General features: G+C 46.4%; 56 protein-coding genes and 1 riboswitch (2 of these 57 cut by a window edge). Of the genes, 21 read left to right on the forward strand and 35 right to left on the reverse strand.

What is annotated here, in order from left to right:
• On the forward strand, positions 1 to 586 hold the final stretch of the coding sequence (locus tag KOD92_RS01915; RefSeq protein ID WP_215231831.1) for an NAD(P)/FAD-dependent oxidoreductase. It extends 650 nt beyond the left edge of the window; the window shows 586 of its 1236 coding nt (coding positions 651–1236); its start codon lies off the left edge, out of view; it ends in the stop codon at positions 584 to 586.
• On the opposite strand, the gene KOD92_RS01920 is transcribed toward KOD92_RS01915, so the two are convergent.
• Together KOD92_RS01920 and KOD92_RS01925 are read right to left on the reverse strand one after the other, a co-directional pair.
• A complete protein-coding gene (locus KOD92_RS01920; RefSeq protein WP_215231832.1) occupies positions 583 to 1629 on the reverse strand; it encodes a beta-ketoacyl synthase chain length factor in 1047 nt (348 codons plus the stop codon). The two genes, KOD92_RS01915 and KOD92_RS01920, sit on opposite strands and share 4 nt — an antisense overlap.
• A gap of 27 nt (positions 1630 to 1656) precedes the next feature.
• On the reverse strand, positions 1657 to 3294 hold the full coding sequence (locus tag KOD92_RS01925) for a glycerol-3-phosphate dehydrogenase/oxidase (RefSeq protein WP_215231833.1): 1638 nt from the start codon (positions 3292 to 3294) through the stop codon (positions 1657 to 1659).
• Between the two features lie 188 nt (positions 3295 to 3482).
• On the opposite strand from KOD92_RS01925, the gene lysM reads away from it, so the two are divergent.
• Positions 3483 to 3941, forward strand: a complete 459-nt coding sequence (gene lysM / locus KOD92_RS01930; RefSeq protein WP_215231834.1) for a peptidoglycan-binding protein LysM — start codon at positions 3483 to 3485, stop codon at positions 3939 to 3941.
• A gap of 190 nt (positions 3942 to 4131) precedes the next feature.
• Here the strand turns inward: lysM and rplI are convergent, their stop codons facing one another.
• From rplI to KOD92_RS01950, 4 genes are all read right to left on the reverse strand, one after another.
• A complete protein-coding gene (rplI, locus tag KOD92_RS01935; protein ID WP_215231835.1) occupies positions 4132 to 4578 on the reverse strand; it encodes a 50S ribosomal protein L9 in 447 nt (148 codons plus the stop codon).
• A 21-nt stretch (positions 4579 to 4599) separates the two neighbouring features.
• Positions 4600 to 4851 (reverse strand): 30S ribosomal protein S18, encoded by a 252-nt coding sequence (gene rpsR / locus KOD92_RS01940; RefSeq protein ID WP_015811483.1) that lies wholly within the window; start codon positions 4849 to 4851, stop codon positions 4600 to 4602.
• Positions 4852 to 4854: 3 nt separating this feature from the next.
• Entirely contained in the window at positions 4855 to 5238 is a 384-nt protein-coding gene (rpsF, locus tag KOD92_RS01945; RefSeq protein ID WP_215231836.1) for a 30S ribosomal protein S6, read from the reverse strand.
• Positions 5239 to 5377: 139 nt separating this feature from the next.
• Complete coding sequence (locus KOD92_RS01950; RefSeq protein WP_215231837.1) at positions 5378 to 6319, reverse strand: hypothetical protein; 942 nt, start codon at positions 6317 to 6319, stop codon at positions 5378 to 5380.
• A gap of 141 nt (positions 6320 to 6460) precedes the next feature.
• Between KOD92_RS01950 and KOD92_RS01955 the strand changes: the two genes are divergently transcribed.
• A complete protein-coding gene (locus KOD92_RS01955; RefSeq protein WP_215231838.1) occupies positions 6461 to 7123 on the forward strand; it encodes a YggS family pyridoxal phosphate-dependent enzyme in 663 nt (220 codons plus the stop codon).
• Here the strand turns inward: KOD92_RS01955 and KOD92_RS01960 are convergent.
• The gene (locus KOD92_RS01960) at positions 7115 to 8182 is read right to left on the reverse strand and encodes a glycosyltransferase family 9 protein (RefSeq protein WP_215231839.1); all 1068 of its coding nucleotides are present in this window, start codon (positions 8180 to 8182) and stop codon (positions 7115 to 7117) included. The two genes, KOD92_RS01955 and KOD92_RS01960, sit on opposite strands and share 9 nt — an antisense overlap.
• Before the next feature lie 138 nt (positions 8183 to 8320).
• Here KOD92_RS01960 and KOD92_RS01965 point away from each other — a divergent pair, with 138 nt between their 5' ends.
• The gene (locus KOD92_RS01965) at positions 8321 to 8698 is read left to right on the forward strand and encodes a DUF423 domain-containing protein (RefSeq protein WP_215231840.1); all 378 of its coding nucleotides are present in this window, start codon (positions 8321 to 8323) and stop codon (positions 8696 to 8698) included.
• 2 nt (positions 8699 to 8700) lie between these two features.
• Here the strand turns inward: KOD92_RS01965 and rodA are convergent, their stop codons facing one another.
• The 3 genes from rodA to KOD92_RS01980 all read right to left on the reverse strand — a co-directional run bounded on the left by rodA (position 8701) and on the right by KOD92_RS01980 (position 13607).
• Positions 8701 to 9984 carry a rod shape-determining protein RodA gene (gene rodA / locus KOD92_RS01970; RefSeq protein WP_215231841.1) on the reverse strand — a complete coding sequence of 428 codons (1284 nt, stop codon included), beginning with the start codon at positions 9982 to 9984 and terminating at the stop codon, positions 8701 to 8703.
• A gap of 35 nt (positions 9985 to 10019) precedes the next feature.
• Complete coding sequence (gene mrdA / locus KOD92_RS01975) at positions 10020 to 11963, reverse strand: penicillin-binding protein 2 (RefSeq protein WP_215231842.1); 1944 nt, start codon at positions 11961 to 11963, stop codon at positions 10020 to 10022.
• 72 nt (positions 11964 to 12035) lie between these two features.
• Positions 12036 to 13607 (reverse strand): NFACT RNA binding domain-containing protein, encoded by a 1572-nt coding sequence (locus KOD92_RS01980; RefSeq protein ID WP_215231843.1) that lies wholly within the window; start codon positions 13605 to 13607, stop codon positions 12036 to 12038.
• Between the two features lie 138 nt (positions 13608 to 13745).
• On the opposite strand from KOD92_RS01980, the gene KOD92_RS01985 reads away from it, so the two are divergent.
• Together KOD92_RS01985 and KOD92_RS01990 are read left to right on the forward strand one after the other, a co-directional pair.
• Positions 13746 to 13973 (forward strand): hypothetical protein, encoded by a 228-nt coding sequence (locus KOD92_RS01985; RefSeq protein WP_215231844.1) that lies wholly within the window; start codon positions 13746 to 13748, stop codon positions 13971 to 13973.
• Complete coding sequence (locus KOD92_RS01990) at positions 13970 to 14377, forward strand: putative toxin-antitoxin system toxin component, PIN family (protein WP_215231845.1); 408 nt, start codon at positions 13970 to 13972, stop codon at positions 14375 to 14377. The genes KOD92_RS01985 and KOD92_RS01990 overlap by 4 nt, the downstream gene beginning before the upstream one ends.
• A gap of 75 nt (positions 14378 to 14452) precedes the next feature.
• Here KOD92_RS01990 and KOD92_RS01995 read toward each other — a convergent pair whose 3' ends face one another.
• The 4 genes from KOD92_RS01995 to KOD92_RS02010 all read right to left on the reverse strand — a co-directional run bounded on the left by KOD92_RS01995 (position 14453) and on the right by KOD92_RS02010 (position 19259).
• Positions 14453 to 16027, reverse strand: coding sequence for a DHA2 family efflux MFS transporter permease subunit (locus tag KOD92_RS01995; protein ID WP_215231846.1), 1575 nt, complete (start codon positions 16025 to 16027; stop codon positions 14453 to 14455).
• A gap of 33 nt (positions 16028 to 16060) precedes the next feature.
• The gene (locus KOD92_RS02000) at positions 16061 to 17143 is read right to left on the reverse strand and encodes an HlyD family secretion protein (protein WP_215231847.1); all 1083 of its coding nucleotides are present in this window, start codon (positions 17141 to 17143) and stop codon (positions 16061 to 16063) included.
• A 153-nt stretch (positions 17144 to 17296) separates the two neighbouring features.
• Complete coding sequence (locus KOD92_RS02005; RefSeq protein WP_229254481.1) at positions 17297 to 18637, reverse strand: TolC family protein; 1341 nt, start codon at positions 18635 to 18637, stop codon at positions 17297 to 17299.
• Positions 18615 to 19259 carry a TetR/AcrR family transcriptional regulator gene (locus tag KOD92_RS02010; protein ID WP_215231848.1) on the reverse strand — a complete coding sequence of 215 codons (645 nt, stop codon included), beginning with the start codon at positions 19257 to 19259 and terminating at the stop codon, positions 18615 to 18617. Before KOD92_RS02010 ends, KOD92_RS02005 begins: the two co-directional genes overlap by 23 nt.
• A gap of 258 nt (positions 19260 to 19517) precedes the next feature.
• On the opposite strand from KOD92_RS02010, the gene KOD92_RS02015 reads away from it, so the two are divergent.
• Entirely contained in the window at positions 19518 to 22895 is a 3378-nt protein-coding gene (locus tag KOD92_RS02015; protein WP_215231849.1) for a zinc-dependent metalloprotease, read from the forward strand.
• 3 nt (positions 22896 to 22898) lie between these two features.
• On the opposite strand, the gene ruvC is transcribed toward KOD92_RS02015, so the two are convergent.
• Positions 22899 to 23492 carry a crossover junction endodeoxyribonuclease RuvC gene (gene ruvC, locus KOD92_RS02020; protein WP_229254483.1) on the reverse strand — a complete coding sequence of 198 codons (594 nt, stop codon included), beginning with the start codon at positions 23490 to 23492 and terminating at the stop codon, positions 22899 to 22901.
• Between ruvC and KOD92_RS02025 the strand changes: the two genes are divergently transcribed.
• Both KOD92_RS02025 and KOD92_RS02030 read left to right on the forward strand, forming a co-directional pair.
• Positions 23491 to 24492, forward strand: a complete 1002-nt coding sequence (locus KOD92_RS02025) for a lysylphosphatidylglycerol synthase domain-containing protein (protein ID WP_215231850.1) — start codon at positions 23491 to 23493, stop codon at positions 24490 to 24492. The genes ruvC and KOD92_RS02025 overlap by 2 nt on opposite strands.
• Before the next feature lie 10 nt (positions 24493 to 24502).
• Positions 24503 to 25654, forward strand: coding sequence for a glycosyltransferase family 2 protein (locus KOD92_RS02030; RefSeq protein WP_215231851.1), 1152 nt, complete (start codon positions 24503 to 24505; stop codon positions 25652 to 25654).
• Between the two features lie 78 nt (positions 25655 to 25732).
• Here KOD92_RS02030 and KOD92_RS02035 read toward each other — a convergent pair whose 3' ends face one another.
• The gene (locus KOD92_RS02035) at positions 25733 to 27832 is read right to left on the reverse strand and encodes a choice-of-anchor A family protein (protein ID WP_215231852.1); all 2100 of its coding nucleotides are present in this window, start codon (positions 27830 to 27832) and stop codon (positions 25733 to 25735) included.
• Between the two features lie 383 nt (positions 27833 to 28215).
• On the reverse strand, positions 28216 to 29034 hold the full coding sequence (locus tag KOD92_RS02040; RefSeq protein ID WP_215231853.1) for an XRE family transcriptional regulator: 819 nt from the start codon (positions 29032 to 29034) through the stop codon (positions 28216 to 28218).
• Between the two features lie 129 nt (positions 29035 to 29163).
• Between KOD92_RS02040 and KOD92_RS02045 the strand changes: the two genes are divergently transcribed.
• The 6 genes from KOD92_RS02045 to KOD92_RS02070 are packed head-to-tail and all read left to right on the forward strand — an operon-like array spanning position 29164 to position 34169.
• Entirely contained in the window at positions 29164 to 30057 is an 894-nt protein-coding gene (locus tag KOD92_RS02045; protein ID WP_215231854.1) for a MerR family transcriptional regulator, read from the forward strand.
• On the forward strand, positions 30047 to 31549 hold the full coding sequence (locus tag KOD92_RS02050; RefSeq protein ID WP_215231855.1) for a phytoene desaturase family protein: 1503 nt from the start codon (positions 30047 to 30049) through the stop codon (positions 31547 to 31549). Before KOD92_RS02045 ends, KOD92_RS02050 begins: the two co-directional genes overlap by 11 nt.
• Positions 31550 to 31555: 6 nt before the next feature.
• Complete coding sequence (locus tag KOD92_RS02055) at positions 31556 to 32392, forward strand: phytoene/squalene synthase family protein (RefSeq protein WP_215231856.1); 837 nt, start codon at positions 31556 to 31558, stop codon at positions 32390 to 32392.
• A gap of 52 nt (positions 32393 to 32444) precedes the next feature.
• Complete coding sequence (idi, locus tag KOD92_RS02060) at positions 32445 to 32966, forward strand: isopentenyl-diphosphate Delta-isomerase (RefSeq protein ID WP_215231857.1); 522 nt, start codon at positions 32445 to 32447, stop codon at positions 32964 to 32966.
• Between the two features lie 28 nt (positions 32967 to 32994).
• Complete coding sequence (locus KOD92_RS02065) at positions 32995 to 33468, forward strand: sterol desaturase family protein (RefSeq protein ID WP_215231858.1); 474 nt, start codon at positions 32995 to 32997, stop codon at positions 33466 to 33468.
• Positions 33402 to 34169: a lycopene cyclase domain-containing protein gene (locus KOD92_RS02070; protein ID WP_229254484.1), complete on the forward strand. Its 768-nt coding sequence runs from the start codon at positions 33402 to 33404 to the stop codon at positions 34167 to 34169. Before KOD92_RS02065 ends, KOD92_RS02070 begins: the two co-directional genes overlap by 67 nt.
• Here the strand turns inward: KOD92_RS02070 and KOD92_RS02075 are convergent.
• From KOD92_RS02075 to KOD92_RS02090, 4 genes are all read right to left on the reverse strand, one after another.
• Positions 34166 to 35290 carry an NAD(P)/FAD-dependent oxidoreductase gene (locus KOD92_RS02075; RefSeq protein ID WP_215231859.1) on the reverse strand — a complete coding sequence of 375 codons (1125 nt, stop codon included), beginning with the start codon at positions 35288 to 35290 and terminating at the stop codon, positions 34166 to 34168. The genes KOD92_RS02070 and KOD92_RS02075 overlap by 4 nt on opposite strands.
• Entirely contained in the window at positions 35274 to 35969 is a 696-nt protein-coding gene (locus tag KOD92_RS02080; protein WP_215231860.1) for a methyltransferase domain-containing protein, read from the reverse strand. The genes KOD92_RS02075 and KOD92_RS02080 overlap by 17 nt, the downstream gene beginning before the upstream one ends.
• Entirely contained in the window at positions 35962 to 37920 is a 1959-nt protein-coding gene (locus KOD92_RS02085) for a UbiA family prenyltransferase (RefSeq protein ID WP_215231861.1), read from the reverse strand. Before KOD92_RS02085 ends, KOD92_RS02080 begins: the two co-directional genes overlap by 8 nt.
• A 130-nt stretch (positions 37921 to 38050) precedes the next feature.
• The gene (locus tag KOD92_RS02090; protein WP_215231862.1) at positions 38051 to 38485 is read right to left on the reverse strand and encodes a hypothetical protein; all 435 of its coding nucleotides are present in this window, start codon (positions 38483 to 38485) and stop codon (positions 38051 to 38053) included.
• Between the two features lie 273 nt (positions 38486 to 38758).
• Between KOD92_RS02090 and KOD92_RS02095 the strand changes: the two genes are divergently transcribed.
• The gene (locus KOD92_RS02095; RefSeq protein WP_215231863.1) at positions 38759 to 39235 is read left to right on the forward strand and encodes an Lrp/AsnC family transcriptional regulator; all 477 of its coding nucleotides are present in this window, start codon (positions 38759 to 38761) and stop codon (positions 39233 to 39235) included.
• Between the two features lie 6 nt (positions 39236 to 39241).
• A complete protein-coding gene (locus tag KOD92_RS02100; RefSeq protein ID WP_215231864.1) occupies positions 39242 to 40192 on the forward strand; it encodes an EamA family transporter in 951 nt (316 codons plus the stop codon).
• Positions 40193 to 40217: 25 nt separating this feature from the next.
• On the opposite strand, the gene KOD92_RS02105 is transcribed toward KOD92_RS02100, so the two are convergent.
• Entirely contained in the window at positions 40218 to 40472 is a 255-nt protein-coding gene (locus tag KOD92_RS02105) for a hypothetical protein (protein ID WP_215231865.1), read from the reverse strand.
• 14 nt (positions 40473 to 40486) lie between these two features.
• Positions 40487 to 41656 carry a cysteine desulfurase family protein gene (locus tag KOD92_RS02110; RefSeq protein WP_215231866.1) on the reverse strand — a complete coding sequence of 390 codons (1170 nt, stop codon included), beginning with the start codon at positions 41654 to 41656 and terminating at the stop codon, positions 40487 to 40489.
• A 160-nt stretch (positions 41657 to 41816) separates the two neighbouring features.
• Positions 41817 to 41910: riboswitch (SAM riboswitch) on the reverse strand.
• 144 nt (positions 41911 to 42054) lie between these two features.
• Here KOD92_RS02110 and KOD92_RS02115 point away from each other — a divergent pair.
• Positions 42055 to 42444, forward strand: a complete 390-nt coding sequence (locus KOD92_RS02115; protein ID WP_215231867.1) for a VOC family protein — start codon at positions 42055 to 42057, stop codon at positions 42442 to 42444.
• On the opposite strand, the gene KOD92_RS02120 is transcribed toward KOD92_RS02115, so the two are convergent.
• The 8 genes from KOD92_RS02120 to KOD92_RS02155 all read right to left on the reverse strand — a co-directional run bounded on the left by KOD92_RS02120 (position 42441) and on the right by KOD92_RS02155 (position 50221).
• Positions 42441 to 43859, reverse strand: coding sequence for a sulfatase (locus KOD92_RS02120; RefSeq protein WP_215231868.1), 1419 nt, complete (start codon positions 43857 to 43859; stop codon positions 42441 to 42443). The two genes, KOD92_RS02115 and KOD92_RS02120, sit on opposite strands and share 4 nt — an antisense overlap.
• Positions 43860 to 43946: 87 nt before the next feature.
• On the reverse strand, positions 43947 to 45548 hold the full coding sequence (locus KOD92_RS02125; protein ID WP_229254485.1) for an arylsulfatase: 1602 nt from the start codon (positions 45546 to 45548) through the stop codon (positions 43947 to 43949).
• Positions 45549 to 45571: 23 nt separating this feature from the next.
• Positions 45572 to 47047: a sulfatase gene (locus KOD92_RS02130; RefSeq protein ID WP_215231869.1), complete on the reverse strand. Its 1476-nt coding sequence runs from the start codon at positions 47045 to 47047 to the stop codon at positions 45572 to 45574.
• A gap of 117 nt (positions 47048 to 47164) precedes the next feature.
• A complete protein-coding gene (locus KOD92_RS02135) occupies positions 47165 to 48085 on the reverse strand; it encodes a substrate-binding domain-containing protein (RefSeq protein ID WP_215231870.1) in 921 nt (306 codons plus the stop codon).
• 325 nt (positions 48086 to 48410) lie between these two features.
• Positions 48411 to 48809 (reverse strand): type II toxin-antitoxin system VapC family toxin, encoded by a 399-nt coding sequence (locus tag KOD92_RS02140; protein ID WP_215231871.1) that lies wholly within the window; start codon positions 48807 to 48809, stop codon positions 48411 to 48413.
• Complete coding sequence (locus KOD92_RS02145) at positions 48806 to 49039, reverse strand: type II toxin-antitoxin system Phd/YefM family antitoxin (protein ID WP_215231872.1); 234 nt, start codon at positions 49037 to 49039, stop codon at positions 48806 to 48808. Before KOD92_RS02145 ends, KOD92_RS02140 begins: the two co-directional genes overlap by 4 nt.
• Positions 49040 to 49097: 58 nt before the next feature.
• Positions 49098 to 49994: a ThuA domain-containing protein gene (locus KOD92_RS02150; protein WP_215231873.1), complete on the reverse strand. Its 897-nt coding sequence runs from the start codon at positions 49992 to 49994 to the stop codon at positions 49098 to 49100.
• 32 nt (positions 49995 to 50026) lie between these two features.
• Complete coding sequence (locus KOD92_RS02155) at positions 50027 to 50221, reverse strand: hypothetical protein (RefSeq protein ID WP_215231874.1); 195 nt, start codon at positions 50219 to 50221, stop codon at positions 50027 to 50029.
• Between the two features lie 150 nt (positions 50222 to 50371).
• On the opposite strand from KOD92_RS02155, the gene KOD92_RS02160 reads away from it, so the two are divergent.
• Positions 50372 to 50728 carry a hypothetical protein gene (locus tag KOD92_RS02160; RefSeq protein ID WP_215231875.1) on the forward strand — a complete coding sequence of 119 codons (357 nt, stop codon included), beginning with the start codon at positions 50372 to 50374 and terminating at the stop codon, positions 50726 to 50728.
• 468 nt (positions 50729 to 51196) lie between these two features.
• Entirely contained in the window at positions 51197 to 51964 is a 768-nt protein-coding gene (locus KOD92_RS02165) for a DUF899 domain-containing protein (protein ID WP_215231876.1), read from the forward strand.
• Positions 51965 to 52040: 76 nt separating this feature from the next.
• Here KOD92_RS02165 and KOD92_RS02170 read toward each other — a convergent pair whose 3' ends face one another.
• Positions 52041 to 52406: a DoxX family protein gene (locus tag KOD92_RS02170; protein WP_215231877.1), complete on the reverse strand. Its 366-nt coding sequence runs from the start codon at positions 52404 to 52406 to the stop codon at positions 52041 to 52043.
• Positions 52407 to 52480: 74 nt separating this feature from the next.
• Between KOD92_RS02170 and KOD92_RS02175 the strand changes: the two genes are divergently transcribed.
• Positions 52481 to 52885: a winged helix-turn-helix transcriptional regulator gene (locus KOD92_RS02175; RefSeq protein WP_215231878.1), complete on the forward strand. Its 405-nt coding sequence runs from the start codon at positions 52481 to 52483 to the stop codon at positions 52883 to 52885.
• Here the strand turns inward: KOD92_RS02175 and KOD92_RS02180 are convergent.
• From KOD92_RS02180 to KOD92_RS02190, 3 genes are all read right to left on the reverse strand, one after another.
• On the reverse strand, positions 52860 to 53789 hold the full coding sequence (locus KOD92_RS02180; RefSeq protein ID WP_229254486.1) for a hypothetical protein: 930 nt from the start codon (positions 53787 to 53789) through the stop codon (positions 52860 to 52862). The two genes, KOD92_RS02175 and KOD92_RS02180, sit on opposite strands and share 26 nt — an antisense overlap.
• Before the next feature lie 192 nt (positions 53790 to 53981).
• Positions 53982 to 55244 carry an ankyrin repeat domain-containing protein gene (locus tag KOD92_RS02185; RefSeq protein ID WP_215231879.1) on the reverse strand — a complete coding sequence of 421 codons (1263 nt, stop codon included), beginning with the start codon at positions 55242 to 55244 and terminating at the stop codon, positions 53982 to 53984.
• A gap of 135 nt (positions 55245 to 55379) precedes the next feature.
• Positions 55380 to 56974, reverse strand: partial view of an alpha-amylase family protein gene (locus KOD92_RS02190; RefSeq protein ID WP_215231880.1) — the 3' portion only. 34 nt of this gene lie beyond the right edge of the window; the window shows 1595 of its 1629 coding nt (coding positions 35–1629); the start codon falls outside the window, past its right edge; the stop codon is at positions 55380 to 55382.

Genomic DNA, 56974 nt, shown 5'->3' on the forward strand with positions numbered 1-56974 from the left:
ATTTTCCGACGGGTCCACTTCTGTCGGGATTGTGAGCGATAAGGAAAAGGTGATGGAGCTGGCTGAAAATGGCGGTGAAAAGTATAAGTCGTTTATCCGCGATTTTGAAGATCTGAATGGCCGGTTCAAAGAATCTGAGTTCAAGTTTGAGCCGCGCAACATACTAGGCTATTCTGTTGGTGTAAAAACGATGTTCGGAGAAGGATTTGTGCTTTCAGGCAACAGTACCGAATTTCTGGATCCAATATTTTCATCCGGCGTTACATTCGCGACCGCTTCCGGTTTGCTTTCAGCTAAGATGACGGACAGACATTTACGAGGCGAGAAAGTAGATTGGAAAACTGAATATGAAGATGTGGTACAAAAAGGGATCAACGTTTTCCGAAGCTACGTAACTGGCTGGTATAGTGGTGATTTCCAGACCATTATTTTCGCTAAAACGATCGATGATGATATTAAATATCAGATTTGCTCGGTACTGGCCGGATATGTCTGGGACCACTCAAACCCGTTTGTAAAAAAGCATGATACAATCCTTCCGACGCTTGCGAAGGTGATTAAAATGAGGGAAAAAGCTCAGATCTAATCTGCTGTAACCAGGATAAATCCGTGCTGTAATCCCTTGGACTGATTGTAAATCAATGTATTACGCACCGGCCGTTCTTCAACAAAGTGATATCTGCATTGGCCAGGCAAAGATTTACCTTCATACATTTGAACAGCGAGCCACAATGCAAATGCAGTTGCGGTAGGATAATCGCCGACTAGATTCTTATACGAATAACAGTTGCTAGCGGGGAATAGCTTTTTGTGCAGATCTGTGTAAATATGGTCTGTCCGGCTATCTCCGCTGACACCTAGAAACAATGTGTCAACATCTTCCGGTCGCAGGTTGTTTTTAGCTAAAAACAATTCGACTCTTTCTGTAACAGCACTTTCCGGCAAGTAACTACTCTGATCCACATCCAAAATACGCGGCGCACTTTTAGTCGACTTATTAGTCTCAACCACAAACATCGTCGCGCCTTCCCCATTTACAGAACCGGGAGTACCCGATTGCAGCAAAGTCTCCGAACTGGTATCCCCCGCCTTGAATGAGCCGCTCAGCGAATTGATATTATGGTTATAGTCTGAAATTTCCTCCACGCTGCCGATTACTAATTTGGAAGCTTTTTTTTCCTCCATCAACATCAGCCCATCCAACAATGCAGCTTCAAATGCAAGTCCGTTATGAACGTGCGTTGTGTTGTACCCGGTCGTCTTGCTCATCAGCGCCAGGCTGCCGGCGACCGAATTGGGCGTACTTTGGACAAAATTCGTGGGAGTAAGTGTGCCTTCATTATAATCGACGATCTGGTTCAGGAATTTGAGGCAATCTTCGAGCCCACCATTGGCAGTCCCCAAAATAATTCCATCAATACCGTTTTCCTTCACAAGCGGCAGTCCTGCCCCCACTCCCATTCTGATCGCCTTTCCCATTCGTCTGAGCAGCCCCGCCGGGATCAATTGCCCGTATTCGGGCTCCAATGCGGGGTACCTGACTCCCTGATGTACTTGTACTTCACCATCCAAAAAGGCATTGTCAAAAGTGCGTTGGGGAGAAATACAGTTTGATTGTGTGATATACATTCCTGGATAATAATGCTACTGATGGTATTATACTGATTTTGCGTCCGAGATAAATTTCATGATCAGGTCCCTGTATTCTGAAATCTCTCGTTGCTTCTGGTCGCCACTCCATTCCAATTCCCGTGCCATCAAATCGGCGACGACAGGCAGTGCTTTTAGTGTTTCGTTCCATCCCGTGATTTCCAGGCGGATCCTTCTCGCAAAAAAGTCGCGCAAGGTCATTGCCATTTCGTGTCGTATCGTATAAATAGCCTCCGCCTGAATATAAGAAAGTTCCGCTAGCAGCCTCGTTTTTAAGCTATTATCATTTACTGTCAATGCTGCGACCTTACCAGCCCGGGAGCCGTATTTTTTGGTTAAATGCCGGGATATATCTTCGGGTAAATCGTAGGTCGTGGCTAATTGGTGCCAGGATTCAGAGCTGAAATTTTCACCTCCCGCCAGAATGCATGAATCTGTGGTGCAGCTGTTATTTTTTGAGAAGAATCGATCTGCTTCGTCGATCGTATCCTTCGCCATTAAACGGTAGGTTGTCCATTTTCCTCCAAGCAAACTAATCAGCCCCGACTTCTCGTCCGTCTCCACTTCATGGTCCCTCACCAGACTTTTTGTCGACTTCACCGGGTCAGCAGCAAGCAGTGGGCGTAATCCGCCGAAACCGGCTTTCAATTCTTCCAGCTTAATGGGCTTTGCCAGATAAGGATTCAGGGTATCTGCCAGATACTTCTTTTCACTTTCGTTCAAAGTTGGCTCAGAGGAAACGTCCCCATAATCTGTGTCTGTGGTACCGATCATCGTCGCACCTTCAAATGGGATTGCAAATACAACCCGGCCGTCAGAAGTTTTGGGAATGAGCATGGCGTATTCACTATTCAGCGTCGCGGCAGGCAGCACCACGTGCACACCCTTACTCGGTCGCAGCCTTTCCGAAAGTAACGGATTGGCGAGAAGCCGGATATGATCTGCGAATGGGCCGGTACAATTGATGACAAGCTTTGCGCGGATTGCACATTGCGCTCCTGACCTGGTATCCGTTGCATTAACGACATTCAATTTCCCTAAGGTATCCCTTCCAAAACCGTTGACTTCCATATAATTAGCGACGGTACCGCCTGCTTCGGCAGTAGACTGAACAATCGCCAGGCAATACCGCGCATCGTCGAGCTGACCGTCGTAATATAAAACGCCGCTGTGAAGCTTTCTGGAATCAAGTGTCGGGATTTTGGCTAGCACTTCCTTTTTAGTCAGCCACTTACTCTTCGGCAGCGTATCATTTGTTGCAAATGCGTCGTAGATCTGTAACCCGATCTTGAAGTATAATCCTTCGATCCAGGAAGAAACCGGGGTCATTAACGCCAGTGGCCGGGCCAGGTGGGGCGCGTTTTTGAGGACAATATGCCGCTCTTCCAATCCGTGACGAACCTGCTTGAGTTGCGCAAAATCCAGTTTTTTAAATGCCTGTTCCAGGTAACGTACCCCGCCGTGAATAAGCTTGGTCGATCTGGAAGATGTTTCGGCCGCGAAGTCTTTTTTATCGATCAATGCAACCTTATATCCTCTTAAAACCGCGTCCAGGGCACAGCCTGCGCCACTCGCGCCAGCCCCGATAATACAGATATCAAACTCTTCACTTTTAAGCTTTTCAAGAGATTCGGGGCGATTCATTCGTAGCGGGAACAGGAGTCGGCATTAATTTCACTGATTGCAAAAGTACAAAGTAGATATCTAAAACGCGTGCAGCGCGGCGATTCATCTTCTGCTTTTACTGGTATAATAATTGCTCTTGCAGAATCGGGCAGGCAAAAGAAATGTCTTATCCCGAACAATCACCTTTTCATTTAAAACTAAAAAACATGGGCTTATTCTCGTTTCTCAAAGGATCAGGCGAAAAAGTTTTCAAAAAAGAAGAAGTAGCTGCACCGACCCCTGAGGCCGAACCGCTACGCGCCAGCGCATTACTCGCTCACGTGAAAGCACTGGGACTTTTTTACAACAATCTCACTGTGAAGACCTCAGGTGACACGGTTACTCTTGACGGAGAAGTAGCAAATCAGGAGGATTCAGAGAAGATCGCACTTGCTGTGGGCAATGTAGAAGGAGTTCAGGTTGTAGATAACCGTCTGAAAGTGGCGACTCCCGCACCGGAGGCTACTTATCACACTGTGGAAAAAGGTGACACGCTTTCCAAGATCGCGCAAACCGTTTACGGCGATATGATGAAATACCCGGTTATTTTCGAAGCAAATAAACCAATGTTGACGCACCCAGACAAGATTTATCCGGGACAGGTATTGCGGATTCCAGCGGTTTGAGTAGCCGTTAGCTGTTAGCTGTTAGCTGTTAGCTGTTAGCTGTTAGCTGTTAGCTGTTAGCTGTTAGCTGTTAGCTGTTAGCTGTTAGCTGTTAGCTGTTAGAATAAAAAACCGGAGGTAGATGATCTACTCCGGTTTTTTATTAAAACTAATCGCTAAAAGCTAAAAGCTAATAGCAAAAAAAGCTAACTCAATCTTCCGCTGCAATTACATTCAGCGCAACTTTGTGTTTTACTTCTTTGTGAAGATCGATCGTTGCAGAATATGTGCCGATCGATTTTACATCGTCAACAGTGATTTTCTTACGATCGATATCAAATCCTTTTGCTTTCAAAATATCAGCAACCTGGGTATTGGTAACGCGACCGAAAATACGTCCGCTTTCACCTACCACAGTTTTGATATCAATTGTCAGATCGCCGATTGCCGATGCGATATCTTCTGCATCTTTTTTCAACTTTTCTGCTTTGTGAGCAGCCTGACGTACGTTCTCAGTCACGATTTTGCGGTTGGACGTATTAGCCAACAGTGCAAATCCCTGAGGAATAAGATAATTACGACCGAAACCCGCCTTCACGGTTACGATATCGTTCTTATAGCCTACTCCTGCTATATCGGTTATAAGTATGATTTCCATTGTTTGTAGCTCTTTACTGTATTATTTCAATTGATCAGCAACAAATGGCAAAAGGGCCAAGTGACGTGCTCTTTTAATTGCCTGAGATACTTTGCGCTGATATTTCAGGCTTGTTCCTGTAAGGCGGCGTGGTAAAATCTTACCTTGCTCATTTACAAGTTTCAGTAAAAAGTCAGGATTCTTGTAATCGATATATTTAATACCAGCTTTCTTGAAGCGGCAATATTTCTTACGGTTAATGTTCTTTTCAACCGGTTCGTTAACTAGTGACATAGCTTATGCGTTTTCGGTTTTAGATTCAGTAGACTCTTCTCTTTTTCTACCTACCAATCCTTTGCGTTTCTTCTCGTTGTAAGCGATAGAATGCTTGTCAAGGACGATAGTCATAAAGCGTAAAATACGCTCATCACGACGGAATTCAGTTTCCAGAACATCAACCACGTTTCCTTCTTCTGATGCAGTGTATTCTACTACATGATAGAAACCGGAGTTTTTCTTTTGGATAGGGTAGGCCAGCTTGCGCAATCCCCAGTTCTCTTCATGTACAATCGACGCTCCGTTAGAGGTAATGATTGTAGTGAATTTTTCAACGGCGTCCTTTGCCTGGGCCTCAGACAAAATGGGAGTTAGAATGAACACCGTTTCATACTGTTTAGACATACGGTAATTTGTTAGTATTTATAAAAGTAAAAAACCCTCACCTTGGTTTAAAGCCAAAATGAGGGTGCAAAAATAAGGTTTACAAACTGAAATTCCAAACCCGGAAAACCATTAAGCCGAAGTTAAACCGAGCAGAACACTATCTTACTGTAAAATCGCCCTCTCCTATCTTGAAACCTTCACTGTAAAGTTCGATCGCGTATTTGCCGTCTTTCAACGGAATACCGCCCCGGCCGTACAGAATATCAACCGATTGGTTACTGTTATCGAAATTAACAACCTGTGAAGAACTGTAAATCAGCTCCTTACCATTATGTACAAACGAACCTGAGCCTGTTGCCATATCAGAAAGAACAGCTCCGTCGGGGTCCAGGATCCGCAGGTAGATCTGCTTTTCATTTTGTTTAGCAACCGGATTTTCAGCGATTTTGAAATTCACACGCAGCTTATCAATGCGTTTTGCTTTGTATTTTCCACCCTGACGTTCCTTACCTTTCGAGTTTACTGCATTGACTGTCAACGCTTCCGCTTTCAAAGCCGATGCCAGATTTACCTTTTCGCTCAATTCGCGGTTTTGTACGGAATAGTTGGTCACAGAATCAGCAAGCAACTGTTTTTCAGATTCCAGACCCGTTAATTTCTGACTCAGCTCTTCATTCTTTGTAGTTGCAACACCTAATTGCTGCCTCAGCGTAGCGATTTCGCTGTCTTTTTCCGACAATATCGATTCGTAAGACTTAATCTTTTTATTGTAGTTAGCCGCCGAATAAGTAGTCGCGTTTTTAAGCTCCCGTTTATCCTTTTCCAGTTGTTCCTTTAAAGCAACCAGTGAATCTACGCTACCTCCCAACTTTTGTATTTCGGCGATCTTCACATCCAGCTCCGCGGAGATCGAATCGAGTTTCGTTTTGATTGATAAAACTTCCTCTGTTTTTGCAGTTATAATTTCATCCTTCGCCAGGTTCTCCTGTTTTTCGTGATAGATAAAATAAACAAGTACCAGATTGAGCAGTAACAATACAGCCAATGCTGCCCATAGAAGCGTTTTTCGGTCTTGTTTTTGTTCCTGGTTGTAGTCCATACAGAAGGTTGAATTTTTAATTAAGTTGGTAAAAGAAATATGTTTTTTTCAATTTTGAAATATGTCCACATCGAATTTCTGGTCGCCTGAGTCAGAAGCTGGGCTTTAATCTCTTAATTCTCAAAAATTTAACTCCTGATAATGTCATCGATCGCTGAAAATATTGCCCGAATAGAAAAAGGATTAAAACAGGAAACAAGGCTGGTTGCTGTAACAAAAACCAAGCCCGCGGAAGTTCTTTTGGAAGCATATCAGGCCGGCGCCAGGCGTTTTGGAGAAAACAAGGTGCAGGAAATGGTTGCCAAATCGGAGGAACTTCCCAAGGATATCGAGTGGCACATGATCGGGCATTTACAGAGTAATAAAGTGAAATACATGGCGCCATTCGTGTCGCTGATCCATTCTATTGATAGTTTTAAATTATTGAAAGAAGTAAATAAAGAAGCTGTAAAAAACGACCGTGTTATTGAATGCCTCCTGCAAATATACATTGCGAGTGAGGAAACTAAGTTTGGCCTTTCGGAAGATGAAGCCAAAGAGATCGTCACTTCGCCCGAATTGTCTGACTTAACCAATATAAAAATCGTCGGATTAATGGGAATGGCTTCCAATACCGACGATACTGAGGTGGTGAGAGCTGAATTTAAGGGACTCAAAAACCTCTTCGAATCATTTAAACAATATGAAAATCCCCGGATTGAGATGCGGGAACTTTCGATGGGAATGAGCGGCGATTATCTGTTGGCCGCAGAAGAAGGCAGTACGCTTGTCCGGGTCGGGAGCGCCATTTTTGGCTCACGATAACTGACTGATTTCCGATTCCTTGTCAAGTACTTCCTTCACTTTTTCCTTAACAAATTCGAAGGTCAGGTCACAGCACGGTTGCCCTGCCTGACGAACCAGCACCACATTTTCCTGCCGCCCGTATTGCCCGGAATAGGGATTATAATTTAAAAAATTATTCAACGCACCCATCAGGATCATCCCGAAAGTACCGGTTGCGTTAGCTAAATGCGACGGGCCGCTATCCAGTCCGATGAAGAATTTCGCCCGCCGGATCACTTCACCCGTTTCGAGGATTGACAATTGCCCGCACAGATTCCGATAAGAATTGGTACTTACATTCAGGCTGCTTTTCATCCCAACTTCCACAATCTGATAATCATAAGTAGCTGCCAGCCAATCGATAAGCATTTCCCAACGATCGGAAGGCCAGTCTTTCGGTTTATAATTGGATTGACAATGCAATACAATAAAACGATCAGGTAAATGGAGAGAGTCGACCTTGGTACGGTGACTTTCCTGCAAATACAACCTAGGCTGATCATCCGCTGGGAATGGCGATTTGGGAGGAATTAAATCTCCCGTTTGCGCAAATACTTCAAGCAGATTTCCGTAATCGAAATAATTGAAAATAGTAATATCCCGCCTCACTGCCACGGGATTATCTACAAAAACCTGGCATTTGGGACAGTGATTATTGTTGCTGAATTGCAGCTCGATGACTTGATCAAATACATTTCCGTCCATTAAAGTTTGTCGCTGGGTAACGCAAAACTCTCGGAAAACTTCATTAATCTCCGGATTGTAATCCACCAGTTCGTGAAAAGCGGGCTTGACAAACCAAACGATATATCCATCGGGATGCAGCGACCTGATGTAGCGCGCAATAGGTTCGGCAGCAATAATATCACCGAAATGCTCCGTTCTCACGACTGCGATCAGTTTTTGGCTAGGCTTCAACTTCTGCTTTACAGCGCGGAAATGCGATCTTGCCCGGAAGCCCAGCAGCCGGGCCTCGAAGATGTGGGAATATTTATGATAGCGGTGTGTCCAGAGTTGAATAAAGCGTTCTAACGTCATTTGAATGTGCTTGTGCGCGACCTGCGGAGGTGGTTTAATTCCGCTTTTCCTGTGCCGCAATATAATAAAATTGGCACAAACGGTTGGTTGCACTTTCCCCAGCGGCTAACTTTACCCACTGACTTAAAGATCTACTTTATGAAATTCATGATACAGGCGGGCGGCATATTGGGCGCTCTGGCGGTTGCCCTCGGCGCATTCGGCGCACACGCACTGAAAGGAATGCTGGAAGCTTCCGGCAGGAGCGAAACTTTTGAAACTGCTGTTAAATATCAGTTTTACCACGCAATAGCCATGGTTTTGGTCGGCTTGCTCATGCAGCGCGCCGGTGCAGACGCAGTGAAATTGCTCGGTTGGTCGGGAAATGCATTTGCGATTGGGGTAATTATTTTCTCCGGCTCACTTTACGCCATTTGCTTTACAGGAATCACCAAGTTCGGCGCCACCGCCCCAATCGGCGGATTGGCCTTGATAGTTGGTTGGGTATTGCTGATCCTGGCTGCCGGAAAATTGTAAAGTTACCCGCGGGATAACGTAAAAGGCCGCTGCGCGTCGATTTTCAGGAATATAAACAGCAGGATCGAGAAAGACCAAAGCGACGAACCTCCGTAACTAAAAAACGGAAGCGGGATACCAATTACCGGCATCAGCCCGATTGTCATGCCGACATTGATCATAAAGTGAAAGAATATGATCCCCGCGACACAGTACCCGTAAACCCTCGCAAATCGGCTTCGCTGTCGCTCGGCGAGTATTACCAGCCTTGAAATCAGGCAGACAAATAAAAATACCACCACAGCAGCGCCGATGAAGCCGTGCTCCTCGCCTACTGTACAGAATATAAAGTCGGTACTTTGTTCGGGTACAAAATCGAATTTGGTCTGAGTTCCCTGCAAAAATCCTTTTCCAGCGAATCCGCCTGAGCCGATCGCGATCTTGGATTGAATTACGTTCCAGCCGATTCCCCTCGGGTCGGAATCGGGATCGAGTAACACCATAATTCTGCCTCGCTGGTGTTTTTGAAGCACATTATTCATGAAAAAATCCACCCCGAAAACGATCCCGATCATTACCAGGGACACTAATATCGTAGCCCACAAACCGCCGCGCCGCCGCGTCATAACCGGCATAATCCAGATCGCCAGACCGGCGATAATGATGATCGCGCCGGCGATATACCATTTCACAAAAAGCAAGGTAATGATCAGCAATGCCGCCATTACCATTCCGATCGCAGGAATAAAGCCGGGCATTCCTTCGCGGTAAAGTACCACAGCAAAAGATGCAAATACGAGCATTGAGCCCGTTTCATTCGATAGTAGGATCAAAAATGCGGGTAGCGCAATGATTCCCATGATCGGGTAATAGTCTTTCAGCTTGCGCGTCAGACTGATCGCCGGGTCGCTCAGGTATTTTGCAATAGCCAGACTGATCGCCAGCTTGGAAAACTCGGCAGGCTGCAAGGAAAATGCGCCAATCTTGATCCAGGAGCGCGATCCGTTGATATTGGAACCCGCAAAGAGCACCAGCACAAGCAATGCGATCACAACCGCGTAAATGATAAAAGAAAACGTCTCGTAAAATTTGTAATCGATCACGAGAATACAAACTATCAGCAACGCGGCGGTACCAATCCACATCAGCTGCTTTCCAGCGTTGTTACTGACATCAAACATGCTGGTTTGCACCTCGGGATTATAAACGGCCGCGTAAATGTTAACCCAACCTATGGCGAGGCAAGCGATGTAGATCAACACAACGATCCAGTCTACATTCTTCGTAATGGGTTTGTTTTCAGGCATTGCTATCGCATGGTATTATAAAATCTTGAAAAAAATTAAGGATTGACAGCTACCGGTCTGTTGCTGGCGGAAGGTTTTACAGGTGTCGCAGGCTTTTTCTTAACTGAATCAGCAGAAACTGGCTTTTTCTTGGTAGAATCCGTTGAAACGGGCTTTTTCACGCCCGGAAGGATTACTTTGCTCATAAAATCCGCTTTCAGCATTCGCTCTTCCAGCGCTTTGTTGGTCACCTTTCTTGTTAAATACTTCTCGATCACAAGGTTGGCGATCGGCGCAGCGGCTGATCCTCCGGCGCCTGCATACTCGACAAATACCGCAATGGCGATCTTGGGATCGTCCGCCGGTGCAAATGCGATAAAGATTGAACTATCATCCCCTTTTTTGTTCTGCGAAGTCCCCGTTTTACCCGCGATCGTGATACCCTCCACCCGCGATCTCCGCGCAGTACCGCCTTCCACCGCGCCGATCATTCCTTCGATCACAGGATCAAAATGACGAGGATCGACGCCGCTGTCGTGCCTTTCCAGAAACTCGGGCTTTACATACTTTTTATCACCGATCCCATGAATTACGTGAGGTGTGTAATAGTAACCGCGGTTCGCGATAATCGCAGCTACATTGGCCATTTTCAAAGGTGTAATCAGCAACTCGCCTTCACCAATACTGAGCGAATAGATATTTGAAAACTTCCACCGGTATTCTCCGTAAAAGCGATCATAATATTTTTTATTGGGCAGATTGCCTTTGTATTCGCTGGGAAGGTCGATCCCCAGCCGCTGACCGATCCCGAATTTGCTCATTTTGTCGTGCCAGTCGTCGAGACCGACCGCAGATGCGCGAAAAGTATTGGTTATATTGTTTTTATAGATCAGCCTGCGGAAAACGTTGTAGAAATAAGGGTTACACGAATGCATTACCCCAAGTGCGACGGTACTTGTCGCCGGGTGCACGTGGCAGCCCATCGGACAGTTTGCGTGCGTAAATCCACTTTCCGGCGTAATCACTCCTGCCTGCAAACCTATCAGCGCCTGGATCAGCTTGAAGGTAGATCCCGGGCGGTAACTCGCCATAACCGGCCTGTTGAACAGCGGTTTGTAAGGATTGCGTGCGAGTGCCGCAAAGTTCTTGGAAAAATGCCTGCTTGCAAGAATATTGGGATCGTAAGTCGGTGCGGAAACCATTGAAATGATCTGACCGGTCTTAGGCTCAATAGCAACAACGCTACCTACCTTGTTGACCATCAGACTGTCCGCATATTGCTGTACTTCGAGATCAATGCCCGTATAAAGATTTTCGCCGGCGACCGCCATCGTATCAAGCTCGCCGTTTTTCCAGGGACCTTTGTAAACGCCGGCCACATTCTGCATCACAAACTTGGTACCCCGCTTCCCGCGCAGCTCATTTTCATAAATCTTCTCAATTCCGCTTTGGCCGATGTAGTCACTCTGCCGGTAGTAAGGCTCCTCCTGCTTTTCCAGCTGTGATCTGGTAATCTCACTAACGTAGCCAAGCGTGTTCGCCAGGGTTGGCGCGGTGTATGTTCTGAGTGAGCTTTTTGCAAATTCAAAACCTGAATAATCAACCATAACGTCCTGAATAGACGCAAAATCCTCTTTCGATAATTGTCGGAGAAATAGCGAAGGTTTAAACGGGCTATAAGCAGCCGCAGCCGCCATTAAACTGTCAAAATCCCGCCGCTCGATCCCCAATACCTGGCAAAAACGCAGGGTATCCTCCACTCTGGCTTTGCGGGGAGTTACCAAAAGATCATAAACGGGGGTATTATAAACGATGAGCTTTCCCGTACGATCGTAGATCTGGCCGCGGAAGGGGATTTCGATAACACGTTTGATAGAATTACTCGACGACTCGATGGAATAGCTCTCGTCAAGAACCTGTAAGTAGAAGAGTCGCAATAAGTATATTAAACCTACTAATGAGAAAAATCCAATAATAACGAAGCGACGATTTTCAAGCATTCTGCACTATAAAATTCCGGTTTTCTATTTTTATACGAAGTTCGTCATATCATTACACATATCAAAGCCTGTTTACTCGCCCCGCGCGACGACCATAACGACCGATTCTTTGTCGATTACCACTGCGCCGTCAGGAAGCCCTTTCGGTTTTCGTACAAATTTTTTCGGTGTGTAAATAACCGGGCACAGCGAGTCATTTTTTCTTTTTGAATAAAATGCAGCCAACTCCGCCGCCCGCTCGATCACCGGCGCTGGAAACGGTTTTCCTGACTGATTTTTCACTACCACGTGCGAGCCGGTCACATCTTTTGCATGCAGCCAGAGATCCTCTTTTCCGGCATATTGTTTGGTCAAAACGTCATTATTCTTGGCATTTCTCCCAATCAGGATCACGTAACCCATAAATTCGACGCGCTTGAAAAGCTCACTTACAGGCACCTCCGCTTTTTTCCCGTCCAGCTGGTGCGTCTTCACATAAGCCCTGAGCTCCCGCAGTGATTCAAATGCACCTATTTGCTCCAAATGCAAAGCCAGTTCCGCCCGCTCTTTTTCTCGAAATGCAAGACTATCATTGAGCCTGGCCAGCTCTATCTTTTCATTTTTAGATTTCCGGTAATAATTCTCTGCGTTCTTCTGCGCCGAAAGCTCCTTTTTTAGCTTGACTACAATCTGAGTATCCCGGTAAAAATCAAAAAGCTCCACTTTCTCGGTCCGCTCGGGGATAGCGTGCATATTGGCCATAATGATATTTCCAATCTCATCGTTGCGTACCGCATTTTCCAGCTCGACCAGTTTTTCAAAGGTATTTTCAAGATAATTATCCGTCTGCTGAATGCGTTTTCGCAATATTCTCAGCCAATCGGCTTTCTCCCTGTCCAGCCCACTGAGCCGGATATAGGTAATGTAAAATGCATTCAGCGCCTCAACCGGATCAGTGTATTCCTCTATTACCTCGCCGATTTCAAACAGTACCAGCGCCGGTTCAAGCTCGTTTTTGATCAGATAGAATTCACCTGCATCCAACTGCTCTAAAACCTCCTGAATGACATTCCAGCGTTCCTGCGGCTCTTCTTTTCCTTTTAGTTTTTCGGATAAATAAGCATTTACCAGCTTCCCGAACGTTGGGAAAAGGGCTTTATGATCTAGGTTATTTTGAAGGTAAGCTTCGAAAGATTGATCTACATCGCGGTCAAGGGAAGCCAGTGAAAGTGATTTATCAGGAGTTAATTTATTATTGAAAACCTGGATAATGCTTCCTGCGTTATCAAAGGAAAGCAGATTCGACCTATTACCGAAGAGCTTGAAAACCAATGCACTATCATCTAAAAACTGAACCTTGATCGCGCGCTCATTTTTGAATACCCGTACCAGCGAGACCGGCTTATTTTCAAAATCGGTGAAGAGGTTCACACTATTCTTCCGCGCCCGGTCAAATTTGTCGGGAAAGCTCAGACAGGCGAATTGAGAAGTAAGGGTTGCTTTTAGAAAAAAAGGGTTGATCAATTCCTCTTCCCAAGCCTGATCCGCAAAAATCAGGATAATCTCATCCTTCTCCTGACTGAAAGCCTCAATAAAATATTTCCCCGCCAAACGATCATGCAGGGCCGGAGCTAGTTGTTTTAAAAAATGGTAATTCTGATGCAAAGTCAGGGCATTTGGTTCAGGGCAAAACTACTTTGTTTTGTTTGCTAATTGATAAGCACCGTTTGGATAATTTGAGAATGGAAAGAACGGTTTTCTGGCAAAAGGTTGTTAAGTTGTGTGAACATTAAACGGATTGAAATGGAACAGACAACCAAGTTGAACGACATGCAACTGTTCATGCTCAGGATGTTTGAGAAACAACTCAACGCAAGACAAGAGCGTGAAATAAAACAACTACTCTCAGACTATTTTGCAAAACAGATCGACGAAGAAATGGATCGGATTTGGGAGGAAAAGAGCCTGACCCAAGAAAAACTCGACGAAGCACTGAAATCTCACAAACGCACTAAATATGGAGTTTCTTGATTCTTATAATTGATACCAATTGTCTGCTTGTAAGTATTCCCAGGTTGTCAAAAACACGATGGCTTTTTGATGAATTGAAGGCAGGAACCTTTCAGATTGGTATTACGAACGAAATTATTGAAGAATACGATGAGGTTATCGGCAACTTCTATTCTCCCACGCTCGCTGCGAATACGATAGAGCTTCTCTTGAATCTCAATAATACAATTTGGGTTACCCCTTTCTACAAATGGGGACTTATCAAAGACCAAGACGATAACAAGTTTGTAGATTGTGCAATTGCCTGCCAGGCAGATTTTATTGTTACTCATGACCGGCATTTTAATATTTTGAAGAAAATACCATTTCCAAGAGTCAATACACTGACGATGAACGATCTGCATTTAATATTAGGAGCAAAATAGTCATGAAACTCCCAAAAAAAAGAGAAGCTCCCCGGTGCTGGGAAGCTTCTTCAATAACACTACTACACTTAAAAATTAATGCACTGCCGAAGTGTCTACTTTCGTTTTGCCGCTTTTTGTCCAAAGCACAAACGGAACGCAGATCAGGAACAAAATGCCCAGGTAAAGGAATACATCCATATAAGACATCACCTGCGCCTGTTTTGAAACCGTAAAGTCAAGGATCTTGTACCCGCTTTTCAAAGCAACATCCGACGAAAGCCCCTTTGCCATAAATGAATGCTGCAAACCTTCAACCCGCTGCTGAACAATCGGATTGTTAACATCGAGCTTACTTACCAGATCATTCCGGTGGAACATATTCTGGCGGGCTATGAATGTGGTAATCACCGCAACTCCAAAAGAACCGCCCAGCTGCCGCATCATCCCCGTAAATGCCGCTCCCTCACCAATTTCCCGGCCTTTCAGGGTAGAAAGTGCCAGCGTTGTGATCGGTACAAATAACAGCCCCAACCCTATTCCACGCACGATTAGCATATTAAAAAACGCGTCGCTGCCGGTATCCGGCGTCAGTACCAGGTAGCCCCAATAGCTGTAAATGAAGAAAAACACCATTCCGATCGCCACCAGATATTGCTGTTTCACGCCCCGCTGCAAAAGCTGCCCCACAATAGGCATCATCATCGCGGTTACGATAGCGGCGGGTACCATCAGCATTCCTGACTGTGTGGCTGTCCAGCCTAACGTGGCCTGGGTGTAAAGCGGAATGATAAATGTAGAGCCGTACAAGCCAAAGCCAAGAATGAAAGAAAGTATGGTACCAACCCGGAGATTTCCATTTTTCAAAACTCGCAGGTTCACGATCGGATTCTTGTAAGTAAGCTCCCGCCAGATAAAAAAGAAGAATGAGAAAACCGTGGTTATCGAAAGAATAGTAATGATCTCGTCATTGAACCAATCCTCTTCCTGCCCTTTTTCCAAAACATACTGCAAAGATCCCACTGCCGCTGCCAGGAAAATGATCCCCCACCAGTCGATTTCGCTGCTGCTCTTTTTCTCCGAATATTTCGGGCTTCTTACGAATTGCAGCGTAAGCATTGCCGCGATAATACCGAGCGGAATATTAATGTAAAATATATAAGGCCAGCTGTAATTATCGACGATATAGCCACCCAGCGGCGGACCCAATGTAGGCCCGACAATCACACCCAATCCATAAATAGCTTGTGCAATCCCACGTTTTTCAGGAGGATAACTTTCGGTGATCAGCGTTTGCGCGGTTACCAGTAAAGCGCCGCCGCCAAAGCCCTGGATCAGTCTGAAAAAGACCAGTTCCCAGATATTATTTGCATTACCGCAAAGAAATGAAGCGACGGTAAATATGATAATCGAAGCCGCAAAATAATTTCTCCGTCCAAATTGCTGGGAAAGCCAGCTCGTCATCGGCACAATGATCACATTACCGATCGCATAAGCCGTAATTACCCAGCTTACTTCCGATAATGTACCGCCCAGGTTACCTCTCATATCGTTGAGGGCAACATTGACGATCGTTGTATCCACAATTTCCAGCAGCGCGCAAAGCACGGCGGTAATCGTAATAATGATCCTTCTATACCCGTATTCTACGAGCGATTCCTGTAATTCCATCCTGATTTATTTCAAGATTACTAATTCGATATCCTAGTTCAGCTCCACGTCCACCTGCACGTTCATGCCCGGACGCAACCGTGCGATAAACGCGTCATCCGCTTTTGTAAATTCAATCCTAACAGGCAGACGCTGAACTACTTTCACGAAGTTACCACTTGCATTATCCGGAGGAAGCAGGGCGAAACGTGCGCCGGTTGCCGGTGAAAATGACGCGACTTTTGCTTCAAATTCGTGGTCAGGATACGCGTCCACATGTATTTTCACATGCTGGCCCAGCTTCATTCTGGTAAGCTGCGTTTCCTTGAAATTCGCTACGATCCAGGGTTCAGTGGTTGATATAATGCTGAAAAGCGACTGTCCCGCTTGTAAAAACTGTCCAAGCTGCGCATTCACTTTTGAAACGCGACCGTCGGTTGGTGCTGTGATCACGGTGTATGAAAGATTCAGTTCCGCATTCGCGATCTCCGCCGCACGGGCTTTGATATTTGCATTCGCCACGGCAGTTTGACGTGAAGTCGCGCTGGTCTGCTTTCCGGCTGCTTTCGCCTGACGCTCAGCTGCATTTTTTTGAGCTACCAAAACCGCCAGCTGACGTTCGGCTCTCTGTTTCGTAGCCGAAGCCTGCTCAAATTCTTGCTGCGTGATCGAATGGTCTTTGATCAGGTTCTCATATCTCGCAAAATCCTGGTTCGCCCGCCACACATTGACTTTTGCTTCCTCGATCTGTGCTTCCACAATCGACACGTTCGCTTCATAAGTGATGCCGCTCGCCTGCGATGCACTAGTTGTCGCATTCGCTACCACCAAACTTCCCTCCGACCCTGCCAGCGCAGCTTTCGCCTGTTCGAGCCTGATCAGCTGATCGCGGTTATCAAGTACAATAAGGGTATCCCCTTTCTTAACTTCCTGATTGTCTTTTACTTTGATCTCAGTGACATAACCCGAAATTCTTGGAATAACTGGACTGATATTCGCATCAACCTGCGCATCGTCTGTTTCTTCGTGGTGCAATCCGTGGTTATACTTCGTAAATCCCCAGGTCCCGCCAGCAATAATAAGCACAGCCAGGATAATGATGAACCGGTTATTTTTCTTCTTCGGTGTGGTTTCCATTTTACAATGAGTAAATGATTGAATGATTGATTTTTTTTGGGAGGAAGGAGGAAAGGGAGGAAGGAGGAAGGAATAAAAAATATTATAGTCATTGCGAAACTCCATCCTCCCTTTCCTCCATCCTCCCTTTCCTCCCTTCCTCCCTTCCTCCCCCTACTGAATTACCCCCGCAGTTTGTTCCAACCGCTTGAAAGCGACGATGGCATCTGCCTTGGCGGCTTCGTAGTTGATTTTTGATTGTACCTGGGCTACGTCAGCGTCGAGGAGTTCGGTGGTGGTTACCAGGCTGTTATCGTATTTATTTTTGGTAATTCGGTAATTTTCGTTCGCTTGCTCCACTGCCTTCGCATACACATCTATTTTCCTTTTACTCAAAACATAGTTGTAAAAGGCAGTATTGACTTCAAGATGCAACTTGTCCAGCAAGATATCTTCATCGGTTTTTAGCTGATAAGCGTGGGTCCGTGCCTGAGCGATTTTTGAACCGGACTTCCAGAGCGACGCCACATCGTACCTGATCCCGACGCCCGCATTCACTGCATTCGGGATAACCGCAACTCCGGGAATGTTCAGCGCGACATAGCCGGCCGTCAATGCCACACTTGGATAGAAATCCGCCTTGGCGCCCTTAATATCGATATTCGCTGCCTTTTGGCGGATCCCATTTGCTGCAATATCCTTTCTGTGCGTCAATGCAGTTTGTTCCCAGTCACCCACATTTCCTTCTTCTTTAAAAGTCAGAAAACTCGCAGAATCTGCCATCAAAGGCGTATTTTCGGGCAGTCCCAAAAGCAGGTCCATATTGATCGTGGTCACTTTCAGGTCATTTTCTGCGTCAAGTAATGTAAGCTCCACGTTAGATTCCTGCAACTTGGCTTTCATCAGATCGTTTCTCGCGAGCATCCCATTTTTTTCACGATTGGTAAATTCTTCCACCCGCTGGCGCTCACGCAATAGGTTTTCAGCAACCAGATCGACCGATTTGTTAGCTTTGTAAAGGTTACTGTAAGCTGCAATTGTATTCTGGATCACCGCGTCGCGATCACTTTCAGCATCTAGTTTCGCAGCTTCTTCAAGGTAGTGTGCTGATTGCAGTCCGTATTTGAACCGGAAACCAGAAAATATCGGCAGAGACGCACTCGCCATTCCGTACATGACCTGGTGCACTTCCGGAGTCGCCGAGCCCGAGGCAGTACTGTCGCTCGTGCTTGGTTTTACCTTCAAATTGATATTCGGTGTGTTGACCCGCAGGTAGGAACCCGAAATGCTCAGACTAGGCAGCTGATTTTCCTTGATCTGCCTGATACTCAATCCGGCCAGGTCTACATTGGTCTGGCTCAATTTCAGCTGTTTGCTGTTTTTCAGGCTCATTTCAATGGCCTCTTCCAGGGTAATCGTGCGTGCGGCCTGGGCGAATGCGTGGGAATTTGCTGCGATCCAGATCGCTCCGGCTGCCACCCAAACCATTCTCCTAATTTTGAATGTGGTGTTCATTGGTTACTGTCGATTTAAATAAGCTTTTAAGATGCTGGCTCAGACTGCGTTTCAAGTGTATTTGAAACTCCTCTTTGCCCATCGATTCCAGGTTGTTGATTTTCTTGTAAAAGTCCTGTGTAGCAATCGCGTAGTTGACGGTGCCGTAAAGTGTAGTGCTCATCAGGCTCATATCAATGCCTTCACGGAAAACCCCGGCCGCCTGTCCCTCCTGGATCAGACGCTGCATGAGTTCGATGTTCCTCATTTTCAGTCCCATAATGTGTTGAGATATTGTTTCGTTACGGTCCGAAGAAAGCGTTTCGCGCAGCATGATATTGTGAAAGCTCTGGTTACCCATTAACCTATCTATAACACTGTCTATCAGCATATTGATCTTTTGCATAGGACTTAACTCGTCGTTTGTGACCAGCGTTTCCAACCGCGATCTGGACTCGGTCATTCTGAACTGAAACAAAGCCTCGATCAGCTTTTCCTTCGACCCGAAATAGTAAGAGATCATCGACACATTCACGTCCGCCTCCTGCGCAATGTCGCGCACCGAAGTACCGGCGAAGCCTTTTTGAGCGAAAAGCCGCTCCGCCACTTCTATTATCTGTATTTGCTTTGAGTTATATTCCATATAATGTGCTCATCATCAGCTGCTAACATCTTCATATTGCTGATTGCAAAACAAAGGTAACTGACTGAAAAACAAAATTCAAACGATCGTTTGAATTTATCAAACAAACGTTTGAATTATGGTATCAATTATTAATTTAATACCATTAAAATTTTTTAATATTTAGATTAAAACGGAAGCAACGTTATCGCTGCGGATATTGTCATATCTTGGACACATAAATATTCCACCCATTCCTTTTCGTTCGTCAATCCGCTTATGAATGCAATTTCTACCGGCAGGTCGTTGCTGATCTTTCTATTCTTTTTCATTTTTAAAATAGCAGCCGCGCAGCAGAATCTGCCGGTTTGCGCCACAAATGATTCACTGTCAGATGCCAGATTAGCCAAATACGCGCAACTCAGTGACCTCACCCGCGCGCGAACCTCGGCCGGCGAAAGACTGGAATACCGCCTTGGTATCGACATCAATTATGACACTTACGTCGCATATAATGGCGACAAGGACAAACTCACAAAAGAGGCTTACCGCTTTATACAGGCAGCATCGGACATTTTCGAGCGCGAGATTAATGTAAAGCTCACCATCAGCTACATCCAGATCTGGGATCAGCCCGAACCTTACGTTTTCACAAACGACTTCGAATATTTCACACACGTCCTGAACTACTGGACGTTGAACCGTTTTGAAGAACGCGACGCGGTAGTCGGGTTTTCCGTTCGCAACGGCTGGTTTTACGGAGGCTACCGCATGTGTACATCCAACTTCCCAGTGCCCGGTAATTCTTATATTGATGTAGACCTGCTTTGCCATGAATTGGGACACACCTTAGGCTCACCACATACCCATAGCTGCTCCTGGCCCGGCGGCCCGATTGACCGCTGCACCAATGTGGAAGGCGCAACAAGTGAATGCGAGGACGGTTACCAAGAATATGTGAATGGTTCGATTATGTCCTATTGCCGCAGCGTGCTTAGCTTTCACCCGCTTTGCCGGAACCTGATGCGCGACTATGCGGAAGGTAAGATAGAACCGACTTTCAAGCTCGGTGCATTCACCGAGCAGCCCAGTGAGCCTGCCGCGCTTTCACTCCGCGATCCAAATCCCGACGCGACCATTTCCACCCCATCTTTCGACTGGAAAGCAGCCTTTCGCGCAGATAGGTACCGGTTCCAGATCGCAAAGGATCAGGCATTTACACAAATCGTGGAGGATACACTGATCAGACAATCTTATTTCCAATCGCGCGGGCAAAGTGAGGGTAGTTATTTTTCCCGGTACCGGGCAGAAAATGATATTAAAGCAGAAGAATGGTCGCAATCTGTCCGCTTTACGATCGCACCTTTCTCAACCAGCACCGCGCCTCCTCTGCTTTTTGATGCCAGAATAATCAGTGCGAGGAATCTGACCGGCTATTTTTATGCATTTGCGGGTATCAGTCACTATGAGGTGGAGATTACCGACGTGAATGCGCGGGAAAGTTTTACGCGGTCGTTTGAAACCCTTGCCGGGGCGCAGCAGTCTTTTTCAATTTTACACCCTTATGAATGGTATAAGCAGTTTATAGTTCGTTTGCGCGTTCAGAAAAATAATGTCTGGGGCGAATGGTCTGCTGTTTATCCCCTTTCCCAATCCTGGACGAATACTTTCGGCTCGGCCAATCAGGTTACAAAAACATCGAGCACCCCTATCCTGACAACAACGCTGTCAAAAGGCACATTTCACCCTGGCCCTATTACAGGTTACCTCGAAGTGGCGACTGACAACAAGTTCAGTAACATTGTGCATCGCGATTCCATGGCATCCAATGCGATTAACAGCTGGAATTCCACCAAAATGCTCTACCGCCCCGATTTGCAGGAAAATTCATCCTATCATGTTCGTTCCAGAATCAAATGGGCGCCTAAATCTTATTCAGAATGGGAGAACTTACAGCTCAGCACGGGATTCAAGGATCAGCGGTTTCGGTACCTGGGCGTTGTTTCGCCCAACTTGCAGGAACCAGGATACACGGCGATGTTTAGAAACCGGTTTGTAAAGGGAGTTGACAAAATGTACGTTCACTCTATCACCGCCGGCTACTATGAAAGCGGAGATCTGGACCAATGGGATACCTACATTTCCTCAACCACAAATGGCAAGTCGCCCAATAATCTCCAATTCTTCGGGATTAACCGAAATGGAACGATTTATATGATGGACCTGGCCAATAATATGGTAGTAAAAACAGGCAATAGCTACGAAAGATATTTGCAACCAGAGAAATTTTACTCCAATGGTTTATGCCCGCTCGCAGTCACTGAGAACAGCGGGGTTTTCTTTGTGACCGGTGACAGGGGTATAGGTCGTTTCCAGGAAGGAAACTGGTATTTCTACGGCCAGGAAACATTTGGTACCACCCGGCTGATGACGGTGACAAGTGACCCCGATGATCATATCTGGGCTGTAACCGATCAGGGAAACGTTTGGAAATTCTATAATAACAACTGGTCGCAGCATTCATTTATACCGGAAGGCTACCGCGTTACAGGGTTGGCTTTTGATCAGAATAAGCTGCCCACCGCCTATGGTGAATTCGGTATCAGGCAACTCAACTCTGCTAATAATAGCTGGGAAATGATCGAGGCAATAGCCCCGCAATCTATTAGAAAGGTTGTTTTCGATAAAAATAACCGGCTTTGGGCTGCGTCATTCAATTTTTGGGACGACACCAACATTCAGCAAAGCCTGATCAGTTACAAAGACGGAATCGCAAATGTGTACACGGACGGTCTGGATATGCTCAGGGAGAACTTTGACATCGAGTACTTTAACGAAAAACTGCTGATTCTCACAGGTGGGGCCGAGCTGCATACTTTTGACGAAAATAAAATCCAGCGGTTCGAACCCAAAGCGGGCTATTGCACGGGCGAAAACGTAGCACTTACGATCACTTCCAACTCGACTTTTTCCAAAAACAAATCAGCTACCGTTGAAATCAGGAATATGGAGAAAGGAAATATCACGAGCATTCCTGTTCAGGTCGAAAACGGGCTGATCAGCTTTCAGCTGCCTGAAACGATTGCAAAAGGGACTTACGCGCTCAAAACGATATTTACGTATCCAGCCCTGGAAAGTAACGAAAGCGGCAGTTTCCAGATCCAGCCGCCTGAGATAGTAAATGTAAAAGTGGAGAAAAACGGGTTATTTAAAACGGCATTGAAAGTCGCAGAAGCTCCGGACCAGAGTTATCAGTGGCAACTCAACGGAACCGATATTCCCGGTGCGACCAGCCCGGTATGGATGGCTTCGCAGAGCGGCGAGTACCGTGTCATCATTTCAAACGACGGAGGCTGTGCATTGCGATCTGAGATGATTCCTGTGACGATTGATCAGCCGAACGAGGTTACCCTATTGCAAAATAACCCAAACCCGGCCGGCTCTTCCACAGATATTTCCTTTTATCTGCCTACTCAGACAGAAGTAGCGCTTGAATTATTCAACCTGCGCGGACAGAAAATTATGCAACTTCAAAAAGGCGATCTGGCACCCGGCTGGCACTTCTCGAACGTGAATGCAGCCAACCTGCCAAGCGGCATTTATGTGTACAGACTGAAAGCAGGAAATACAGAGAAAGCATTGAAAATGATCAAATAATGCTCATTTCACGCGGTTGGGGTTTTCGGTAACGAATGCGCCCCAACCGCCTTTTTTCGACTTTTTAGCAGAGCCGGTCGCGCTCGCGGCTGGTGAATTGGCGTGGTACTGGTGACATATCGCGATCGCAATTCCGTCGGTAGCATCCATAAACTCCCTGTTCAGCTCCATTTTTAATATTTTTTCCAACATATAAGCGACCTGCTCCTTGGAAGCATTTCCGCTCCCTGTCACCGATTGCTTCACTTTCTTGGGCGAATACTCCACGATGGGGATATTCCGGGCCAATGCAGCCGCCATTGCCACGCCTTGTGCACGTCCCAGTTTTAGCATCGACTGCGCATTTTTTCCATAAAAAGGATCCTCGATCGCCATTTCGTCAGGCAGGTAATCTTCGATCAGCTGGGTAATGCGCTCAAAGATTTTCTTCAACTTCAATTCGTGGGTAGTATATTTGCTCAAATGAATTACCCCATATTGAACGAGAGAAATTTGCTGATTTTTCACCGATATCACACCATATCCCATCACCTGCGTACCGGGATCCACACCAATAATAATCTTCTCGGAAACTTCGGTCTGCTGCAAATTCATCATGGTGCAAGATAACGAACTCTCCCCTCCAAAAGAAGGAACCAAGCGGTTAAACCTGCTCTGGCTGATCAAGCTGGCGGTAACGCTGCTGATCATCAGTTATATCTATAAAACCTTTCAGAACGAGCAGAAAGGCATTACTGACATCGGCGAAGTGCTTAAAACCGTCCTGCTCCCTGCGCACCTTTCTTTGCTGCTATTCATCCTCCTGCTCGTCCCGGCCAACTGGGCGCTGGAAAGTTTGAAATGGCAGCGACTTGCGCAAAAGGTCCTTCCCATGACATTCAAAGAGGCCTTACGCGGAACACTTACGGGACTGGCAGTGGGCGTGGCCGCTCCTGCACAATTGGGAGATACCATCGGCCGGATCGCCGCATTGAAATCCGACAAAAGGCTTGAAGCGATCGGGGCTGCGCTGGTTTCAAACGGTATCCAGTTCCTCGTTTCAGTAACAGCCGGAGCCACCGGTTGGTTTTTGTTAAAAGAAAAACTGACGCTGTCCGACACGGGCAAAACGGCTGTCGATATATTGATTTTCACCATTCTCGGACTTAGTTTTCTGTTACTCGCATTCCGGGCAAAGCTCACCGACTGGCATCCGAATCGGCCGCTATTCAAAAAAATATATTCTTACATTCGAATAATTGGAAGCTATTCGGCGGCGGAACTTGGTGCCGCAACATGCTTTGGAGCACTCAGGTATCTCATTTTCCTGAGTCAGTTCGTATTAACGTTGTCTCTTTTCGACCTGCCCGTTGCACCGCTGCACCTTGCTGCCTGCGTTTCTCTGATATTTCTTGCCAAAACCCTTATCCCTGCGATTAATGTGCTGGGCGATCTCGGGTTAAGGGAATTTACTGCGCTCATCGTATTCGCATCCTATCAAGTGCCGCCGGAAAAGATTATCGCGGCGACATTTCTGGTATGGATAGTTAATGTGCTCGGCCCGATCCTGGTCGGCATTTACCTGATCTGGGAGAGCAAATGGAAACAAATCAAGTGACAATGCATTCATGATCGAACAATATCTGCTTTCCTGGCTGGTTCCTACACTTTGGCTGTTAGCAGCGAGCTATGCCGTTTTCACACTGCTTTTGCTTTTCTTTTGGTCTAAAATAAAAACCCCGGCACATGTACCTGGCGAGAATAATGCTACTATTTCGGTAGTGATTCCAGTGAGAAATGAGGCCGCCAATATCCTACTTCTCCTGCAAGATCTGGTTTCGCAGACTTTCCCGCACGAAAGGTTTCAGGTTTTAGTCATGAATGATAACTCGACCGACGAAACAGCGGCGCTGGTGGAAGAATTTGCAAGAAAAAACCGGCTTGATATTCAACTGATCAATCTACCCGATACGCCCACTACCTCCCCGAAAAAACGTGCGATCGAAACCGCTATCTCCAACGCAACCGGCTCACTGATAGTCACTACCGACGGAGATTGCCGCGTTGGGCCGGATTGGTTGAATGCAATTTCAACCTGCCACGCGTCTACCAATGCAAAATTGGTCAGCTCTCCCGTCACCTTTGCCCCAGCCAATAGTCTGACCGATCATTTGCAGGTCGTGGAATTTTCAAGTCTGATCGGTAGCGGCGCGAGTGCAATAGAAGCTGGCTTCCCCTCTCTCTGCAACGGGGCAAATCTGGCTTACGAAAAACAGGCTTTTATAGATGTAGGCGGATATGACGGGGTGAGGCACATTGCTTCCGGCGACGATGAGTTCTTAATGCACAAGATCGCAGCCAGATTTCCCGGCTCGGTTCATTTCCTGAAAGATCAGCGCGCCATAGTGAATACGCAGCCGCATTACCGCTGGAAAGATTTCTTTCGCCAGCGCAAACGCTGGGCGAGTAAATGGAAGCACTACCAAACCGCCACGCCGCTCGTCCTCGCGCTCTACGTATTTTCCTGCAACCTGTCTGTGATCTTAGCCGGCATTTTGTGGGCATTTGGTATGCTCGAAACGACTTCTCTTTTGGGAATACTTGCCCTTAAAAATATTCCGGAATGGCTGTTTCTAGGCAGTATACTAACTTTTTTGGGCAAATCGAGATCAATTGTTTTCATTCCAATTACCCAAATCATTTACCCATTCTACGTCTGCTTTTTCGGCTTAGCTGCACAAAAACCTACTTATAACTGGAAAGGCCGAAAGTTGGTTTGAATGGGACAGCCCCACAAAAAAAACTGCCCGCAGACTGCGAGCAGTTTTTAAGAAGTTCACATAACGCTTAAGACTTAACTATTTCTTTAAAAGCTTTGAGGTGTACTTGCCTTCTGCATTGACCACATTTACAATATAGAGTCCCTGCGCGAAAGCCTGCACGTTGATTTTCAATTCGGTCTGTCCCTGAATCGGAGTAGCAAAATACATTTGTTTTCCCGATAAGCTTAATATCTCTACCTTTTTTACAGCTGAGAAACTTTTCACATTCACCTCATCCTGAGTTGGGTTAGGATAAAAATCGACAGATAATCTCGCATCGCAGCTCCCTGCATCCACACTTCTGATCGCGCTGTATTCAAACGATTCGTCGGTGTCTACCTGCTGCAAACGGTAGTAGTAATGTTTTGCAGGAGCAGTTTCAGCGGAGAATGGCGAATCAGAGAAACGATATTCTTTTTGAGCAGGATTGTAATCAATGCGGGCCAGTGGCGCAAAGTCCCTTGCATCTGTCGAGCGCTGAACTACAAAGTGTGAGAAATCAGACGCTTCTGTCACAACCCATTTCAATTCTGCATCGCAATTTTTATTTTCCGCTGTGAAGCTTGCAAGTGTTACAGGCAACGTAGTCGGAGGAGGGCTGGTGTAGCATGTTCCGATTGAAGCCGGGTATTTCACTTCGATAATTTTCCATGGGTCAACCGTTACACGTATCGTCGCGCCATCCTGGCGAAGTGAAGACCAGCGATCTTCTACTTCCTCCCATTTGTTTCCATTTTTCTCAAATCCAGGCCACGCAACGCCGTTTCCTTCCAGATCAATAGATGCACCCGGGAATAGAACGCTTCCTGTTAAAGGTAGATCTGAGTCTTCATGAACAATCTTTCCGTCTGCGTTGATCCATTCGATTTTCGCAAACTTACCCGTCGCGTCGAAATTAGAAGGGGTAATCGTGTAATCCAGATACGGTGCATTTTTCTCGCATTTCGAGTGGACCTTCACTGAGATTGTCTTTTCAGCCGGCTCTGGAACAGAAGGAAGGAATGGCCAAAAGTGGATCTCGTCGCCATTGTGAGCGAATTTCTTTGCAATGATCTGGCCATTGATATTGCCATTGTTTTGTTTCACAAGTTCCGCCTGCGGAGTGAAAAGCGTACCATGAATTACACTTCCTGTAACAGTCACACTTTTCGTTGCATCCGGAAAGTTGTAGATCACATAACTGCCCTGTGGGTCTGACAAGCCACCTACGTTTGGAAATTTAATGCTGCTATTACCTCCTCTCGATGCACAGAAAGTTGGGAAATCGACGATATTGATAATTAAACCAAATCCTCCGCCACCTGCTGCATATTGTTCTTCGGTAGTTCCAAGCTGCGGCCCGGAAGGAATATTCTCGAAATTGATATTATTGATGCTATTCCAAACTTCCGCTGAAACTGTCAATACATTGATTGCATTCGGGTTGACACGGATCTTAGGGTTCTGATCGAATTTGCTCGGGTTGTTGTAAGGTCCCATTTCAGCTCCTTCGATGATCCCGCCATTCTGGTTACGGATCGGCAGGTTGTCTTCCAGGTCTTTCAAATGACCCGATCTTTTAATAAGTGTTGTAAAGGCGCCATCGATATCGATCTGATTTTCACCGTTTCCAAATACGTTTTCGAAAATCGGATTGTAAGATTCACCTACTTTCTGACCAGCTTTAAAATCATTGACGCTTGCATTCAGCTGAATATTCGGCTGACTGTCCCAATCACCATTGATATCGGTGATGCGGATGGTGGATTCGGCATTGTTTCTGTCTTTGTACCAGATTTTAAGATTGTTCAGATCGGATGCATTGGGTGTCCCGTTTCCGATCTTTAAGTAATTCTGGCCGTTGATCTGCAAGGTACCGCTGTTGAGCCTTACACCGCCGCGAACTGCAAGACCGATGGAAACGCCATCTACGAAAAATGCACCGTGTCTTTTATCGAAGCTGATCTGATATTGATTGGAAATTAAATTTCCCCCAACTGCGATCGGACCTTCTGTTTCATTTGGCGCAAGTGTTAAATCGCCGTGAATGAATATATTAAATCTGTGAGCGGCGGCGGTTGGACTTTGAGCGCGGACTGGACTAAAATTGATTGCTATTATAGCAAGGAAGCTAATGAGTAAACGTTTGACGGACATTGTTGAGTTGGGTTTTTGATTTCTCAACGAAATTATGCCGACTCAAAAAAACAATAATTCTTTTTGTGACCATCCCGGATAAGTTTGGGGTCACTTCTCCGATTTCGGGGGTTATACAAGATCAAAAATTGTACTATATCTGTAAACTGCGTATATACCTCACTAACTATCTAGCAAAACCATTGTAGGTTCTTTATATTCAATATCGTTATAATTTCTACACTAACATCACAAAATCGCCTTACTAAAATCAAATTTCATTACGAATTAACTCATAAATGATTCTGATTCGCTTTTAATGCGATTTTAATAATAGCATTTTGCCTAGACGAAACGACTTATTGTCCTGCTATTCCGAAAATCAGCATTCTTCGGTCATCCAATTATTTGTATACTCCCCGACCCTTGATTTCCTTGATCTCGTTCTGCATATCCTGCAACATCCGCATCAATTGCTGCATGTCCGACTGCGGCTCGGGAAGCTGCTTGCTGTGGAAACTGTAATATTCCCAAAACTCGATCACATCCGAAATCGGGACGGTGTAGGCGAAATATTGTTTGTTAAAAGATTGTAATAGTACAGTACCATCATTATTAATAGTAACCTGCTTGAAAACAAAGTCCTGATCACCTCTCAGAATAACAATGCAAGGAGTTTCCGGCTTGATCGTAGTCCAGTCCTGGATGTAGCGCGTGATGATATCACTGCCCTCCGGCACCGGCAGCATAGAATCCCCCACTGTCGGGAACATCCTGAAAGTCCCGTTCTTAGGTACAGTAGGCAAGTTGAACCTCGGCAGCGTCGCCAGAAACTCAGGATCTGCGTAACCTGACCGGTAACCCGCTTTGGCATGAACAGGCACATATTCTATATTTTCCTGCTCTTCCTTATCGACTGTAATGGCCAGAACGCGAATCTGATCGCCCTTCATAAATAACTCACTTCCCACTTCCAGGTCCTTGATCTTCTGCCCTGAAAGCTTCGTCAGATCCATTTTAAGGATACTGTCAATGCTCATTCGGAAAAACTCAGAGAAATTGATAAGATCATCGATCGTAGGGTTAGCTGTACGCCCGCTCTCGTGCGCATTCAGCTTTACCCTGCTAATCCCCAACTTTTCCGCAAGAGCCTCCTGGCTTAATTTTTGACGCAGACGCAAGAACTTAATGTTAACCGACCAAAATATTTCCTGAGTTTTCATAAAGAACGATTGATATTTAAGAAATCAAATATAAGATATTTTTAATATCAAAACATAGTTTGTGTATTTTCTTGGGAAATAATTACAAAAAAGTTTTTGTTTAAGTATTTTTGAAAAAAGTTAAACAAAATGTCATCGTATTCTATCAGGGATCTGGAACGTATCAGCAATACCAAGGCACATACCATTCGTATATGGGAGCAGCGGTACGGACTGCTTACGCCCGAACGGACTGATACGAATGTGCGGTTTTACGATGACGAACAGTTGAAGAAGTTGCTGAATGTCTGTACCTTACTGAACCACGGAATGAAGATCTCGCGGATCAGTCAGCTGACAAGGAGGCAGATGACGGAGGAGATAGACAAGATTATTGCCAGCTCTTTGCAAAATGAAGACAATGCCGAAGCGATTGTGAACCGTGCGCTGATTGCGGCCACGACTTTTGACACCCTTTTGTTTGAAGAAGTCTTTACTGATACAATTAAAAAGTTTGGGCTCAGAAAAACGTACGAGAAAGTCATTTATCCCCTGTTGGTCAGGACCGGGCTGATGTGGGTGAAAGATGATCTGCTTCCTTCGCAGGAACACTTTTTATCGAACCTGGTCCGCCAGAAGTTGTTTGCTGCGATTGACGCGCTTCCACTTGCGGAGAATTCCCCGCAGAAATGGCTGCTGTTTTTGAATGAATATGAGGACCACGAGATCGGGCTGCTTTTTGCACATTACCTCATCCGCCAGCGCGGACAACAGGTCGTGTACCTCGGCGCACGCGTCCCGTACCCCGACCTTTCGAACGTTGTGAAGCAATTTCAGCCTACCCATATCTGCTCGTTTTTTGTGTCAAACCAGATTTCTGATCAGCTGGATGAATTGCTTCGAAAGCTGACAACTGACTTTAAACAAACGACGATTTGCATTTCCTGCGGTCAGCCGGATATGCATGAAACGATTTCCAAGTACAAGGTCACACAGATAACATCCATCGACAAATTGATAGAAATGCTGAATTATGCAGAATAACGGTCACATAACGAATGCGAAGGCGCACGAAATTGCCGTGATCGGATCGGGATTTTCTGGCATGGCCGCGGCTGCGGTACTGGCGAAGGCGGGCAACAAAGTGACTGTTTTTGAGAAAAACGATACGGTCGGAGGCCGCGCGCGGTCCTTCTCCGAGCAGGGGTTTGTGTTTGATATGGGACCAAGCTGGTACTGGATGCCTGACGTGTACGAACGCTTTTTTGAGCTCTTCGGCAACTCGGTTTCTGATTTTTACGACCTGAAACAACTCGATCCCGGTTTTGCCGTGATCTTCGGCAACTCAGAGGTCATGGATATCCCCGCCGATTTTAACGAAACGTGCGCGCTTTTTGAAAGTATAGAGCCGGGAAGCGCCGCGAAGCTTCGTAAATTCATTGACGAAGGTGAGTTTAAATATGAGGTAGGTATGCGGGATATGGTGTACAAGCCGGGCCACTCTGTCACAGAATTTTTCAGTTTCGGGCTTTTTCAAAAAGCATTGAAGATCCAGCTGTTCAAATCCTTTTCCGCACACGCCCGACAATATTTCCGCGACCCTCGCCTGCTTGCATTGATCGAATTTCCTGTGCTGTTCCTAGGCGCGATGCCGCGCGATACACCTGCATTATACAGCCTGATGAATTTTGCCGGGTTAAAACAGGGTACCTTCTATCCGATCGGCGGTTTCGGAAAAGTGGCGGAAGCATTTCACCAGATCGCCGAAAGTCAGGGCGTGGCGTTTCGTACCGGCCAGCAGATCGAAAAGCTGGAAGTTTCTAACGGTGCGATCCGCCAGATCCGATCCAACGGGATGCTAAAAAACGTAGATGCAGTAATAGGAAGCGCAGATTACCGGCATATTGAATCATCTTTACTCGACCCCGAATACCAGATGTACAATGAATCGTATTGGGAAAACCGCACATTTGCACCTTCCTCTCTGCTTTTCTATCTCGGCGTAAATCGTAAAATCGACAAGCTGCGGCACCATAATCTGTTTTTCGACGAGGATTTTGAACAGCATGCCATTGAAATATATAAGGATAAGAAATGGCCTTCAAAACCACTTTTTTACGTGTGCTGCCCTTCTAAAACAGATCCTACTGTGGCGCCGGAAGGCTATGAAAACCTGTTTGTACTCATGCCGATCGCAACCGGGCTCGACGATCCCGAATCGATCCGGGAAAGTTACTTTACCTTACTGATGGACAGGCTCGAAAAATTTGCAGGTGTGCCTGTGCGGGAGCATATTATCCTGAAAAAAACGTATTCCGTTTCTGACTTCAAGAACGATTATAATGCATATAAAGGCAATGCATACGGTTTGGCGAACACACTGATGCAGACTGCAATTTTTAAACCCAAAATGAGAAGCACCAAGGTAAGTAACCTGTATTATGCGGGCCAGCTGACTGTACCCGGCCCCGGTGTGCCCCCTTCAATCATCTCCGGCCAGATTGCCGCCCAGGAACTTTTAAAATCCCTAAACTAGGAAACCATGAAAATACTGTATGACAACTTATCGGCATCGTGCAGCAAAAAGACAACACAGCTATACAGCACCTCGTTTTCGCTGGGTATCTATTTTCTCAAACCCTCATTAAGAGCACCTATTTACGCCATTTATGGTTTTGTAAGACTGGCGGATGAAATAGTCGACAGCTTCCACGATTACGACAAGGAAGCGATGATGCAGGAAATCCGGGTCGCGACGGTGGATGCGATCAGCAGAGGGATCAGTATCAATCCGATCCTGAACAGCTTCCAGCACGTGGTCAACAAATACCAGATAGAATGGGAGCTTATCGATACTTTTTTGAGGAGTATGGAAATGGATTTGCAGAAAAAGGAACATACGCGGGACACTTTCAGTGAATATGTGCTCGGGTCTGCCGAAGTGGTCGGGTTAATGTGCCTCCGGGTATTTGCAGAAGGGAATGATGCCATTTTCCAGGAGCTGAAACCTTATGCGATGAAACTGGGCGCGGCTTTCCAGAAAGTCAATTTCCTGCGTGACCTCAAAGCAGATTACCAGGACCTGGGCAGGACGTATTTCCCGGAAGTGAACTTCGATCATTTTTCGATAAAGGACAAGGAAATCATTCAGGCTGAGATCCAGGAAGATTTTGACAATGCACTGATCGGTATCAAAAAACTGCCCGGCGGCGCTAGAAGAGGCGTTTATCTTGCCTATTATTATTACAAAAAACTGTTTATACGAATAAAGGAAACGCCGGCTGAAAAAGTCATGAACGCGCGGATCAGGATCCCGGACTATGACAAGCTGGGCCTGATGTTTCGTTCACTTGTAAGGCACCAGTTTGACCTGTTGTGACGTTCTAAATGTGTATGTCACGCGAATTATCGCCCTGAAACCCGTTAATAATATGAGTGATCAAGTAGTTCTGGTAAATGAAGAAGACGAGGCCGTGGGCCTGATGCCCAAGCTGGAAGCGCACCAGAAAGGAATGCTCCACCGCGCTTTTTCTGTTTTTATATTTAATTCAAAAGGCGAAATGCTGCTGCAACGGCGGGCTTTTGGCAAATATCATTCGGAAGGATTGTGGTCAAATACCTGTTGCAGCCACCCTTTTCCTGACGAATCCACGCACCACGCTGCGGTACGCAGGTTGCAGGAAGAAATGGGCATTGCAACGGATCTCAATTTCCTATTTACTTTCCAATATCACGCTGCGCTAGAAAATGGCCTGACCGAAAACGAACTTGATCACGTTTTTTGGGGAGTATCAGACGAAGAGCCTTCTATCAATACAGAAGAAGTTTGTGACTATAAATATCTCAAAATGAGTGAGATCAAAGCAAATATTGACCAAAACCCGACACATTACACCGAGTGGCTCAAAATTTGCTTTAACAAGGTTTTTGACAAGATTAAGCTTAAAAAATAACCGCCCCTGACCGGGCTCAACTGATATTATGCCAGTCTGGATTACGAATACATTAATTGTCACGGCGGCATTCATAGGAATGGAATGCGTCGCCTGGCTCGCCCATAAGTACTTGATGCACGGCTTTTTATGGTTTTTACACCACGATCACCACCAGCGCGACGACGGTGATTTTTTTGAGAAAAACGACTATTTCTTCGTCATTTTCGCAACACCCGGTATTTTGTTTCTGACGATCGGACTGAACCAGGATTTTAATTATCTGTTTTGGATCGGGCTGGGCATTACCATTTACGGTTTCACGTATTTCATCATACACGATGTATTTATCCACCAGCGGTTCCGGGTTTTCAGGAATACCGATTCGGTGTATTTGCGGGCGATCCGGCGGGCGCATAAAATGCACCACAAACATTTGGGAAAGCATGAAGGCGAATGTTTCGGAATGCTTTGGGTACCATTGAAGTATTTCAGAGAGGCGAAGAAAACGGCGGCGAGATGAGTTCGTTGTATTTGTTAATAGACCTCGCATCCATTTCCGTCCCGGTTATCGCATCTTTTCACCCTAAAATTGGTCTGAGCAAGCATTGGCCGATTTTGTGGCCTGCTATCCTGATAGCTGCATTACCGTTCATCCTTTGGGACAGCTTTTTTACGCAGATCGGCGTTTGGGGATTTACACCCAAATACCTGGTGGGAGTTTACCTGCTCGGCCTACCTATTGAAGAGATATTGTTTTTCATCTGCATTCCCTACGCCTGCATTTTTACCTATTATACCTTTCGCGTTTTCCTTGGACTAGAATACAGGATCCGCGCCGAAAACTTTGTAATCTGGCTGTTCATCGTAGTTTCGGGAATTTCAGCGATCGTTTTTTACGACAGAGCATACACATTCTCGACCTCCATACTACTCTTTTTCTTTCTGTTATATTTAAAATTTTCAGCAAAACCCAAGTGGCTGAGCCTGTTTTTATATTCGCACATGTTCCTGCTGATTCCTTTTATCGTCGTAAATGGAATTCTCACCGGAACCGGTCTCGACGAGCCGATCGTGTGGTATAACGACGCTGAAAATGTAGGTGTGCGCTTCCTGACCATTCCTGTGGAAGATCTTTTTTACGGCATGCTTATGCTGCTTTTGAATACGTTTCTGTTTGAAAAGCTCCTTGCCAGACGCGCTGTAATAGCCCAGTTAAGTTAGAATGGTTTCCCGTGGGTAAGCGTTACGAGCTTATTGAGAAGTTTCGGGGTTTTATCTAATAGCCGCAATGCAAGATCGGTCGTCGTTTCCTTTCCAAACAGGTTTTGAAGGTAATACCCTGCTGTAATGCGTTTGCTGAATGCATTATTCCACGCCCGCTGATAATTTGTACTCAGCGATTCTCTGGATTGTTTTTGGTGTAAATGCAGTGCGATTTCCTTCGCGAGCAAATAAGAAGCGTGCATGCCCAAACTCATTCCATTTCCACAAAGCGGCGTAATTGAACCGGCTGCGTCGCCCAGCAAAAATATCCCGTCGCTTTCGGTTGCTTTTTTTTCGAAGTTGATATTGCTGATCACGAGCGGCTGCGTATTCACAAACTCCGATTCCTGAAATATCCTTTTCAAATGAGGGTTTTTAAAAAGAATCCGTTCTTCCATCGCCCTGATATCCTTGCTGTTTTCCTGCAAATTTCGGGAAGTGGTCAGGTAGCAGAGACAATACTGGTTTCCATCGACTTTTGAAATACCGCAATACCCGTCGCGAAAATTATGCAGCTCGATCCGGTTCGCGGGGAGATCACTGTGCACGTGGTACTTCACGCCAATGTAGTTTTGAGCAGGTTTTGTGGAAGTGTTTTTGATAAATTGCGGGGTATACTTTCCGTAACTGCCGCATACCAAACGCGCTTTGAAAGTACCCGAACTTGTGGTAACAGAATATTCTCCGCCGGTGCTCGAAACGTCGGATACCTTACAATTTTCTTTTATCAAGACCCCCTTCTGAGCAGCGATGACACTCAGCTGGTGATCCAAAGTGTAGCGGCTGATCCCAAAACCGCCCGATTGCAGCGCATGTTCCAGCATAAAGCCACGCGACGAACTGATTCCCAGCTGATTGATAAAGGGAATATTCAGAGAATCGAAAGGAAGACCCAGCCTTTTCAGAAAATCAAAGCTTTCCATCGATATATACTCGCCGCAGACCTTATTGAAAGGATATCTGTTTTTCTCAAATAAAATCACTGAAAAACCCTCATCGGCGAGTTGTATAGCCAGGCAAAGGCCCGCCAGCCCGCCACCTACTATACCACAATCGTACACCTCAGTCCGCGTTTCCATATACGATCACTTCATGCCGGAATGCCCACTTATTGCGGACCGAGAAATGCCCGGCGCCAGCTTCCCGAATAATGGAGGTCCACTCTTTCTTTTTGAAACCCCTTAATACTGAAAGGGGCGCGTCGTTTTTCACCAGGTAAGATTTTGAGAAAAAACGGGTCAGGTATTTAATAGAATAATGAGCCAAAGCATTGCGTTCGAGATCGTTAATCACAAGGATAGCCTTATTTTTCAATGCAAAACCCACTAATTCGGCCAACTCGCTATTGCTGAGGTGATGACAAAAGAGACAGGCATGAATAATATCAACCTGCCCGATGTGTGAAAACAAGTTGCGGTAATCGTCGCAAATCAGCCTGACGTTGCTGTCTTTTAGGTTATTAGTCGCATACTCGATACATACCGGCTTGATATCAATACCACACAAATCGAGATCGAAACCCGCTTTCCGGTTCCATTCGGCGATTCTTTTGAGCGTATCTCCACCGCCGCAGCCAATATCCGCCAATTTGTAGGATTTCCCTTTCTCTAATACACTCTTCAGGGCATCGAAGGAGATCGCATAGCCTCCCAGCCAGTGATTAATAAAATCGAGTTCTTTCAGATTTTCGAAAAGGTCAGCGGCTGGAATATCATCCCGGTCAAGCAATTCCTTTTCCGCGCTCCTGACCTCAAACATATTGTAGCTGCATTGTTTCAATGCTCAATCCCGGACCGAATGCCGCCGAGAATATCCGGTCGCCCTGATGTTCCGGCTTCGCTTTTTCCAACACTTCTTTTAATACAAACAGAACCGTCGGCGAGGACATATTGCCGTAATCCTTCAAAATCTGGTAGGTATGTGCGAGCGCGCATTTGTCAAGTCCGAGCGCAAGTGCAAAATCATCCACGATCCTCTTCCCGCCCGGATGTATCGCCCAGTGTTTGTAACCATCCACACTCAGCTTCACCGCCCGCAGCATCGGCTCGATATTCTTGCTGATCAGATCAGGCACATAGGAAGACAAATTCATAATAAAACCCGTTTCCGAGAGCCGCCACGCCATATCTGAATAACCGTTATGCAGTACCATCGAGTTGAAAGATTCAATGCTGACACTATGCAGGTATTGTTCAGAAGGCTGCGCAGTTACCAGCGCCGCCACCGATCCGTCGCCGAAAAGCAGGTTGGATAGCAGGTAGTCGTCGTTATATTGTTTTTGAAAATGAATGGTACAGAGCTCTGTGCACACTACCAGCACCTTGGCTTTTGGGGTTGTGCGACAAATGGTATCGGCCTGTTTCAAAGCAATGATCGCCGCATTGCAGCCCATAAAATTGACACTGCTCCGCTGAATGGAAGGCGGCAGATTTAGCTCCCGCATCAGTTCCACATCCAGCCCAGGCGCAAACAAGCCCGTACATGTTACCGTGATCAAATGTGTAATTTGACCTTTTATCTGCTCAAATCCTCTGATCTTATTGACTGCCTGCAAGGAAAGTTTTGTGGCGTGTTCCTGGTAAAGCTGCATGCGGCGGCCCAGTCCGGGCTCGGGTAGCAAGTCAGCCGATTTATTAAAAAATTCGTATTGCTCCGGTTGTTTGTCAAAATCTGCGATGACAGAATACCGTGTTTCGATCCCCGTTTTACCCGCTACTACCTTGATCTTCCTTTTGGTGATCAAATCGTCGGTCGATCCCGAATAAAATGAAGCTAATGTTTCCTGCGAATAACGATGGTCCGGAACGGCGGTCTCAATTGCTGATATATAACTCAAAGGAATCCTGTTAATAATAATTAATATGATGAAACAACTATTCATGCAGATCGCCGCCACCCAGTTCATCCGCATCGTGTTCCTGAAATTAGCCTCTCCCCTATCCTTTTTTACCAGATAAAACCAATATCCGAAGTATACGACGATCGGTAAGAAAAACACCTGGACAATGAAAAAAATCATTCCAAGTTTGTTGGTCGTAAAATACAAATAATAAAAGCTATTGCAGAGCAAAAACATCAGCGCAGTAAACACGAATGTACCAATGTAGCCTAGCTTATAGCTCAGCGTAACGATCCCGTCTTTTAAGTCTTGCCGGTGCTGATAAACCTGCGTGAGCGGATAAGCACCCGCGATCTGAAATGAGCAGCCCAATAGCACGTACCAGTTTGCGGGACTCATTTCCAGCACCTTTCCGGAAATGCCGACGATCGACATATAATAGGTAAACGCGCCCTGAAAAAACACGACTGTGAGAAAACCCGCGTAAGGATATTTCTTCAACCGTATTTGCCGGGAACTGTAAGCCCGCGACGCAGCAATATATAAGATCAGACAAACTGCAAACAATGTATTTACGAAGAGAAGCGCCAATAAGATTGAGGCAGCGTCCATTAAAACGGTCAGATAAAACAAATCCTTCGTAGGCAGTGGCGGTTTTTCAAGTCCGCCAATACTTTCCTCGTCCCGGTCGACGAAACTGTTGTAACCGTTACTAGCCGGATATACAAGCAGATGAATGATCAAAAACGCCCAGAGCGCCTGCCGATGCACCACCGTTTCTGCCTGGCTGTACGCAAACAGAAAAAGCGGCATCAAAAAGAACGAGAATGGGATTCTCAGGAGCTTAATGGTATTACCATGAATGAGCATGGCCTAATTTAGTAAGAAAACGAGGTTCTAGATAGCGAGGAGAAATTTTTAGAAAACTATTCGGAAATTAGAAAACAAAAGCCCCACAGAGAACTCCTTCTCTGTGGGGCTTTTGACAGCTCGAAATAGGTTATTGCGGCGTAAGGTTGCCCTCCTTCACTTCGCCAAAGATAGTATTGCCATTAGCAAGCTTCGCGTAAGCTCTGTAAAAAATGGATTCGGCATCGGTCTGAAGATCGATCTTTTTAGACTTTATATCCAGTGAAGCAGGCAATGCAAAAATTTCTTTATCATCCGATTCAGTAGGAACGATATCATTTGCACCAAACTGCACAACTTTGTACAGTGTGCCATACTCAGTAACCGCTACCTGACCCAGTTTATTGAACTTGACTTTAAAAGTCACATTATTACTACCCACATTCAATTCTAAAGTCTGTATCTCCGGAAGTTCGGGGGTGTTTGGCACCACATGATCTGCGCAGGAGAAAGCCATTAAAAAGATCGATAGAAATAGGCAAAGTGAGAGACTTGTAGTCTTAATTGTCCAGTTTTTGTTTTTCATAACAGTGATTTTATTTACGTTTTCCGGCAATTTATATCAATGCATTACGAAGGTAGAAGCCTGGCTCGTTTGTAATTATCCTCCGGCAAATAGTGGATTATTTATCGGATATTTTCCTGGGAAGTCCCCAAGTGATCCGTTTCAACAGAACCATCAGTCGAAAATCACATGGTTCAGAACTATCAGCGAAATACATCTGTAAATACAGTACTTTATACAGAAAGTTAATACATTTGCTGAACAATATTCAGACAAACACAATATTGAGCGAATATGAGCCCGGCTGAGTTTACACTTGACAAAACAGATCTGAATATCCTGCGGCTGATGCAGGAAAATGCGCGGATTACCAATGCAGATCTGGCGAGGGAGCTTGAAATGGCGCCTTCCGCTGTTTTGGAGCGGGTCAAGAAATTGGAACAGAAGAATGTGATCGTACAGTACACAACCCGGATCAATCCCGCGGCATTGCAGCAAAGTCTGCTCGCGTTCATTTCAGTCAGATCATCCGAAGGAATGGGCAGCAATGATACGGCGAAAGAATTTGCAAAAATCCCCGAAGTACAGGAAGTGCACCACATTGCCGGCGAGGATTGCTACCTCGTGAAAGTGCGCACAACCGACTCCGCGTCGCTGATGGAATTAATGCGTAACTCTTTCAGCAAAATCCCGAAAATCTTATCTACACGCACTACGATCGTCCTCGAAACTGTCAAAGAAGAACAATTATTAGTCATTCCAGAAAAATAAACGATCATGCAAACGGACAACAAAACTCCTTCCACAACCCTGGTTGTATTGGCTTTTGCCACAGTTTACATTGTATGGGGCTCGACCTATTTCTTCATTCAAAAAGCCCTCGAAGGCCTGCCTCCGTTCTTTCTGGGCGCATTCCGCTTTCTGATCGCGGGCATGATCATGCTGGCGTGGAGTTTGGCAAGGGGTGAAAAGGTATTTTCGCTCAAAGTCATCAAACCGGCAATCGTGACGGGCTTGCTGTTACTTTTTGTAGGAAATGGCGTAGTGATCTGGGTAGAACAGTTTCTGCCGAGTGCGATGGTGGCAATTATGGTATCATCGTCGCCGCTCTGGTTTGTGTTGCTCGACAAGCCGAAATGGTCGGAGAACCTGACAAACCGTTCCACGATCATTGGGCTGCTGATCGGTTTTGCGGGGGTGATATTATTGTTTTATGAGAAAATCCTGGCGTCGATGTCGTCGCTTAACAGCTCGCGCGACTTATTTGCGATGTTCCTGGTGGTTCTTGGATCGATGGCTTGGGCTGGTGGTTCCTTGTATTCGAAATACCAGTCGGGGACTGATTCTGCCACTGTCAATTCCACCTGGCAGATGTTTGCTGCCGGCTTTGCATTCATTCCCGGGGTATTTTTCACGGGTGAATTGAAAAATTTTGATCCTGCTGCTGTGCCCGCCGGCGCGTGGGGTGCGGTCGTTTACCTGATCATTTTCGGGTCGATCCTCGGATTCAGTGCTTATGTGTGGCTTTTAAAAGTCCAGCCTGCCACCAAGGTAAGTACCTATGCATACGTCAATCCGGTCGTAGCGGTGTTATTAGGGATATTTTTTGCCAAAGAAAGCATTAGTCCGTTACAGATCTCGGGCCTGATCGTGATCCTGGGCAGCGTCTTGTTGATCAATCTTCACAAATACCGGAAACCAAAAACGCTGGCTACGAATGCTGCCTGAAAAAGGCCGGTACTCCAAATAGTATTCAGTAACAAAGATCCATATCTGCGACTCTTTCTACTCTGGAAATATCGCGGTTGCGGCGGATCAGAAGCATAATTTGCTCAAAATCAATTAGTCGGGATACTCCGAAAGCGATGATCCCGACAAATATTTTCCCTTTACTTCTGAAATCCAGGCGCTTGATCTTCGCGCCGTTTACTGACTCTACTGTGGAGGTTATCTTATGAAGGCTCACGGCGTCGCGGTAAATGATACGCAACAGGAAAACGTCATTCATTTTTGTTAGTTTATTTAAACAGTGGCTAGTTGTAATGCACCCTGCCGCGCCACCCTGACGGACCCGTAAATGCCGGCCAGGGTTTCTACGATTTGGTCTACCTCCTTGAATGTGTTGAATTTGCTGAATGAAAATCGCACGTTCTCCTTTTCACTCTGACAGGGTAATGCCGCGATCACGTGTGAAGTACCGAGACTCGAACATGCACTTCCGCCGGAAACCGCAATACCGGCCTCGTCAAGCAGTTCTACTATATTGCCGCCAGGCAAACAAGTAAAAGATACACTCACGACGTTTGGAAGGCTGTTTTCCGAAGACCGGCTTTCTCCGTTGTAGCAAACTCCCTCAATGCCGCTGATCGCCAGTTTCGAGATCAGATATTGTTTCAATTTTCCGACTTTCGCCTGGCTCTCTTCATGGTTTTTGCAGGCCACTTCCAGCGCCCTTGCCAGTCCTACAATCCCGATTACATTCTCCGTACCGCCGCGCTGCCCTTTTTCCTGACCGCCTCCGTGGATTTGCGGCGCTATTTTGTGTTTCTTGTTAATATAAAGAAAACCCACTCCTTTAGGCCCGTGAAACTTGTGTGCGGATCCCACGATAAAGTCGATTTCCAGGTCACTGAGGTCGAAAACGACCTTTCCTATTGTTTGGGTAGTGTCTGAATGAAAGATCGCATCATACCGTTTTGCCAGCTTGCTGATTGCCTCGATATTGGTGATATTACCGATCTCATTATTTGCATGCATTAAGCTGATCAAAGACTGTGGATTAGCTCGCAAAAGGTTTTCCAGATGATAGGTATCTACATTTCCGCGTTCGTCCAGCCGCACGTAGCTTATCTCAATATCCCCTTCTTTTTCATGCTGCCGCAAAGTTTGCAAAACAGCTTTATGCTCAATCCGGCTCGTAATAACGTGACTGATTTCATAGGCTTTGATCGCACCGGTCAATGCGAGATTGTTGGCTTCCGTAGCGCCCGAAGTGAAATAGATTTCTCCGGGATTGGCGCCAAGCAGACCAGCAACGGTCCGGCGGGCACTTTCAACACCTTCTTTGGCCTTTCTCCCTGCCCAGTGGGTAGAAGAAGGATTACCGTAATCTTCTGATAGATAAGGAATAATGGCGTCGATCACTTCGGGATCAAGCGCGGTGGTAGCGGCATTGTCACAATAGATTTTCATACTCTTTTTCTGTCTTTTCGGTAAAACATAGTTTTCATCCGGCGACCGATAACGTCACAAAAGCGCATCGAAATTTCCAGCAAAGACAACAGGCTTTCGGCTCAGCTGCGTCGCATTCGGTCACTTTTCACTTCCCTTGTAATCCGGTGGTTGGATTTCAGATTTATCAATAGAATTAGGTTGGGGCACCTTAAAAAGTCTTAGGTTGCCAGAAGATCATAGAGCCTAACCTCTCCCTTCCTTCTTTATAAATCTAGTAATTCGATAGACAAAGATGATATAAAGAATCCGATTGTCCAAATGCTGGCTGCAAAAAATCCGCAAAAAATTTATCAACTTACATTCCGGCAATGCATTCGCCACATTCCTGAATCCAAATCAACCTAATCATTTACCTGATGCTCAATAAAATATCTCCATTCCTGATGTTTGAAGGCCGTGCGGAAGAGGCTATCAATCTCTATATCTCGTTGTTCGAAAATTCGTCGATCGATTCGCTGGTAAGGCGCGGCCCCGGCGACTTTGAAGGGAAGATCCTGCATGCAGCATTTACTTTGAACGGACAGAGTTACATGGCGTCGGACAGTGATATCAAGCATGATTTCACATTTACGCCCTCTACTTCCTTTTTTGTAAACTGCGAAAGCGAAGAGGAAATAGACCGGTTATATGCGGAATTGTCCAAAGACGGCGGAGTGCTGATGCCTTTGGACAATTACGGTTTTGGTAAAAAATTCGCCTGGATCAACGACCGTTTCGGTGTGAGCTGGCAGATCAGCCTGCCTTAGGGGGCAACTGACGCAGTAATGGGGTAACCTTTTTTGAGCAACGCCGAAAGTTCACCGACTGTGATTACATAGTTCGTATCCTTTGCGAGATTGGTAAACTCGTTCGGGTCTTTTTCGTGATCGTATAGCTCCACGCCCGCCTTTCCTCCGTCCCATTCGGTATACCGAAAGCGCTCGGTACGCACACTGCGGCCAAATATCTGGCCACGCCTTACCTGCGTATAAGCTGGCTTCGTCCAACGTGCGACCGGATTTTTAAGCAGCGGGGCCAGACTTTCGCCCTGTAATTTCTGCCCCGGATCCAGTCCGCAAAGCTCGGCGAGCGTTGGATAAATATCGACCAGCTCGACGGTCCTTCCTGAAGATTTCCCCTTCGACTGACCGGGCGCAGAGATAATGAGTGGCACGCGCGCCGAGTTTTCAAACAGACTCTGCTTCATCCATTGTCCATGCTGGCCTACATTATAACCGTGATCGCTCCACAGCACAATTATGGTTTTGTCGGTCAGTTTAAGTTTATCCAATGCATCCAAAACGCGGCCTACCTGCGCGTCCATGAATGAAATTGTCGCATAGTAAGCGCGTAACGCTTCCCGGCGCTGCGCCTCGTCGAGGCCCCAATGTGGCGGTTTTGTAAATATGGCAGCCTCGGGAATATCGTCGAGGTCGCCCGGGATTTCTTTTGGCAGCGGGATATTGGCCAGAGGATATTGGTCAAAATATTTCTGCGGCGCCACATAAGGGGAATGCGGCCGGTAAAATCCTACCGCCAGGAAAAAAGGCTCGTCTTTATGCGCTCCGAGCAGTTTGATCGCCTCGGTCGCGACCATTCCGTCCGTTTGCTCTTCGTCTGTTCCCTCGGTGGCGCGCCACGCCAATGCACTTCCAAGTCCACGATCCGGCGTTAGATTTTTGACCAGGGCTTCTTCGGTTTTGTCCCTGCCTTTCGGATTTACTTTGTGGTCCCACGAAATCGGATCATCCAATCCGTCGGTACCGATTTGCCCGGGTACTCCATAATGATATATTTTCCCGACGCGGGCACTGTAATATTTATTGTTCTTAAAAAGCTGCGGTAAGGTGACGATATCAGGCAGGTTCTGCCGGAAATGCGTTCGCAGTTCGTAAATCTTAGTCACGTCAGGACGCTGGCCCGTCAATAGCGACGACCTGCTGGGACTGCAAAGTGGAAATTGCGTATAAGCCCGGTCAAACTTCACGCCTCTTCTGGCGAGCCGGTCAATGTTCGGGGATTTCACAAATGTGTTGCCATAAGCCCCCAGGTCTGTGTTGAGATCGTCCACCGCAATAAAAAGCACATTGTATTTCGCCTTCTGCTGTGCTTTGACAAAACTACCATAGAAAGCTACTGACACAAAAACTAACACCGTAAGAATATGTCTCGCTGCGTTCATTTGACCATTTTAAAAATATTCACTCATTCACTCATTCACTCATTCACTCATTCAATCATTCAATCATTCAATCATTCAATCATTCAATCACTTCCCACTCTTCGCCTTTTCATAATCATAAAACCACTTGAAAGTCTTGTCATAATCCTCGGCTCCTACCCGCTTGTACCAGGCGTCGTATTTCGCTACCAGCTTTTGGGCTATTTCCGGTTGTTTTTCAAACTGATCGTGCAGTTCCGAGCGGTCTTTTTCAACATCGTATAACTGCCATTTCTCAGTTTTTTCAGCGACAAGTTTCCAATTCCCGTCACGGATCGCGCGGTTGCCTTCGTGTTCCCAGAATATCGGATTTTTTCGGTTAACAGGCTTCCCGGTAAATGCCGGTCGCAAGCTCGCGCCTTCAAGTGGCTGAATAGGTTTTCCGGCGAATTCAGTCGGGTACTTGGCGCCGCCCAGGTCGACGAGCGTTGCCATGATATCGATGATATGTGCCGGCTGCTTTTCAAACTTTCCGTTGCTGGAAGCCGGAATACCAGCCGGCCACGAAATGATGCCCGGAGAAGAAATGCCGCCTTCATGCGTGTGGTGCTTATATGCCCAGAAAGGTGTACAAGCAGCTTCCGCCCAGCCCTGTCCAAGGAATACAGTTGATTGTGAATCGCCCGGCTTCGTTCCTTCATACCTTCCTTCCATGCCCGGCTCCGCATTTCCGCCATTATCAGACACAAACAAAATTACAGTATCGTCAAAAACGCCGCGCTGTTTCAAACCTGCCACGAGGTCGCCAATGCTTTTATCCAACCTGTAAATCACAGCCGCATAAATCGCCATCATATCATCGTAACGTTTCTTATCCTCCTCGCTCAGACTATCCCATTTTGGTATGTTTGGATTAGAAGGCGGCAGTTTCCATGACGGATCGATCAGCCCGAGTTTGATCTGCTTTTCATAACGTTCCTGCCTCAATTTCTCCCAACCTTTCAAATATTTCCCCCGGAACCTGGCAATATCCTCTTCTGGCGCCTGCAATGGAAAGTGCGGCGCATTATGGGCCAGATATAACATAAACGGTTTTTTCTCTTTGGCCGCCTCGTCGATGAAGCGCAAACCGAAATCCGTCCACAAATCGGTCGAATACCAGTTTTTAGGCAGCTTTTCGGAATCGTTAGCGAGCTCTTCGCCGTTCAGGAACACTTTCGCATTTTTTCCATCACCATAATAAAACCCGCCCGCCGGTGCATTTAGCGAGCGATCAAAACCGCGTTTCCAGGGTACAGTACCGTGCGGCTGTCCCACGTGCCATTTTCCAGTCATTACAGTGAAATAACCCGCGCTTTTCATTACCTCAGCGATCGTCACACTTTTATCATTCAACTGGCCGCGGTAAGCCGGGTGGTCAGCGCCTTTGTCGTCCATCATGTGGCCGATCCCCGCCTGGTGACTGTAAACTCCGGTGAGCAATGCGGCCCTCGTCGGGCAGCAGCGGGCGGTGTTGTAAAAACTCGTAAGCCGCACGCCGTTTGCTGCAAGTTTGTCGAGATTCGGCGTAGGTATCTCACTTCCGTAGCAGCCCAGATCCGCATAACCGAGGTCGTCGGCCAGAATTACAATCACATTTGGCTTTTTCTGAGCATACGCACCGGAAGCGAATAGTGAAACGAAAACAAAGATTTTGAATAGTTTTTTCATAAGAATGGTTACTGATACTAAAATTATTTACCGGCAGCAGCCGAAAATTCGGGGTTCAGTTTGGAAGGAACCGGCGCATTCGTTTCTGTTTTCCAGGCGTCTAGTTTGTCTTTCAACTCTTTCGCCTTGGCTGGGTTTGACTTCGAGATGTCTTTCGTTTCACCGATGTCCTCGCGAATGTTGTACATCTCAACCCGACCGTCTTCGTAAAATTCGTGAAGCTTGAAATCTCCTGACCGGATCGTGCTCGTTGGCCGCGTCCGAAATGCATCTTTATTCGTTTTATCTCCTTTATAGGCTTCGAGGTAAGCCGGAAAATGCCAGAAGATATCCCGCTGCTTTGCATGCTTTTGTATCAATAGCGGCACCAGGCTCTGACCGTCAACTTTCTCGTTTAGTGGCTTTTCAATACCTGCTATTTCCAGGAATGTCGGGTAAAAATCGATACCGATAACCGGCGTATCAATCACTGACCCCGGCTTGGTCTTACCTGGCCATTTAACGATCAGCGGAACGCGCACGCCGCCTTCATAAAGCATTCCTTTGGAACCACGCAACGGATATTGCTTCGTTACTGCGCCCATTCCGCCGTTATCAGAAAAGAAAACGACCAGCGTATTTTTGTCAAGATTTAAAGTCTCAAGTTGTTTCAAAACCCGTCCTATTCCCTCGTCTGCACTTTGTATCATCGCAGCATAAGTCGGGTTGTTGTGGGAAGCGTCGCCTTTTTTTGTCTTGTATTTACTGATAATATCAGCTTTCGCTTCAATTGGCGTGTGGACTGCGAAATACGACAGATACAGAAAAAAGGGCTTTTCCTTATTGGAATCCAGGAATTTGACAGCTTCATCTGTCAGCCGGTCGGTCAGGTATTCGCCTTCGTTTCCGGAAGTAATACCTTCGTGCGGGGACTCTTTGCCCTGTTTATTATACGGGTAAAAATAGGAACTGGTGCCCGGCGTGCCGCCTGTTACGTGATCAAAACCCTGACTGTGTGCATCCGCTTTTTGATTTTTACCGCCTAATTGCCACTTCCCGATCAGCCCGGTGCTGTATCCGGCGTTTTTCAGCTCCTCGGCAATTGTGACAAATGAAGAAGCGAGAACTGTCTTATTCTCGACAGGAATCAGTTTTCTGTCCGTAGTTTCGCCACGCTCGGACGTACCGACGGTGTAAATACCGTGGCGCGGCGTATATTTTCCGGTCATGAGAGAGGCCCGGCTTGGCGCGCAGTTTGGCCCGACGGAATATGCCTGGCTGAAACGCATTCCCTGGCCGGCAAGTCTGTCGATGTTCGGCGTTTCGTAATATTTACTGCCCGCAGAACTCAGGTCAGTCCAGCCCCAATCATCCACCAGAATAAAAAGGATATTAGGTTTTTGCTGCGTTGTTTGTGTCTCTTTACCCGCATTCTTCACAATACTTTCCCCCGCTCCCTGCGCATAAGATTCATGGAACAATCCCGCCAGCAAAATAAGAATGGATACATATTTCCTCATTGCACAGAATAGTGAGATTTTGAATAAGAAATGCTATTTAAGATAAAATCCGACACCCTCCTGCTTCAACGCTATCATATATACGTCACGAACGGAAGTGCCGGATTTTCATTGATATTATTTTCGAAGCACGCTTTCCAGTTTTTCCTTGTCACCAACCAGGCGGCCGGCTTCACCTTTCAGGTAGCCAAAAGCATGAAGATCCTTTTCTGCATTTTCGGCAACCCAAAGCAAGAATTTTTTCGCCTCCGCATTGGTATTCTGTTTGTCGATTGAAAAGTGAATGTACTCGATCGGCACATTTTTCACTTTCTGATTTTCCAGACTGGCGATCAATGCATCGCGGCTGTCAAGTGCTTTTTCTTCTTTCGAGACTTTTCCATTTCCATCCAGATCGACCGGGATGATCGTCAAACCCTCCGCAGGTTTGCCGGAGGCAGAATCATAAGCCAGCCCGATTGTGGTATAGGTTACGCCCGTTTCGTCTTTCAGCAATGCTTTGATCAAATGTTCATCCGCACCGGCAATGCTTTTCCCTTTGATGTTCTGCTGCTCATAACCAAAGTATTTCGCGAAAGTTACAGGCGCCCCGGCTTTTTGCAAGCGCGTATAAACGGTGTAGTTCTCAGGAAGTGTTTTGTCTTTTTCGGCATAAATATCATGGAAGAACAGCTGCTTGTAAGTCTTCTCAGTCAGTCCCTTTTCACCATATTCCTTTGCAAATGCCGACTTTGCATTCGCGACAGGCAGCAGTGCGTAACGTCCCAGCGAAACATATTCACGCTTTTCCTTCGATTCCTTGTCCTGTTCATAAGCTTCAATGAGCAGGTCGTATTTCTGCGGATCCGTAATGGTCCTGGTCTCAATCCTGATATTTGCCTGCGGATTAACAGCCTTGTAGTCTCCTATCCATTTCTCAACCAATGGATAAGCGAAACGTACCCCGGTAATTACGACTTCATTGGATGTTTGTCCGAAGCCCGGCGTATTCAATACGAATAGCCCGAATACTGCAACTATTGATTTTGCAATTCTCATGATATTTTCAATATGTGAGTGAAAGACGGTCCGCTGATGCAAACCGGTTAGAAGTAGGAGTCAGAAAGCGCAGTAGCTTACTTCACCAGGCAACAACAGGCCAGCCTTGTCGGCATTTGACTTGAAATGACCACCATAGTCGCAGGAGTACTTTCCGAAGAAATTGGATTCATCGATATCATAAGTTAATAATGAATGATAAATGCTTATCCCGGCTGGTGGTTAACGAGGATAATCTACTAATTTGATAGACAAAGTAAATTTAAAGAAAATGAAATAGCAAGGAGAATCGGATTTTTTCAGGAAAAATGAGAAAACAGGGTTTCTACCAGCTCACTCTCAGACCTTCCGCCGCGTATGCATGAATACTATTATCACCCGTAACCAATGTGTATTGGCTTGAAATCGCCTGCCAGATTAACATCCGATCGAAGGGATCTTTGTGATGGATTGGAGAGAGATTGTGGTAAGTGCTCGCGGTTACGTATTGAAGGTCAATAATTTGAAATCCGGTTGCCAGACATGCTTGTGGAAAAAGCTCAGGACGATAGTTGGAGATCGTCAGCTTTCCCAGCGAGAATTTCAGCGATATCTCCCAAAAACTGATTGCACTTACGAAAATATTGTTGTTAGAATCCGATAAAATCCGGCTTGCAGTTTTCGATAATTTTTCCGGCGCAGTGAGTGCCCAGATGATAGTGTGTGTATCCAGTAAGTAATTCATAAGCCGAGAAACTCCTCCTCCGTCATTTTGAAGTCCTCTGCGAAAACTACCTCTACATCCTTCTTTAAAATGCCTAGCTTTCTTGGGTGGGCTGGCGTTTCGCCTGGAACAAGCATCGCTTTCACCTCTTTTTTTCTCCCAAAAGTGATGCCGATTTTCTCGCCCTGCTCAACTTCTTTCAATACTTTCGAAAATTGAGCCTTAAATTCTCCTACGCTCATTGTTCTCATTGTCAGATCAGGTTAGATCATAAAGATAACTAATCTTGACAAGTTGTCAAGTTCGATCCTATTCTACCCGCTTGGTCAGCGCATTGAGCTCTGTGTCAGTCGGTGTCGCGGAAGGTACGCCGCCTTTTGGAATTTCGCCTTTGGCCGACCACACAATCGCATTCAATACCAGCTTCCTGAAACTATCATTTTGCCAGTTTTTATGCATGTGTCCGCCCGTAAAGCCAAATCCACGGCCGCCGTCTGGCCGGTCCAATGCCCAGGCGAGCGTTTGCAGTTCCTTTTTTTCCAGTACCGCCTCGCGGACATATTTGTTATTGGAATGCGTTCCGTCAGGCTGCTTCAAAGTTTCTTCCGGCGGCAAAGCCTGTAAAATAGGTGTGATATTTTTCATTCCGTCTGCAAATCGCAAGTGATAATACCACTCATCGACAATAGAAAATGGCTTCACGCCACTCGAAATGGGATGGTCCGGGTAGCTGGCGAACTTCGCCTCCCAGACCGGATTGACAGACCAGTTAGTCTCAAAATAGCCTCCGATCCACTTGATGAACTGATTTCCTGCATTACCCTTTGGCACTTCCAGTGAAAAGTGCAGAAACACCAGTCCCACTCCTTTACTGGTGAGCCGGTTAACCTGCTCCGCGTGCAGAAACGCCATGTGATCGTCGCCGCCCCCATCCGAATAAATGACTATTGCGTCGGCATCGTCGAGTATAGTCGGATCTTTCGGCCAGCCGTTTCGTACAATGATCGCATTCACGCCGGGCACGCTATCGTTGATTGCTTTTGCAAGTAATGTACAGCCACCGTTATGCTCGTGCTCTCCTTTTCCATGACTATCGGGGCCGGAAATGAAAACGATCTTCTTCTCACCTGCCGCTGCTTTGGAATCCTGCGCACTTACGCCGCCCGCACTGAGAAACAGTATTAAAAGAACCAGGATATTTTTCATGGTCGGTTTATTTAAAGGTCGACTATCCTATATCAGTCCAGCCTGATTTCAAAAGAATCACTGTCGCCGGTCTCCTGCACAGACAATGCCAAACCTTCGGCGCGGTGTTCACGCAAATAATTTTCTACCGCCAGGATCGCGTCATTTTCCGAAGCTGCTCCGGTTACCGAAAGTGTTACACCCTTTGCTAGTTTACCCGACGAATCTTTGTTTTCAATAGTTGCCATATTTGATAGTTTTAGATCAATTTACTTCTAACACAAATTGTGCCAGTATTGAGTTGACTTTTACTTTTAACAAAGAAGGCCGACCTGTAATGGGTCGGCCTTCTTTCTATACTAATACTAATTCGGTATTATTTTCTAGGTACAGTACCTGTGCCAGTTCCGCCAGTACTTGATGGAGTTGTGGTGCTACCAGGAACAGTTGACGACGGTTGGATCGTGCCACTAGGAACGGTTGTAGGTTCTGTTGAATTTGTTCTTGGAACGTTACTTCCAGGAGCTGTAGTGCTTCCAGGTACTGTGCTCGAAGGCTGGGTAGTCGATCCTGGTACCGATGAAGGTTGGGTCGATGTACGAGGTACAGTACTTGAAGGTTGTGTTGATGTACCAGGAGTAGTTGTTCCTGCTGGCATATTTGTTCTTTCAGGCACCGTTCCAGGGGGTACAGACGGCGTTGTGGTACCTGGTGTAGTTGTCGACGCAGGTTGCTGCGTTGTACGACCCGGCTGAGTTGTAGTGCTTCCCGGCTGAGTTCCGCCTGGCAAAGTCGATGGCTGTACGGTACTTCCAGGTACTGTCCTAGGCTGTGTAGAAGAGCCTGGTGTAGTGCTGGAAGGCGAACTAGACGGCGTAGTGCTCGAAGGCGACGTGCTTGACGGTGATGTACTCGATGGTGTAGTCGTTTGAGCAAATGCAACTGTTGATCCCAACAATGCTAAGCCTAACAGGTTCAATTTTAGCGATTTCATAACGTTCTATGTTTGTTGATAACTTTATATTAATAAGCAATTGCCCGCTAATCATAAAAGATCGTACCAGAATACATCAACTGCGCCACAGCTCTGTATGCGCGCATACTATTAAGTCTGCAAATGCGCATTACCCCAAAGTATGTCTTAAATACCCCTCCTTTTAGACTAGTTTACCCACTGTATCTATCAGAAATTAAAGAGAGATTTGTTTAAAAATGAGAAAATCATGGAAAAACTGGCAACATCGAATGAAGCCGTATTAGGTATCTCCCGCCCGATCGTGGACCGGGGGACGTGGATAAAGGCAAGGGTCGCACTGATGAATGAGGAAAAGGAACTCAGCAAAATGGCTGATAGCCTGGCCGAGAAGCGTCGCAATCTGCCCTGGGTACGCGTAGATAAGGACTATATTTTCGAAACAACGGAAGGTCCGAAAAACCTCTCTGACCTATTTAACGGTAACAGTCAACTGTTTATATACCATTTTATGTTTGCGCCGGAATGGGAAGAAGGTTGCCCCGGCTGCTCTTTCATGGCGGATCATCTCGACGGGCCGAACCTGCATATTCCGCACCATGACGTTTCCATAGTGGTTGTGTCCCGGGCGCCCATGTCGAAAATTTTGCCTTTTAAGAAACGAATGGGTTGGCAATTTCCGTGGGTATCTTCGTTTGGAAGTGATTTCAATTACGACTACAATGTCTCCTTTACCGAAGAGCAAATCAAATCGGGCAATGTTTACTATAACTACGAGATATTGCCGCACGACGCAGACACCGAATCACCAGGCGCAAGTGTGTTCTATAAAGATGAAAATGGTGACATCTTCCACACTTATTCTGCATATGCCCGCGGTCTTGATATTTTACTGACCGCCCATAATATCCTGGATATGTCGGCCAAAGGCAGAAATGAAGATGGTACCATGGACTGGATGCGGCATCATGACAAGTACGAAGATTTCAAAGGGAAAACAGAGAGCTGCTGTCACTAGTTATGCAGATTCCCCCGTTTTGAGCGGGGGAATTCCTTCCACAAGAAAGAAAATATCTTCAGTGCCTTCGGTAGAATCATTTCACAGCCAGTTCCTCAGAAGGAAGAAAGATATATTTATCTCTCAAAAACGCAGCAATCCAAACCAGCGCCAGCGGAGTAATTGCATTCAATGGGCTGGCGTGGGAAAGCTCGGTGGCCAATGCGCCGGCGAAGTAACAGGTCAGTAAAATGAAACCCATCTTCATTGTTTTGGGGTAAAGAAATAAAGCAGTAAAGCCGATTTCCATCAACCCAAGCGTGACAGTATGATCGGCAACTCCCATTTTGCTCATTGTGGCGACTACTTCATCGGATCCCATTAGTTTCATAACGCCGCTGAATACGACCATTGCCGATGCGAGCGCAGTGACTACAATTGTGATAATTTTCTTTGCTTTCATAATGATGTTTTTTTTGAACAAAAGTAATTACCTTTACTAACCATTTATTAGTAGTATACAAAAGGTTAGTTAGTTTGAACGATCAACTCACATTAGAAAGTCCGGTCGATACACGGACAGCAGCCACTTGCACAGGTAAACTGAGTGCCCTCGGCGATGCATTGTATGTCATCGGCGGGAAGTGGAAATTAAGGGTAATTATCGCATTGCGCGAAGGCCACAAGCGGTTTAACGAATTGCAGCGCACCATTCCCGGCATATCCGCCAGGGTGCTTTCAAATGAGTTGAAAGAACTGGAATTGAATGGTTTTTTGAAAAGAAAGGTGCAGACTGACCCTGTGGTGGTGATCGAATATGAGCTTACACCATACAGCGACACACTCACGCCCATACTCGACTCTCTTGTAATCTGGGGCGAAATGCACAAGGCGAAAATCCGCCAGGAATGGTCGGCTACTGCTCTGGCAGAGAAACAGTAATATGCCACATATCCCCCGAATTTGACACTTTTTCGGTTCCCCAAACGCCCGGCCCGCCGTCGGCTCGCAGGTATACGCCAAACACGAGTGTACTGATATTTGAGCCTTTCACCAATATGCTGCCGCAAGCCGCGCCATTATCACAGTTGCCGGTAATAGCACTTTTGTCGTGCAGGATTTTCGTTTGCGTATCGTCTACGATCAATTCCTTGGTTCCCGAAAGCTTGGTGACTGTCAGCGAAGGTGTCAATAATTCCAGCTCGGTAGCGAAACCCAGTCTCTGGTTACCGAAGTTGGTCGTGGCACCAAGTCCCATGATAGATAACACGGGATTACTCACCGGCCTACTGAATTGCAGGCGTAACTTGCCGTAATAATATCGGCTTGTATCTGTTTTGGGCGAATTGGCTGTCAGCAAAGGTTTTGCTGAGAGGAAGATCTGCACACCGGGATTTGCATACAAATTAACACCCTGACCTACCGGACCATTTGGATGTGCTGTAAAAATAGTGCGCGTGGTATCCGTAAAATAATAGTTGCTGTTCACAACCGGCACTGCTTTGAAATGCGTGCTGCTAGCTCCCGACGCCGCACCGAATGTCAGACCTGTAACGTGCTGGGGCACATTAATATACGTCTGATCATCGAAGCTGAATGTAAGCGAAAGCGACTCCTGAAGCTTTTGAAAATAGATCCCGCGGTCGGCGTTACCGTCACGGTTAAAAAAGAAACTAAGCGTTTGCGGAATCGATGTCGGCCCCTTCGGAACGGGCGGCTTATAGCTGTTGTTGACACCATCCTGCACAAATTCAAAAGTATGCTGTGCAAAAGCTGGTGAGATGGCTGCCAAACAAACGGGCAAGAGCAATGCAGCGCGTGACGCCAGTCTTGATAAAGAAAGCATGTGTGTTTATGAGTATCGTTGAGAATAACTGTTCGTGCCGGCAATATAGGATTTCTCGTCTTTCGTTGCCAACGTGTTTCCCGGCTAATTGTAATTTTTACAATAAAGTACAAAACGTTCCGGGATCAATACTATGTGTGTTGAAAATTTAATATTGCCTCGATATGAGCACATTACAAAAATTTCTATTGCTCAGCGGCACGATAATTCTTGAAGCAGAGCGACAACACGCTCATCGAGAGTTGGATTGAGATTCGAGAAGAGCCACCAGGGATGGATCACTGCACCCGCAGTTACCAGCTTGCGGATGATCGTTAAATGAGCCGGCATAACCCCCTCGTGCGTCGTAGCCCAAAGTGTTTGGTCCAGTACAGTGCCACCGAATTCATTCCTCGCTTCCAGCGGCGCTTTTCTATCCAGCAATATCTGCACAGTTTCAGAATAGCCGTAATAAGCGGCCCAATGCAGGGCAGTCCATTGCCTCAGGTCTCTGGCTGCGGGATTCATTCCATTGTCCAGGAAAAACGATACAACCTCAGCCTGGTTGTGCATAGCCGCCCACACAAAAGCCAGTTCCAGACTCTCGGAAGGCTTTATCGCATACCCGAGCCAGGGAATATGGATCACGCATTTGCCAGCAGCCGCTTTCCGATAGGAGTGAAAAAATCTGCTTACCAGGTCCGTGGATCCCATTGCGGCTGCTGTAACGATATTGTCGACCCGCGCCCCGCGCCTTACCAATGCTTTGGCCGCATCCGGATAGTGAAAACAAATGGCTGTAAGCAAAGGCGAGCAATTGTTATGGATCCCATCTACCGCAGCGCCCCAGTCGGCGAGTTTTTCTACCAAAGCAACCTGCAACCCAGCCTTTGCCGGGTGCACGCTCGACACGAGCAGGTCCAGGGTAGTACACCATTTTTGTCCATAAACAGAGGCGATTGCATCGGGTTCACTTCCCGATCGGAGCAGGATATCTGCCAGCTCGGGTGCATTGTCCGGTGTATGCTGCCGGAAAGCTTCGACGCCATTTGCGGCGATATAGTGCAGTAAGGTAGCCGAGTGGCTGCGCGAGGAGCGTGCTTTTACGATGTCAGGATCTGCTTCTATTATTCGGGTCAAGGCCGCGGGATCGCCCGAAACGATCGCGTCGGCCGCCTTTTCAAATCTGTATACCGCTGAATTTTCATCCGCCAATCCTATTATATGCTGCGCCAGCAGTTCAAAATTCTCAAATCCGTATTCCCGGGCCAGGATAATTTTTGCGTCGACAATCGAGAAGTTAGTCGCAGGATTGTTCAGTTCTGCTATTTTTCCGGGATCGGGATGGTATTTGAGTAGGTGTTGAACCGACTCTTCTTCTATCGACCGGCAGGCTTCAAGCAGCTTTTGTGCCTTTTTCTCATAGAAATCCAAGGTAGCGTCGGAAACCAGAGGTAACACGTCGGTGGTATTCATATGTATTGCAGAAGGTGAAGGTGCGCCGGTTAAGACGCACCCGTATGGAGCAGAAATTACGAACCTACCTCCATTTTGACAATAACAATGACCAGAAAATCCACGAACCGACGGGGCATTTTTCCCACAAACTTATTATTCGGTATAGCCTTTGAACCAGCGATACCCATACGCTTCCAAAGTGATCGTGTGCCTGCCTCGCTCGTCGAGTTTACTTTCAATATTGTTGTTGAGATCGATAAGCCTTGCAGCCCCCGCCTGCTTTTCAGGTACGACCAGTTCCAGCGACGTTTCCTTGAAATTATGCCAGATCAGCAGGATCTTGTTCCGCCAGGTATATTTCATACCCAATATTTCGGTAAAGCCGGTATCCATGATCTCCCATTCGCCATATCCGATCTCAGGACACTCTTTTCGAAGACGGATCAAAGTCGTCATCCAGTTTAGCAGCGAGCCCGGATCACGCCGCTGGTTTTCGACATTCGTATGTTCGTAAGCATAGTAACCTTCTGAGATAACGGGGTTTATTATTTCTTTTGATTTCGAGAAGCCCCCATTCTCGTCTCCTGTCCATTGCATCGGCGTTCGTACAGCCTCTCTTTCAGGAAGTGTGAGATCTTCGCCCATGCCGATTTCGTCTCCATATCGGATCACAGGGGTGCCCGGCAATGAGAACATCAGGCTGTAAGCGAGTTCAGTCTGCAGCCTGTTCCCAAGCATCGGTGAAAGTCGCCGCCTGATCCCACGGTGGTACAATTGCATATCTTCCTCAGGCCCAAACCTTTCAAAAACTTTCTCGCGCTCTTCTTCTGTGAGTCGACCCAGATCGAGTTCGTCGTGATTTCGCAGAAAATGGGCCCACTGGCTGTTTTTTGGAATGTCCTTGGTTTGCTCCAAAGCCTTGATCAGGGGCCGGGTATCATTGGTTGCGAGTGCGTAAAAAATATATTGATTGACAAAAAAATTGAACATCAGGTGGATACCGTCGCCCTCCTTGCCAAAATACTCTTTACTTTCTTCCGGTAATACATTCGCTTCGCCGAGCAAAACCGCATCGCCTCTTCTCCATTGCAAAAACTTGCGCATATCTTTCAGATACTCGAAGTGCATTGGCGGTTTTTCGACGCCGGGCGCGGGCGATTCGAGGATAAATGGTACCGCATCTACCCGGAAACCGGCAATCCCGAGTTCGAGCCAATAGCCCATGATCCGGGCGATTTCCTCCCTCACTTCCGGATTATCAGTGTTGAGATCGGGCTGGAATTCGTAAAATCTGTGAAAATAATAGGATTTCGTTTTCTTCTCCATCGTCCAGGTCGCCTTTTGGACGCCTGGGAAAACCATTCCTTTATTCCAGTCTTTCGGCCGCTTGTCCGACCAGATATACCAGTGCCTTTTCGGATTATCTTTGGAAGAACGCGCTTCCTGAAACCAACGGTGCTGATCAGAAGTGTGGTTTACAACCAGGTCAATAATCACCTTGATTCCCAGTTTGCGGGCTTTGTGAATGAACTCCACAAAATCGCCGCTGGATCCGTGCCGCGGGTCGACGCCGTAGAAGTCACTGATATCGTAACCATTGTCGCGGTTGGGAGTGGGTTGAAATGGCGCGAGCCAGATCGTGTCCAGCCCGAGCGCGTGTAAGTAATCTAATCGCCGGCAAAGCCCCTCAAAATCTCCGGTCCCGTCGTTGTTACCGTCCATGAAGGTTTCCAGGTCCAGACTATATA

Source organism: Dyadobacter linearis, assembly GCF_907165045.1.
In the GTDB taxonomy this organism is placed as follows: Bacteria; Bacteroidota; Bacteroidia; order Cytophagales; family Spirosomataceae; genus Dyadobacter; species Dyadobacter linearis.

Coding starts and splice junctions, on each gene's coding strand:
- KOD92_RS01920 (WP_215231832.1), bottom strand. CDS start 1,629: ATGTATATCACACAATCAAACTGTATTTCTCCCCAACGCACTTTTGAC.
- KOD92_RS01925 (WP_215231833.1), bottom strand. CDS start 3,294: ATGAATCGCCCCGAATCTCTTGAAAAGCTTAAAAGTGAAGAGTTTGAT.
- lysM (WP_215231834.1), top strand. CDS start 3,483: ATGGGCTTATTCTCGTTTCTCAAAGGATCAGGCGAAAAAGTTTTCAAA.
- rplI (WP_215231835.1), bottom strand. CDS start 4,578: ATGGAAATCATACTTATAACCGATATAGCAGGAGTAGGCTATAAGAAC.
- rpsR (WP_015811483.1), bottom strand. CDS start 4,851: ATGTCACTAGTTAACGAACCGGTTGAAAAGAACATTAACCGTAAGAAA.
- rpsF (WP_215231836.1), bottom strand. CDS start 5,238: ATGTCTAAACAGTATGAAACGGTGTTCATTCTAACTCCCATTTTGTCT.
- KOD92_RS01950 (WP_215231837.1), bottom strand. CDS start 6,319: ATGGACTACAACCAGGAACAAAAACAAGACCGAAAAACGCTTCTATGG.
- KOD92_RS01955 (WP_215231838.1), top strand. CDS start 6,461: ATGTCATCGATCGCTGAAAATATTGCCCGAATAGAAAAAGGATTAAAA.
- KOD92_RS01960 (WP_215231839.1), bottom strand. CDS start 8,182: ATGACGTTAGAACGCTTTATTCAACTCTGGACACACCGCTATCATAAA.
- KOD92_RS01965 (WP_215231840.1), top strand. CDS start 8,321: ATGAAATTCATGATACAGGCGGGCGGCATATTGGGCGCTCTGGCGGTT.
- rodA (WP_215231841.1), bottom strand. CDS start 9,984: ATGCCTGAAAACAAACCCATTACGAAGAATGTAGACTGGATCGTTGTG.
- mrdA (WP_215231842.1), bottom strand. CDS start 11,963: ATGCTTGAAAATCGTCGCTTCGTTATTATTGGATTTTTCTCATTAGTA.
- KOD92_RS01985 (WP_215231844.1), top strand. CDS start 13,746: ATGGAACAGACAACCAAGTTGAACGACATGCAACTGTTCATGCTCAGG.
- KOD92_RS01995 (WP_215231846.1), bottom strand. CDS start 16,027: ATGGAATTACAGGAATCGCTCGTAGAATACGGGTATAGAAGGATCATT.
- KOD92_RS02000 (WP_215231847.1), bottom strand. CDS start 17,143: ATGGAAACCACACCGAAGAAGAAAAATAACCGGTTCATCATTATCCTG.
- KOD92_RS02005 (WP_229254481.1), bottom strand. CDS start 18,637: ATGAACACCACATTCAAAATTAGGAGAATGGTTTGGGTGGCAGCCGGA.
- KOD92_RS02010 (WP_215231848.1), bottom strand. CDS start 19,259: ATGGAATATAACTCAAAGCAAATACAGATAATAGAAGTGGCGGAGCGG.
- KOD92_RS02015 (WP_215231849.1), top strand. CDS start 19,518: ATGAATGCAATTTCTACCGGCAGGTCGTTGCTGATCTTTCTATTCTTT.
- KOD92_RS02025 (WP_215231850.1), top strand. CDS start 23,491: ATGGTGCAAGATAACGAACTCTCCCCTCCAAAAGAAGGAACCAAGCGG.
- ruvC (WP_229254483.1), bottom strand. CDS start 23,492: ATGATGAATTTGCAGCAGACCGAAGTTTCCGAGAAGATTATTATTGGT.
- KOD92_RS02030 (WP_215231851.1), top strand. CDS start 24,503: ATGATCGAACAATATCTGCTTTCCTGGCTGGTTCCTACACTTTGGCTG.
- KOD92_RS02035 (WP_215231852.1), bottom strand. CDS start 27,832: ATGTCCGTCAAACGTTTACTCATTAGCTTCCTTGCTATAATAGCAATC.
- KOD92_RS02040 (WP_215231853.1), bottom strand. CDS start 29,034: ATGAAAACTCAGGAAATATTTTGGTCGGTTAACATTAAGTTCTTGCGT.
- KOD92_RS02045 (WP_215231854.1), top strand. CDS start 29,164: ATGTCATCGTATTCTATCAGGGATCTGGAACGTATCAGCAATACCAAG.
- KOD92_RS02050 (WP_215231855.1), top strand. CDS start 30,047: ATGCAGAATAACGGTCACATAACGAATGCGAAGGCGCACGAAATTGCC.
- KOD92_RS02055 (WP_215231856.1), top strand. CDS start 31,556: ATGAAAATACTGTATGACAACTTATCGGCATCGTGCAGCAAAAAGACA.
- idi (WP_215231857.1), top strand. CDS start 32,445: ATGAGTGATCAAGTAGTTCTGGTAAATGAAGAAGACGAGGCCGTGGGC.
- KOD92_RS02065 (WP_215231858.1), top strand. CDS start 32,995: ATGCCAGTCTGGATTACGAATACATTAATTGTCACGGCGGCATTCATA.
- KOD92_RS02070 (WP_229254484.1), top strand. CDS start 33,402: ATGTTTCGGAATGCTTTGGGTACCATTGAAGTATTTCAGAGAGGCGAA.
- KOD92_RS02075 (WP_215231859.1), bottom strand. CDS start 35,290: ATGGAAACGCGGACTGAGGTGTACGATTGTGGTATAGTAGGTGGCGGG.
- KOD92_RS02080 (WP_215231860.1), bottom strand. CDS start 35,969: ATGTTTGAGGTCAGGAGCGCGGAAAAGGAATTGCTTGACCGGGATGAT.
- KOD92_RS02085 (WP_215231861.1), bottom strand. CDS start 37,920: ATGCTCATTCATGGTAATACCATTAAGCTCCTGAGAATCCCATTCTCG.
- KOD92_RS02090 (WP_215231862.1), bottom strand. CDS start 38,485: ATGAAAAACAAAAACTGGACAATTAAGACTACAAGTCTCTCACTTTGC.
- KOD92_RS02095 (WP_215231863.1), top strand. CDS start 38,759: ATGAGCCCGGCTGAGTTTACACTTGACAAAACAGATCTGAATATCCTG.
- KOD92_RS02100 (WP_215231864.1), top strand. CDS start 39,242: ATGCAAACGGACAACAAAACTCCTTCCACAACCCTGGTTGTATTGGCT.
- KOD92_RS02105 (WP_215231865.1), bottom strand. CDS start 40,472: ATGAATGACGTTTTCCTGTTGCGTATCATTTACCGCGACGCCGTGAGC.
- KOD92_RS02110 (WP_215231866.1), bottom strand. CDS start 41,656: ATGAAAATCTATTGTGACAATGCCGCTACCACCGCGCTTGATCCCGAA.
- KOD92_RS02115 (WP_215231867.1), top strand. CDS start 42,055: ATGCTCAATAAAATATCTCCATTCCTGATGTTTGAAGGCCGTGCGGAA.
- KOD92_RS02120 (WP_215231868.1), bottom strand. CDS start 43,859: ATGAACGCAGCGAGACATATTCTTACGGTGTTAGTTTTTGTGTCAGTA.
- KOD92_RS02125 (WP_229254485.1), bottom strand. CDS start 45,548: ATGAAAAAACTATTCAAAATCTTTGTTTTCGTTTCACTATTCGCTTCC.
- KOD92_RS02130 (WP_215231869.1), bottom strand. CDS start 47,047: ATGAGGAAATATGTATCCATTCTTATTTTGCTGGCGGGATTGTTCCAT.
- KOD92_RS02135 (WP_215231870.1), bottom strand. CDS start 48,085: ATGAGAATTGCAAAATCAATAGTTGCAGTATTCGGGCTATTCGTATTG.
- KOD92_RS02140 (WP_215231871.1), bottom strand. CDS start 48,809: ATGAATTACTTACTGGATACACACACTATCATCTGGGCACTCACTGCG.
- KOD92_RS02145 (WP_215231872.1), bottom strand. CDS start 49,039: ATGAGAACAATGAGCGTAGGAGAATTTAAGGCTCAATTTTCGAAAGTA.
- KOD92_RS02150 (WP_215231873.1), bottom strand. CDS start 49,994: ATGAAAAATATCCTGGTTCTTTTAATACTGTTTCTCAGTGCGGGCGGC.
- KOD92_RS02155 (WP_215231874.1), bottom strand. CDS start 50,221: ATGGCAACTATTGAAAACAAAGATTCGTCGGGTAAACTAGCAAAGGGT.
- KOD92_RS02165 (WP_215231876.1), top strand. CDS start 51,197: ATGGAAAAACTGGCAACATCGAATGAAGCCGTATTAGGTATCTCCCGC.
- KOD92_RS02170 (WP_215231877.1), bottom strand. CDS start 52,406: ATGAAAGCAAAGAAAATTATCACAATTGTAGTCACTGCGCTCGCATCG.
- KOD92_RS02180 (WP_229254486.1), bottom strand. CDS start 53,789: ATGCTTTCTTTATCAAGACTGGCGTCACGCGCTGCATTGCTCTTGCCC.
- KOD92_RS02185 (WP_215231879.1), bottom strand. CDS start 55,244: ATGAATACCACCGACGTGTTACCTCTGGTTTCCGACGCTACCTTGGAT.